At 69.5% G+C, this 55,227-nt stretch carries 50 protein-coding genes, 1 pseudogene and 1 riboswitch (1 of these 52 cut by a window edge); of the genes and pseudogenes, 18 read left to right on the forward strand and 33 right to left on the reverse strand.

The genetic code is table 11. From position 1 onward, the window contains the following. Positions 1-636: 636 nt before the first annotated feature. From cysQ to ACI7BZ_RS12390, 8 genes and pseudogenes are all read right to left on the reverse strand, one after another. Positions 637-1,488 (reverse strand): 3'(2'),5'-bisphosphate nucleotidase CysQ, encoded by an 852-nt coding sequence (cysQ, locus tag ACI7BZ_RS12355; protein ID WP_414117447.1) that lies wholly within the window; start codon positions 1,486-1,488, stop codon positions 637-639. A 260-nt stretch (positions 1,489-1,748) separates the two neighbouring features. Further along, positions 1,749-2,138 (reverse strand): annotated as a pseudogene (locus ACI7BZ_RS12360) (allophanate hydrolase-related protein); the annotation flags it as partial. A gap of 70 nt (positions 2,139-2,208) precedes the next feature. Next, on the reverse strand, positions 2,209-5,862 hold the full coding sequence (gene uca, locus ACI7BZ_RS12365; protein ID WP_414117448.1) for an urea carboxylase: 3,654 nt from the start codon (positions 5,860-5,862) through the stop codon (positions 2,209-2,211). A gap of 3 nt (positions 5,863-5,865) precedes the next feature. Then, positions 5,866-6,516 (reverse strand): urea amidolyase associated protein UAAP2, encoded by a 651-nt coding sequence (locus tag ACI7BZ_RS12370; RefSeq protein ID WP_414117449.1) that lies wholly within the window; start codon positions 6,514-6,516, stop codon positions 5,866-5,868. 12 nt (positions 6,517-6,528) lie between these two features. Continuing rightward, complete coding sequence (locus ACI7BZ_RS12375; protein WP_414117450.1) at positions 6,529-7,338, reverse strand: urea amidolyase associated protein UAAP1; 810 nt, start codon at positions 7,336-7,338, stop codon at positions 6,529-6,531. 11 nt (positions 7,339-7,349) lie between these two features. After that, positions 7,350-8,189, reverse strand: a complete 840-nt coding sequence (locus tag ACI7BZ_RS12380) for an ABC transporter ATP-binding protein (protein WP_414117451.1) — start codon at positions 8,187-8,189, stop codon at positions 7,350-7,352. Further along, the gene (locus ACI7BZ_RS12385; RefSeq protein WP_414117452.1) at positions 8,186-8,998 is read right to left on the reverse strand and encodes an ABC transporter permease; all 813 of its coding nucleotides are present in this window, start codon (positions 8,996-8,998) and stop codon (positions 8,186-8,188) included. Before ACI7BZ_RS12385 ends, ACI7BZ_RS12380 begins: the two co-directional genes overlap by 4 nt. Before the next feature lie 276 nt (positions 8,999-9,274). Then, positions 9,275-10,378, reverse strand: a complete 1,104-nt coding sequence (locus ACI7BZ_RS12390) for a putative urea ABC transporter substrate-binding protein (protein WP_414117453.1) — start codon at positions 10,376-10,378, stop codon at positions 9,275-9,277. A gap of 94 nt (positions 10,379-10,472) precedes the next feature. Further along, positions 10,473-10,583, reverse strand: a riboswitch (guanidine-I (ykkC/yxkD leader). A gap of 251 nt (positions 10,584-10,834) precedes the next feature. On the opposite strand from ACI7BZ_RS12390, the gene ACI7BZ_RS12395 reads away from it, so the two are divergent. Further along, positions 10,835-11,851 (forward strand): AI-2E family transporter, encoded by a 1,017-nt coding sequence (locus ACI7BZ_RS12395; protein WP_414117454.1) that lies wholly within the window; start codon positions 10,835-10,837, stop codon positions 11,849-11,851. Between the two features lie 9 nt (positions 11,852-11,860). Here the strand turns inward: ACI7BZ_RS12395 and ACI7BZ_RS12400 are convergent, their stop codons facing one another. Continuing rightward, complete coding sequence (locus ACI7BZ_RS12400) at positions 11,861-13,336, reverse strand: alpha/beta hydrolase (RefSeq protein ID WP_414117455.1); 1,476 nt, start codon at positions 13,334-13,336, stop codon at positions 11,861-11,863. A gap of 172 nt (positions 13,337-13,508) precedes the next feature. On the opposite strand from ACI7BZ_RS12400, the gene ACI7BZ_RS12405 reads away from it, so the two are divergent. From ACI7BZ_RS12405 to ACI7BZ_RS12450, 10 genes are all read left to right on the forward strand, one after another. Further along, on the forward strand, positions 13,509-14,009 hold the full coding sequence (locus ACI7BZ_RS12405; protein WP_414117456.1) for a DUF2948 family protein: 501 nt from the start codon (positions 13,509-13,511) through the stop codon (positions 14,007-14,009). A gap of 84 nt (positions 14,010-14,093) precedes the next feature. After that, a complete protein-coding gene (gene hisD / locus ACI7BZ_RS12410) occupies positions 14,094-15,398 on the forward strand; it encodes a histidinol dehydrogenase (protein WP_414117457.1) in 1,305 nt (434 codons plus the stop codon). A gap of 5 nt (positions 15,399-15,403) precedes the next feature. Then, positions 15,404-15,898 carry a UPF0262 family protein gene (locus ACI7BZ_RS12415; RefSeq protein WP_414117458.1) on the forward strand — a complete coding sequence of 165 codons (495 nt, stop codon included), beginning with the start codon at positions 15,404-15,406 and terminating at the stop codon, positions 15,896-15,898. 6 nt (positions 15,899-15,904) lie between these two features. Then, entirely contained in the window at positions 15,905-16,366 is a 462-nt protein-coding gene (locus tag ACI7BZ_RS12420) for an arsenate-mycothiol transferase ArsC (RefSeq protein WP_414117459.1), read from the forward strand. Between the two features lie 82 nt (positions 16,367-16,448). Next, complete coding sequence (locus tag ACI7BZ_RS12425) at positions 16,449-17,621, forward strand: ABC transporter substrate-binding protein (protein WP_414119157.1); 1,173 nt, start codon at positions 16,449-16,451, stop codon at positions 17,619-17,621. Positions 17,622-17,854: 233 nt separating this feature from the next. Further along, a complete protein-coding gene (locus ACI7BZ_RS12430) occupies positions 17,855-18,775 on the forward strand; it encodes a branched-chain amino acid ABC transporter permease (RefSeq protein ID WP_414117460.1) in 921 nt (306 codons plus the stop codon). After that, positions 18,772-19,782, forward strand: coding sequence for a branched-chain amino acid ABC transporter permease (locus ACI7BZ_RS12435; protein ID WP_414117461.1), 1,011 nt, complete (start codon positions 18,772-18,774; stop codon positions 19,780-19,782). Before ACI7BZ_RS12430 ends, ACI7BZ_RS12435 begins: the two co-directional genes overlap by 4 nt. Next, the gene (locus ACI7BZ_RS12440; RefSeq protein WP_414117462.1) at positions 19,775-20,524 is read left to right on the forward strand and encodes an ABC transporter ATP-binding protein; all 750 of its coding nucleotides are present in this window, start codon (positions 19,775-19,777) and stop codon (positions 20,522-20,524) included. The genes ACI7BZ_RS12435 and ACI7BZ_RS12440 overlap by 8 nt, the downstream gene beginning before the upstream one ends. Beyond that, entirely contained in the window at positions 20,521-21,243 is a 723-nt protein-coding gene (locus tag ACI7BZ_RS12445; protein ID WP_414117463.1) for an ABC transporter ATP-binding protein, read from the forward strand. Before ACI7BZ_RS12440 ends, ACI7BZ_RS12445 begins: the two co-directional genes overlap by 4 nt. Positions 21,244-21,574: 331 nt before the next feature. Further along, the gene (locus tag ACI7BZ_RS12450) at positions 21,575-21,832 is read left to right on the forward strand and encodes a DUF2798 domain-containing protein (RefSeq protein WP_414117464.1); all 258 of its coding nucleotides are present in this window, start codon (positions 21,575-21,577) and stop codon (positions 21,830-21,832) included. A 55-nt stretch (positions 21,833-21,887) separates the two neighbouring features. Here ACI7BZ_RS12450 and rpoD read toward each other — a convergent pair whose 3' ends face one another. Further along, a complete protein-coding gene (gene rpoD, locus ACI7BZ_RS12455) occupies positions 21,888-23,888 on the reverse strand; it encodes an RNA polymerase sigma factor RpoD (RefSeq protein WP_414117465.1) in 2,001 nt (666 codons plus the stop codon). 251 nt (positions 23,889-24,139) lie between these two features. Further along, positions 24,140-26,071, reverse strand: a complete 1,932-nt coding sequence (dnaG, locus tag ACI7BZ_RS12460; RefSeq protein ID WP_414117466.1) for a DNA primase — start codon at positions 26,069-26,071, stop codon at positions 24,140-24,142. A gap of 219 nt (positions 26,072-26,290) precedes the next feature. Here dnaG and ACI7BZ_RS12465 point away from each other — a divergent pair, with 219 nt between their 5' ends. Next, positions 26,291-27,706 carry an alanine/glycine:cation symporter family protein gene (locus tag ACI7BZ_RS12465; protein WP_414117467.1) on the forward strand — a complete coding sequence of 472 codons (1,416 nt, stop codon included), beginning with the start codon at positions 26,291-26,293 and terminating at the stop codon, positions 27,704-27,706. Positions 27,707-27,763: 57 nt separating this feature from the next. On the opposite strand, the gene ACI7BZ_RS12470 is transcribed toward ACI7BZ_RS12465, so the two are convergent. Then, positions 27,764-28,222, reverse strand: a complete 459-nt coding sequence (locus ACI7BZ_RS12470; protein WP_414117468.1) for a GatB/YqeY domain-containing protein — start codon at positions 28,220-28,222, stop codon at positions 27,764-27,766. Positions 28,223-28,478: 256 nt separating this feature from the next. Here ACI7BZ_RS12470 and carA point away from each other — a divergent pair, with 256 nt between their 5' ends. Beyond that, positions 28,479-29,660: a glutamine-hydrolyzing carbamoyl-phosphate synthase small subunit gene (gene carA / locus ACI7BZ_RS12475; RefSeq protein ID WP_414117469.1), complete on the forward strand. Its 1,182-nt coding sequence runs from the start codon at positions 28,479-28,481 to the stop codon at positions 29,658-29,660. Between the two features lie 84 nt (positions 29,661-29,744). Here the strand turns inward: carA and ACI7BZ_RS12480 are convergent, their stop codons facing one another. Together ACI7BZ_RS12480 and ACI7BZ_RS12485 are read right to left on the reverse strand one after the other, a co-directional pair. Beyond that, positions 29,745-30,530: an FkbM family methyltransferase gene (locus tag ACI7BZ_RS12480; RefSeq protein ID WP_414117470.1), complete on the reverse strand. Its 786-nt coding sequence runs from the start codon at positions 30,528-30,530 to the stop codon at positions 29,745-29,747. A 115-nt stretch (positions 30,531-30,645) separates the two neighbouring features. Then, a complete protein-coding gene (locus ACI7BZ_RS12485) occupies positions 30,646-31,335 on the reverse strand; it encodes a GntR family transcriptional regulator (protein ID WP_414117471.1) in 690 nt (229 codons plus the stop codon). A gap of 275 nt (positions 31,336-31,610) precedes the next feature. Here ACI7BZ_RS12485 and ACI7BZ_RS12490 point away from each other — a divergent pair, with 275 nt between their 5' ends. The 4 genes from ACI7BZ_RS12490 (at position 31,611) to ACI7BZ_RS12505 (ending at position 35,421) form a co-directional block, all read left to right on the forward strand. Then, positions 31,611-32,081: a CBS domain-containing protein gene (locus ACI7BZ_RS12490; protein WP_414117472.1), complete on the forward strand. Its 471-nt coding sequence runs from the start codon at positions 31,611-31,613 to the stop codon at positions 32,079-32,081. Positions 32,082-32,272: 191 nt separating this feature from the next. Beyond that, on the forward strand, positions 32,273-33,502 hold the full coding sequence (gene frc / locus ACI7BZ_RS12495) for a formyl-CoA transferase (protein WP_414117473.1): 1,230 nt from the start codon (positions 32,273-32,275) through the stop codon (positions 33,500-33,502). A 110-nt stretch (positions 33,503-33,612) separates the two neighbouring features. Then, complete coding sequence (oxlT, locus tag ACI7BZ_RS12500; protein WP_510803423.1) at positions 33,613-34,908, forward strand: oxalate/formate MFS antiporter; 1,296 nt, start codon at positions 33,613-33,615, stop codon at positions 34,906-34,908. A 294-nt stretch (positions 34,909-35,202) separates the two neighbouring features. After that, a complete protein-coding gene (locus ACI7BZ_RS12505) occupies positions 35,203-35,421 on the forward strand; it encodes a hypothetical protein (protein WP_414117474.1) in 219 nt (72 codons plus the stop codon). An 80-nt stretch (positions 35,422-35,501) separates the two neighbouring features. Here ACI7BZ_RS12505 and ACI7BZ_RS12510 read toward each other — a convergent pair whose 3' ends face one another. From ACI7BZ_RS12510 to ypfJ, 17 genes are all read right to left on the reverse strand, one after another. Next, on the reverse strand, positions 35,502-35,723 hold the full coding sequence (locus ACI7BZ_RS12510; RefSeq protein WP_414117475.1) for a hypothetical protein: 222 nt from the start codon (positions 35,721-35,723) through the stop codon (positions 35,502-35,504). 249 nt (positions 35,724-35,972) lie between these two features. Next, positions 35,973-37,616 (reverse strand): glucose-6-phosphate isomerase, encoded by a 1,644-nt coding sequence (pgi, locus tag ACI7BZ_RS12515; protein WP_414117476.1) that lies wholly within the window; start codon positions 37,614-37,616, stop codon positions 35,973-35,975. A gap of 16 nt (positions 37,617-37,632) precedes the next feature. Continuing rightward, positions 37,633-38,343 (reverse strand): 6-phosphogluconolactonase, encoded by a 711-nt coding sequence (gene pgl / locus ACI7BZ_RS12520; protein WP_414117477.1) that lies wholly within the window; start codon positions 38,341-38,343, stop codon positions 37,633-37,635. 9 nt (positions 38,344-38,352) lie between these two features. Beyond that, complete coding sequence (gene zwf / locus ACI7BZ_RS12525) at positions 38,353-39,828, reverse strand: glucose-6-phosphate dehydrogenase (RefSeq protein WP_414117478.1); 1,476 nt, start codon at positions 39,826-39,828, stop codon at positions 38,353-38,355. A gap of 674 nt (positions 39,829-40,502) precedes the next feature. Continuing rightward, on the reverse strand, positions 40,503-40,733 hold the full coding sequence (rpsU, locus tag ACI7BZ_RS12530) for a 30S ribosomal protein S21 (RefSeq protein ID WP_012113273.1): 231 nt from the start codon (positions 40,731-40,733) through the stop codon (positions 40,503-40,505). 186 nt (positions 40,734-40,919) lie between these two features. Then, a complete protein-coding gene (locus tag ACI7BZ_RS12535; protein WP_414117479.1) occupies positions 40,920-41,216 on the reverse strand; it encodes a hypothetical protein in 297 nt (98 codons plus the stop codon). 175 nt (positions 41,217-41,391) lie between these two features. Further along, positions 41,392-42,501: a 5-(carboxyamino)imidazole ribonucleotide synthase gene (locus ACI7BZ_RS12540; RefSeq protein ID WP_414117480.1), complete on the reverse strand. Its 1,110-nt coding sequence runs from the start codon at positions 42,499-42,501 to the stop codon at positions 41,392-41,394. Positions 42,502-42,504: 3 nt separating this feature from the next. Further along, the gene (purE, locus tag ACI7BZ_RS12545; protein WP_414117481.1) at positions 42,505-42,987 is read right to left on the reverse strand and encodes a 5-(carboxyamino)imidazole ribonucleotide mutase; all 483 of its coding nucleotides are present in this window, start codon (positions 42,985-42,987) and stop codon (positions 42,505-42,507) included. Positions 42,988-43,069: 82 nt separating this feature from the next. Then, complete coding sequence (locus ACI7BZ_RS12550; protein WP_414117482.1) at positions 43,070-44,005, reverse strand: lipid A biosynthesis lauroyl acyltransferase; 936 nt, start codon at positions 44,003-44,005, stop codon at positions 43,070-43,072. Positions 44,006-44,027: 22 nt separating this feature from the next. Beyond that, complete coding sequence (locus ACI7BZ_RS12555) at positions 44,028-45,050, reverse strand: zinc-binding dehydrogenase (protein WP_414117483.1); 1,023 nt, start codon at positions 45,048-45,050, stop codon at positions 44,028-44,030. Between the two features lie 23 nt (positions 45,051-45,073). Then, on the reverse strand, positions 45,074-45,826 hold the full coding sequence (locus ACI7BZ_RS12560) for an SDR family NAD(P)-dependent oxidoreductase (RefSeq protein WP_414119159.1): 753 nt from the start codon (positions 45,824-45,826) through the stop codon (positions 45,074-45,076). A gap of 193 nt (positions 45,827-46,019) precedes the next feature. Beyond that, positions 46,020-47,303 carry a beta-ketoacyl-ACP synthase gene (locus ACI7BZ_RS12565; protein ID WP_414117484.1) on the reverse strand — a complete coding sequence of 428 codons (1,284 nt, stop codon included), beginning with the start codon at positions 47,301-47,303 and terminating at the stop codon, positions 46,020-46,022. Between the two features lie 184 nt (positions 47,304-47,487). After that, complete coding sequence (locus ACI7BZ_RS12570; protein WP_414117485.1) at positions 47,488-48,675, reverse strand: beta-ketoacyl-ACP synthase; 1,188 nt, start codon at positions 48,673-48,675, stop codon at positions 47,488-47,490. Then, positions 48,668-49,141 carry a 3-hydroxyacyl-ACP dehydratase FabZ family protein gene (locus tag ACI7BZ_RS12575; protein WP_414117486.1) on the reverse strand — a complete coding sequence of 158 codons (474 nt, stop codon included), beginning with the start codon at positions 49,139-49,141 and terminating at the stop codon, positions 48,668-48,670. The genes ACI7BZ_RS12570 and ACI7BZ_RS12575 overlap by 8 nt, the downstream gene beginning before the upstream one ends. A 15-nt stretch (positions 49,142-49,156) precedes the next feature. Further along, positions 49,157-49,438, reverse strand: coding sequence for an acyl carrier protein (locus ACI7BZ_RS12580; protein ID WP_012113283.1), 282 nt, complete (start codon positions 49,436-49,438; stop codon positions 49,157-49,159). Between the two features lie 346 nt (positions 49,439-49,784). After that, positions 49,785-51,479, reverse strand: a complete 1,695-nt coding sequence (locus ACI7BZ_RS12585; RefSeq protein ID WP_414117487.1) for an acyl-CoA dehydrogenase family protein — start codon at positions 51,477-51,479, stop codon at positions 49,785-49,787. A gap of 163 nt (positions 51,480-51,642) precedes the next feature. Then, entirely contained in the window at positions 51,643-52,536 is an 894-nt protein-coding gene (gene ypfJ / locus ACI7BZ_RS12590; RefSeq protein ID WP_414117488.1) for a KPN_02809 family neutral zinc metallopeptidase, read from the reverse strand. A gap of 264 nt (positions 52,537-52,800) precedes the next feature. On the opposite strand from ypfJ, the gene rnhB reads away from it, so the two are divergent. Further along, entirely contained in the window at positions 52,801-53,532 is a 732-nt protein-coding gene (gene rnhB, locus ACI7BZ_RS12595; protein ID WP_414117489.1) for a ribonuclease HII, read from the forward strand. Positions 53,533-53,543: 11 nt separating this feature from the next. Here the strand turns inward: rnhB and ACI7BZ_RS12600 are convergent, their stop codons facing one another. Continuing rightward, positions 53,544-54,521 carry a TrmB family transcriptional regulator gene (locus ACI7BZ_RS12600; RefSeq protein ID WP_414117490.1) on the reverse strand — a complete coding sequence of 326 codons (978 nt, stop codon included), beginning with the start codon at positions 54,519-54,521 and terminating at the stop codon, positions 53,544-53,546. Positions 54,522-54,606: 85 nt separating this feature from the next. Next, positions 54,607-55,227, reverse strand: partial view of a carbon-nitrogen hydrolase family protein gene (locus ACI7BZ_RS12605; protein WP_414117491.1) — the 3' portion only. It continues 306 nt past the right edge of the window; only the last 621 of its 927 coding nucleotides appear in the window; its start codon lies off the right edge, out of view; the stop codon is at positions 54,607-54,609.

The raw sequence follows: 55,227 nt of genomic DNA on the forward strand, positions 1-55,227 counted from the left end.
GGCCGGTGGCTTGCGCGTCGGGCCTTGCGGCGGGCGGGTGCCGCGGGTTCAGGGCTGGCGGACGTGGCGTTTCCCCCTTCCACCGGTTCAGGGCGACGCGGGCCGGCCGCCGCTCCGGCCTTCCCCCCGCAGGCGGGAGGGGGGCTTCGGCGCGACCCTGTTTTCAACCGGACCCACGGCTCCGTCGCCCTCCGGCTTGACCGGAGGGTCCATGCCGCCGCCCCGCGCCGGACCCGGACGCGCGACAGGCCCTCCGGTCAAGCCGGAGGGCGACGGCGGGCGCAAGGTCGCGCTGTGGCGCGGGGTCCAGGCCGGCGGGCGACGGAGGGCGCACGTCCACCGGTTCAGGGCGGCGCGGGCCGGCCGCCGCTTCGGCCTTCCCCCCGCAGGCGGGAGAGGGGGCTTCGGCGCGACCCTGTTTTCAACCGGACCCACGGCTCCGTCGCCCTCCGGCTTGACCGGAGGGTCCATGCCGCCGCCCCGCGCCGGACCCGGACGTGCGACAGGCCCTCCGGTCAAGCCGGAGGGCGACGGCGGGAGCAAGGTCGCGCTGTGGTGCGGGTCCAGGCCGGCGGGGCCGGTTCTGCCGGGAATGGCGCGCCAGGCGCGGGCGGGAGGCGCCGCGTTGCGCTGCAGCTATTGAATGGAGCCGGCTGCGGGCGTGGGCGGCGGCCCGCCGGCGCCCCAGGCGATGAAGCCGTGCACCTTGTAGCCGGATTCCGCATGCCCATAGGTCAGGGGGCTGCCGTCGGGACGGGTGACGCTGCCGCCGGCCGCCGCCACCAAGGCGTGGCCGGCGGCGCTGTCCCATTCCATCACGGTGCCGAGGCGGGGGTAGAGATCCACCTTGCCTTCGGCGAGCAGCCCGAATTTCAGGGCCGAGCCCGCCGGGATGCGCTCGGCCACCGCATGGCGGGCGATCAGCGCGTCGGTGGCGGCATCGCCATGGGAGCGGCTGGCGGCCACCACCAGGGGGCCGCGGGGCACCGGGCGGCAGGCGATGGGGGTCCAGTCCTGCGCATCGGCGCGGGCGCCGGGGGCGCGGATGGCGCGGAAGGCGGCGCCGGGCCGGCCGGCGAACAGGAGGGCGCGGGCCGGGGCATAGACGATGCCGAGCACCGGCGCGCCGTCCTCCACCAAAGCGATGTTCACCGTGTATTCGCCATTGCCGGAAATGAACTCCCGCGTACCGTCCAGCGGGTCCACCAGCAGGAAGCGGCTGCCGCAGGTCACCTGCGCGCCGCCGGCCATGGCCTCTTCCGCCACCACCGGCACGCCCGGCAGAAGCCGGGCGAGGGCATCGCAGATGACGGCTTCGGCGGCGTGGTCCGCCTCGGTCACCGGGCTGGCGTCGGCCTTGTGGCTGTGGCTGATGCCCTGCGCCTCGATGCGGCGGATGGCGACGCCGGCCGCCAGCGCGGCATCGGCCAGCCCGGCGAGCAAGGCGGCATCGGTGGGCGCAGGCCCGCGGGGGGAGGTGGGATGCATGGCCGCTGTCGCAAGGTTAGGGGTCCCCGTCTGTAGAGCAGGTGGCGGCCGGAAAGCAATGCGGCCGCGCCGCAGGGCGGGGGAGCCTGAAGATCCGCCGCGCCGGCGGGCGCCCTGTGCCTTCCGCAGGCGGCCCCGGCCGGGAGCCTTCCGGGCAATGCCGCCGGGCAGCTCCGCCGGGCACAGGGCGCCGGGCAATGCGGCGAGGGGGCGTGCGGCGGGGGGCGTGCGGCGGGGGGCGTGCGCCCCGGCGCGGCGCTTCAGGCCGGCCGGGCGGCCAGGAAGGCCCGCCAGCCGCCCAGCGCCGTGATCTCCTGCGCCCGCGCCACCGCATGGGCCTCGCACAGGAAGCCGGGCACCTGGGAGCCGTCGTCCAGGGTCAGCTTGCCGATGCCCAGCGGTGCCGGGATGCGGGCGACGAAGCGGCCGAAGGCGGCCGGCTCCAGCGCCCACACCTCCACCTCCAGCCCCGGCCCGGCAAAGCCCGGCTCGCGCACCACGCCCGGCTTCTGGGGCGTGGTGTCCGGCAGCACGAACAGCCGGTAGTCGGGGGCGGTGCGGCAGCGCTTCACCAGCACGCCGCCGGCCTCGGTGAGCTCCGGGTTCAGCGGCATGCCGGACAGGTGCGCCCCCACCACGGCGATGGGCACGGCTTCCGCCGAGGGATCAGGCGACGGGCGACCACCGCTGAGCGATGCATCGGTCATCATGGGCGGCTCCTCACAGGGCTTCGAGCACGGCGACCACATCGCCGCTTCGCACGACGCGGCCGGGCGCGGCGCGCACTTCCCGCACCCGTCCGGCAGCATGGGCGGTGATGGAGATTTCCATCTTCATGGATTCGATGATGGCGATGGTGTCGCCGGCGGCGACCACCGCCTGTTCCGCCACCAGCACCTTCCACACATTGCCGGGAACGCTGGCGGCGACGCCGAAGCAGCCTTCGGGCATCTCGCCGTCGCTGAGAGGGGCGGCAGCGTCGTCGGCCACGAAGCTGTCCAGCCCCTGCGCCTTCCAGCGCGCGCGCTCGGCCTCGAAGGCGGCCTGCTGGCGCGCCTTGCCGGCGGCGATGGCCCCGGCATTGGCGGCGAGGCTTGCCGCATAGTCCGCATAGGAGAAGCGGCTCGCCTCGATGCGCACGGGATAGGCCCCGTGGGGGAAGGCGGCGCGCGCCTCCATCAGTTCCTGGTGGGAGACGGGGAAGAAGCGGATCTCGTCGAAGAAGCGCAGCAGCCAGGGCGTGTCGCGGAAGGCCGGTGTGCGGTGCCAGGTGTTCCACATCTGGATGGTGCGGCCGAACAATTGGTAGCCGCCCGGCCCCTCCATGCCGTAGATGCACATATAGGCGCCGCCGATCCCCACCGCATTTTCCGGCGTCCAGGTGCGGGCCGGGTTGTATTTGGTGGTGACGAGGCGGTGGCGCGGATCAAGGGGGGTGGCCACCGGCGCGCCGAGATAGACATCGCCCAGCCCCAGCACCTGGTAGCTGGCGCCGAAGATGATGTCTTTGACCGCCTGCTCGTCTTCCAGCCCGTTGATGCGGCGGATGAACTCGATGTTGGAGGGGCACCACGGCGCGTTGGGGCGCACCAGCTCCTGGTACTTGCGCATGGCCAGTTCCGCCTGCGGGTCGTTCCAGGAGAGGGGCAGGTGGACGATGCGGCTTGGCACCACCACATCCTGCGCCCGGGGCAGGCCCTTTTCGATTTCCGCCAGGGCGTCCAGGAGCTTGCGGCGCGCCAGCGTCGTCCCGTCATAATGGATCTGCAGCGAGCGGATGCCGGGGGTGAGGTCGATGATGCCCGGCAGCCGCGCGTCGCCCACCGCCTGCGCCATCAGGTGCGCGCGCAGGCGCAGGGCGATGTCGAGGTGCATGTCGCCGAACTCGACGAGGAGATTGTCGTCCCCCTGCCGGCGGTAGACCACGCGCACCGGCCCGTCGTCATGGATGGCGAGGATGGGGGAGCCGTGGTTCCCTCCAGAGCGGGAGGCTCCCTCTCCCGCGTGCGGGGGAGGGCTGGGGAGGGGGCTCGCCTCCGCTCTCCTGACATTGGCGCGAGCGGCCCCGCCTTCCCCCTCCCAACCCTCCCCCGCACGCGGGAGAGGGCTAGAGGGTGCGGGGTCTTCCGCCCGCGCCAGCGGCACGAAGCGCACGCGGTCGCCGGGCTTCAGCTGGCCCATCTTCCATTGCTCGTCCCGCGCGATCACCGCCGGGCAGACGAAGCCGCCCAGCGAGGGGCCGTCCGGGCCGAGGATGATGGGCATGTCGCCGGTGAAGTCGATGGCGCCGATGGCATAGGCATTGTCGTGCAAATTGGAGGGGTGGAGCCCCGCCTCCCCGCCGTCGGTGCGGGCCCAGCGCGGCGTCGGCCCCATGAGGCGCACGCCGGTGCGGGCGCTGTTGAAATGCACCTCGTAGGTGGCCGAGAACAGGTCCGCGATGTCTTCCTGCTGGAAGAAGTCCGGTGCGCCGTGGGGGCCGTAGACGACGCCGATCTGCCAGTCGCGGGTGAGCGGGGCAGGCGCGGGCACCACGGGTGCCGGCGCGGTCGGGCGTTCGGCTGCAGGCGCGAGGTGCAGCGTATCGCCCGCCTTCAGCGTGCCGGTGGCATGGCCGCCGAACTGGCCCAAAGCGAAGGTCGCCCGCGAGCCCAGCACCTCCGGCGCCTGGAAGGCCCCGGCCACCGCCAGATAGGCCCGCTGCCCCGGCCCCGAAATGGTGCCGATGGCGAGCATCTGCCCCGCCTGCACGGGGAAGGCAGCATCGTGCGGCACAGGCGCGCCGTCGAGCTTCGCCGGCATGTGGGCACCTGAGATGGCCACCATTGCATCATCATGGAAGCGCAGGGTGGGGCCGTTGACGGTCATCTCCAGCGCGCAGGCGGTTTGCGCATTGCCCACCAGCGCGTTGGCGCGGCGGAAGGAATGCGCGTCCATGGGGCCGGACGGCGGCACGCCCACATGCCACAGCTTGAGGCGCCCCGGCAGCTCCTGCAGGCTCGACTGGGCGCCTGCGGCGATCACCTCCACGCTCGCGGGGCGGAAGGCGAAGTCCTTCAGCGCCGTGGTCGCCACCTTGCCGGAGAGGAGCAGCTCCGACGCCGCGATGGCGCGCAGATAGGCAAGGTTGGTCTCGATGCCGCAGATGGAGGTTCCGTCCAGCGCCTTCTGCAACGCCGCGATGGCGCTGGGGCGGTCGTCCGCGGTCACGATCACCTTGGCGAGCATGGGATCGTAAAACGGCGTCACCTCCGTGCCGGTCTCGATCCAGCCGTCGATGCGGGCGCCCGCGGGGAATTTCACTTCCGTGAGCAGGCCGGCGGAGGGCTGGAAATTGGTGTGGGGAATTTCCGCATAGACGCGCACCTCCATGGCCGCGCCCTTCGGGGCGAGCGGGCCGGCGGAAGCGATGGGGTCCTCCCCCGCGGCCTGGCGGATCATCCATTCCACCAGGTCGATGCCGAACACCGCCTCGGTGACCGGGTGCTCCACCTGCAGGCGGGTGTTCACCTCCAGGAAGTAGAATTCCTCCCGCGCCGGGTCGTAGATGAATTCCACCGTGCCGGCGCTCTCGTATTTCACGCTCTCGCCGAGCTTAACGGCGGCGGCGTGGAGGCGGGCGTGCACATTGTCGGACAGGAGCGGGGCGGGGGTCTCCTCCACCACCTTCTGGTTCCGGCGCTGGAGCGAGCAGTCGCGCTCGCCGAGCGCCACCACGCGGCCCTTGCCGTCGCCGAAGATCTGCACCTCCACATGCCGCGCCTGCGAGACAAAGCGCTCCAGATAGACGCGCGCATCGCCGAAGGAGGCGCTGGCCGTGCGCTGGACGCGGGCGAACACCTGCGCCAGCTCCTGCGGCGTATGGCACAGCTGCATGCCGATGCCGCCGCCCCCGGCGGTGGACTTCAGCATCACCGGATAGGTGATGGCCTGCGCCGCCGCGAGCGCGGCCTCGGCGCTGTCGATGAGGTCGGTGCCCGGCAGCAGCGGCACGCCGGAGGCCTTGGCCAATTCGCGCGCCGTGTGCTTGAGGCCGAAGGCTTCCAGATGCTCGGGCTTCGGGCCGATGAAGGCGATGCCTTCTTCCGCCAGCCGCTTGGCGAAGCGCACGTTCTCCGACAGAAAGCCGTAGCCGGGATGCACGGCCTCAGCCCCCGTCGCCTTGCAGGCGGCGATGACGGCCTCGACGTTCAGGTAGCTCTCGGCGGCCGGGGCCGGGCCGAGGCGCACGGCCTCGTCGGCTTCCAGCACGCCGCGGGTGAAGCGGTCGGCGTCCGAATGGACGGCCACCGAGGCGATGTTCATGGCGCGCAGCGTGCGGATGACGCGCCGCGCGATCTCGCCGCGATTGGCGATGAGGACTTTCGTGAACACCGCTCAGTCCTCCGCGCCGGCGAAGACGAGGACCTGGATCGGCGTCGGGTTGAAGCCGTTGCAGGGATTGTTGATCTGCGGGCAGTTGGAGATGACGAGGAGAACATCCATCTCCGCGCGCATCTCCACATAGTCGCCGGGGCCGGAGATGCCGTCCACGATGGCCAGTTCGCCCGAGGGCTCCACCGGCACGTTCATGAAGAAGTTGATGTTGGGCACGATGTCCCGCTTGGACATGCCGTGCTTGGCCACCTCGATGACGAAATTCTCGCGGCAGGCGTGCAGATACTTCACCTGATGGCCGAAGCGCACCGTATTGGCCTCGCAGGAACAGGCCCCGGCCGAAGTGTCGTGCCGCCCGCAGGTGTCGGCGGTGACGGTGAGCATCACATTGCCTTCGCACGAGATCAGCTTCGTGCCGGTGGTCACATAGGCCGAGCCCTGCACCCGCAGCGTATCCTGGGAAGAATAGCGCTCGGAAAAATCATCGGCCTTGTAGAACAGCGTATCCACCGCCTGCTGGCCTTCCAGATCGACGATGCGCACGCTCTCGCCCTTCTTCACCAGGCAGGAGAAGGGCGCGTTGGCGGGCACGAAGTAATCGTGCAGCGCCGAAGCAGCATCGCGCACGGGGGTTGCAAAGAATTGGGTCATGAAAGCCTCCCCTCAGCGCGCGGTGTTCTGGAAGCCGCGGACGGCCTCGATGGTGGCGGTGCGGCACAGGTCGTCCGCGGCGGGGGCGGGCGCGCGGAACCGGATCGCCTCCACGGCGGGCGGCGCATAGGCGGGCGCCGGGTCCATGGGGTGGGGGCAGTTGGAGAGGGTGACGATGAGGTCCATCTCGGCGCGCAGATCCACGAAATCGCCGGTCTGGCGCTTGCCCTCCAGCCAGCGGAAAACGCCGTCCGCATCGGTGCGCACGGGGGCGAAGAAGGTGATGGCGGGGGGAATGTCGCGCTTGTCGTAGCCGAGCTTGCCGGCGGCGAGAATGAAGTTGTCGCGGGTGTTGCGCAGCACCTTGTCGCCATAGCGGGCGCGGTTGGAGGCGCTCGTGGAGCCGCCCACCAGCGCATCATGCATGCCGCTCGTGTCCTCCATGAGCGAGAACATCACCCGGCCCATGTCGGAGAACAGCACGCGGCCCTTGCCCAGCGCCGCGGTCCACTGCACCTTCACCGTGTCGGCATAGTTCAGCCGCTCGGATTTGTCCGCCGCCGCCCAGGCGATCATGGACACTGCGGCAGGCCCCTGCGCCAGAAGGATGCGCAGGGCCTCGCCGGCCTTCAGCGGCGTGGACCAGTACCAGCCGCCGGGGATGGTTTCGGCATGGATCACGGCGCCCTGCGGCAGCGGCGTGCCGCGCGGCGTCGGGCCGGGCAGGGCCTTGGGGGCATGCTTCTGGCCGGCGGCCTTCAGGTCCTCGTACCGGCGCTTGTTCTCTTCGATGAACAGGCGGGTTTCTTCGCTGACGGTCATGTGCTGTCTCCTCAAGCCGTCTGAAGCGCCGGGTCGTCCCGGCCGGGTCCCGAGGGATTGGCCGGGTCGTCCCGGCCGGGGTTCACGGATTTCGTCTCGGGCTGGCCGGCGATGCGCGATCCTGCGATTCTCTTGGGCCAGACCTCGATGTCCTTGGCGATGGTGGCGCCGTAGCGGGCCTTCTCCTCCGGCCGGTTGCGCCGGCGCTCGAAGGCGATGATGCGGGTGGCCAGGGTGAAGGCTTCCTTCAGGTCGTGGGTCACCATCACCACGGTCATCTCGCACTCGTTCCACAGCTTCAGCATCAATTGGTGGATGTCGGCGCGGATGCCGGGGTCGAGCGCGCCGAAGGGCTCGTCCAGAAGCAGGATCTTGGGCTTGCGCATGATGGCCTGCGCCAGAGCGAGGCGCTGCTGCATGCCGCCGGAGAGGGCGGCGGGATATTTGTCCTCCGCCCCCTTCAGGCCCACTTCCGCGATGAGGGCGCGGGCCTCCTCTTGCGCCGCCCGGCGGCGGGCGCCGAACAGCCGGCCGGTGAGGGGGGCTTCCGCCATCTCGGCGGCGAGCACCACATTGCCCAGCACGGTCAAGTGCGGGAACACGGAATAGCGCTGGAACACCACGCCCCGGTCGGCGCCCGGCTCGCGGGCGATGGGCTGGCCGCCCACCAGCACCTCGCCGCGGGTCACCGTCTCTTCCGAGAGCAGGATGCGCAGGAAGGTGGTCTTGCCGCAGCCCGAGGGGCCGACCAGGGCGATGAAGGCGCGCGACGCGAAATCGAGGCAGATGTCCTCCAGGACGATCTGCTCGCCATATTCCTTCCACAGGTGGCGCACGCTGATGGCGGTCATTTCGCGGCTCCGAACCAGGGGAAGAAGAAGCGGCGGGCGCGCACCAGCGCGAAGTCCATGGCCACGGCCAGAAGGGTGATCCAGGCCACGTAGGGCAGGATCACATCCATGGCGAGATAGCGCCGCACCAGGAAGATGCGGTAGCCGAGCCCGCTGTCCGAGGCGATGGCCTCCGCCGCGATGAGGAACAGGAAGGCCGGGCCCAGCGAGAGCCTGAGCCCGTCCATGAGGCGGGGCAATATCTGCGGCAGCACCACGCGCAGCCCCATCTGCCAGGTGGAGGCGCCCAGCGTCTGCGCCTTGATCATCTGCTCGCGCGGCAGTTCCTCCACCCGCATGGCAAGGTCGCGGACGAGGTAGGGCGTGACGCCGATGGCGATGAGGGCGATCTTGGATTCCTCCCCCAGCCCCATGACGATGAACAAGATGGGCAGAAGCGCCAGCGGCGGCACCATGGAGACCATGGCCACGAACGGCGCCAGCAGCGCGCGCATGACGGGCAGCATGCCGATGAGCACGCCCACCAGCACGGCGATGGCGGTGGAGATGGCCAGCGCCGCGAGCAGCCGGCCCAGGCTGGCCAGCGTATCGGACCACAGGAGGTAGTTGCCGGTGCGCGCATCCGCCGTGAAGGCCACCTTCACGATGGCGTCGCCCAGGGTGGAAAGGCTCGGCAGCAGCTTGTCGTCCGGGTTCACGGCGAGGCGCTCGGCGGAGCCCAGAAGATAGGCGAGGATGACGAGGGCGAACGGCAGGATGGTGAGGAACAGCGCCGTTCCCCGATCCGGCCTGATATTGACGAGGCGCATCAGCGCTGCTCCTGAAGGGTGGATGAAGGCGGGGCATGCCCGGTTCGGCCGCCCGGCCCTGGAATGGGCCCTCCGGTCAAGCCGGAGGGCGACGGTCCGCGGCTTTCGCCGTCATGCTCCGGCTCGACCGGAGCATCCACTTTCGCCGCCGTCACCACCGTGCCCGGCCCTGGAATGGGCCCTCCGGTCAAGCCGGAGGGCGGCAGGGGTCAGGGGAGGTCGCGTCGCCCCGGTCTGCGGCACCCGCTTCCACGCGGGGAGGGGGAAGCCGCCGCCTCACAGCTTCCCGTCGGCGGCGGCGCCCATATAGGTGTCGGTGAAGCGGAACTTCACGTTCCTGGCGTCGCCCAGCACCTTGCCGCCCACCAATTCGATGCCCACCGCATCGGCGGACTTGGCGCCGGAGCCGAGAAGCTCCTTCTCGAACAGGAACTTGCGCACCCGGTCCATGGTCGTGCCGACATCCGGCGAGCGCACGAAGGCGACCGCGTCGGGCGCCTTGGCAAACAGCTTGGTGGCGGCCAGCTGGGCGTCGAAGCCGGCAAGGTCGGTGCCGGAAGCCTTGCCCATGGCGGCGCGGGCGGCCTTGCCTTCCGGCGTGTCGGCGGTGAACAGGGCCGTGGTTTCATACCAGATGCCGGCCAGCGCCTTGCCGAAATCTGGATTGTCCTTCAGCACGGCAGTATTGGCCACCATGAGGTCCATGATCTCGCCGGGGATCTTGGAGGAATCGAAGACATTGTGGGCGTTCTTGTCGGCGAGGATCTCGGAGACCAGCGGGTTCCAGGTGACCACCGCGGTCACGTCCCGGGTCTTGAAGGCGGCCACCATGTCCGCGTCGGAGGTGTTCACCACCTTCACGTCGCGCTCCCTGAGCCTGATGCTCTCAAGGCCGCGGGCCAGCAGATAATGGGAGACGGAGAACTCCACCAGGTTCACCTTCTGGCCCTTGATGGCCGACAGCTCCTTCTTGCCCTTCAGGATCACCGCGTCATTGCCGTTGGAGAAGTCGCCGACGATGACGGCGGTGGTGTCCACGCCGCCCGCGGCGGGCACGGAGAGGGCGTCCATGTTGGTGACGGTGAGGGCGTCGAAGGCGCCGGCCGTGTACTGGTTGATGCTTTCCACGTAATCGTTGAACTGCACCACGTCGATCTTGATGCCGTATTTGTCGGCCCACTTCTTCACGATGCCGGCGTCATTGGCATAGCCCCACGGCATCCAGCCCACATAGATGGACCAGGCGACCTTGAATTCCTTCTTGGGCGCGGCCATCGCCGGCTGGGCGCCGAGCGCGAGGCCGGCCACGGCGGCCATGCCGAGAGCGCCGGCGGCGAGCGATTTCAGGCGGTGGGCGGAAAATGAGAAGAGAGCGCGCATATAAATTCCCCTTCGCTGCTTGGGAGGCGGATTCACCTCCTGACGATTGGGAACTGGCGGAAACCCGAGTGCCGCCAATTCCTTGGCCACTGAGGTCTCCCGGGCTTTTATCCCGCCGTGCACCCGCTGCGGATGTCTCCCGCAGCGGTGGCAGCTCTCGGACCAGCGCACCCCGCAGGATGCCGGAACCCTAGCCACCAAACTCGCCACAGGAGAAGCAACCGGTGTGCCAGTTCACAGGTTATGCAATATCAAAGGCTTGGCGAGAATGGCGGGCCGGCGCCTGCGTCTGGCTTGGGCATTGTGAGATTAAATAATGAGCACAATGGCCGCAATTTCTGCGCATTGCATACATTGGTGCCGGCGCTCGCCTGCCCCCGGCGCCGCGGCCTCTCGCCATCGGCCGCACGCTGCGTTAAGCGGCGCAGGCGGCACCGCCGCCGGGGAGGGGACGACATGAGGGTTCTTCTGGGTCTGGTGGCGGCCGTGGTGGTGTGCGTCGCGCTGCATCTGGCGCGCACGCTTCTGGCCCCGGTGGTCTTCGCCTTGTTCGTGATCGCGGTGGTCTATCCGCTCCAGGGCGCCCTGGAGCGGCGGATGCCGAAGCTGGTCGCCGTGCTGGCCACCCTGGTGGTGACCCTGCTGGTGGTGGGCGGGGTGTCCTCGGTGGTGGTGTGGGGCTTCAGCCATGTGGGCGCCTGGGTGTTCCAGAATGCGGCGCGGTTCCAGGCGCTCTATGCCCAGGCCGGCATCTGGCTGGAAGGCCACGGCTTCGTGCTGGCGGGCCTCGTCACCGAGCATTTCGACGTGCGCTGGCTGCTGCGCCTGTTCCAGGACCTGTCCGGCCGGCTGCAGGGGCTGGCGAGCTTCCTCGTCTTCACCCTCGTCTATGTGCTGCTGGGGCTTCTGGAGGTGGATGCCATGCGCAGCCAGCTGGCGCGCCTTGCACGGACGGGGCGGGTGGCCTTCCTCGGCCCGGCCCTGGCCGACATGGCGGTGAAGCTGCAGAAATATATGATGGTGCGCACGCTCATGAGCATCGCCACCGGCCTGGTGGTATGGCTGTTCACCCTCACCGCCGGGCTGGAGCTGGCGCTGGCCTGGGGCGCCATCGCCTTCGCGCTGAACTATGTGCCCTTCATCGGCCCGTTCACCGCCACCCTTTTGCCCACCCTGTTCGCGCTGGTGCAGTTCGAATCGTGGGAGATGGCGCTGTTCGTGTTCGTCTGCCTCAATATCATCCAGTTCCTCTCCGGCAGCTATATCGAGCCGCGCCTGGCCGGCAAGGCGCTGGCGGTGTCGCCTTTCCTGGTGCTGTTCTCGGTGTTTGCCTTCGCCTTCCTGTGGGGCATTGCCGGCGCCTTCATCGGCGTGCCCATCCTCATCGCCGGGCTCACCTTGTGCGCCCACCACCCCAGCGCCCGCGTGGTGGCGGACCTGTTCTGCGGCCAACCGGCGCCGGAGGAGGCGTGAGGTGAGCTCTCAGGGGCGCGGCGGCAGGCCCGCCTCCACCCGCTCCAGCACATAAGGGAAGAAGGGGTTGGAGGACATGCGCACCAGCATGTCCACGCCCACCACCAGCGCCCCATATTCCCCCCGCGCGGCGATGTTGCCGAGGCGGATGCCGAAGGCGTCCGCGGGGTCGGGCTTTAGGCCGTAGAGCCCGTCCTCCAGCGGGAAGGGCAGGGCCACGTGGGACAGGGAATAGACATCGTGCGGATAGGCGAGGCCCAGCTCCTCCACCGCCTCCTGCGTGCTGCCCGCGGGCGTCACCCGCAGCACCATGGCTTCGGTGCCGGGCGCCGCATTGGTGATGAGGGCGGTGCGGAAGCGCCGCGGTGCCGGCGGCAGCAGGCGGGCCAGAGCGGTGTCGGCGCGCGCCGTCAGAAGGTCCTCGAAGCTGGTGTTGCGGTTGATGTCGAACAGCACCAGCTCGCTGCCGTTGTCGTCCAGCCGGGCGTGGAGCTCATCGATCACCGCCCGGGTGCTCACCGTGTGGTCGAGCACCGACTGGAAGGTGAGCACCGGAGCCAGCCCCGTGAGGCGCCCGGCGCGCATGTGCCGGTCCAGGCTGGACTGCAGCGCCCGCGTCAGCAGGAAGGACTGGCGCGCCGCCTTCACTGGAAAGGAATTGTATTTGAACGGGTTGAACTCGGGAATGAGATTCAGCCACGCGGCCTTGGCGAAGGCGGGGAAGAGCGAGGGCAAAGCGGCGAGGCCGGAGAAGCGCGCGAATGCCGTCACCCCCACCATGGGCGAGAACAGCACGATGCGCGCCGGGGCGACGAGGGCGGGGTCTTCCAGCGCATCGAGCGCATGCAGGAGGGCGAGCGCACCGCCATTGGAATAGCCCACCAGATGCACCGGCTTGTCCGGCCCCACCCGGCGGCGGGCCTCGCGCATGGCCAGGCGCGTGGCGGCGGTCCAGTCCTCATGGTTGGTCCGGGTCAGCGCCCCGGGCACGGTGCCGTGACCCGGCAGGCGCAGCACGATGGCGAGGAAGCCGCGCGCCGCATAGCGCCGGGCCACATGCCGCAGGCTGTAGGGCGAATCGGTGAGCCCGTGCAGGAACACCGCCGCCCCCACCGGCGGGCCTTCCGGCTCCAGCACATAGGTGCGGTTGAAATCCTGGGCGAAGCGGCCGGGGTAGATGGGGCTTCCGGCGAAATAGCGGTTGAAGCGCACCCGCTCGGGCGGGGTCAGATCGTCCGTCACATGGGTGCGCACGGCCGCGAAGGCCTTGTCCTCCGCCGCGAGGTAGGCGGCAAGGTCGGCCCGGTCCAGCTCGGCGCGGCTCAGCTCCGGCGGCACGAAGGTGTGCCAGGGGTCCAGCGGCGGGCCGCGCTGGGAATCCACCGCCCGCACCACGAAGATGGTGGCGACGATGGCGAGCACCAGCAGCCCCGCGAGCTTCACCATGCGCCCTGCGCCCCGCCAGAGCCCGCCGAACAATCCCATGTCGCTTCCGCCCCCCGTTGCGCGCGAGCCTATACGGCTGCGCGGGCCGGGCAAGGTGGCGGCTGCGCAAGCGGGCGCTTGAGCCTTTTCGACGCCCGGGGCAAGCGCCCCCCTTGCAGCGGGGGCCTTGCGTCGCTATCTGCCAACCATGCCCCGGAGAGGCAGCAAGCCCATGGAAAACCTGAAGCTCATCGCCCTCGACGAGGAAGACCTCGCCATCGTTTCCGCCCATCTGCAGGATGCGGTGGTGAAGATGGTGGACATGGGCTTCCTGCCCCGGTCGCAGCGCTTTGCCATGCTGCTCAACCGCTTCGACTGGGACCAGAAGGTGCTGGCCAACGAAACCGTGCGCCGGCGCACCGGCCTGCATTTCGAGCGGGTGCGGGACGTGAAGTGCCGCGGCATGGCCGAGGCCCAGCGCACCGGCGTGCTGAACCTTCTGGCCGTCACCTTCATTCCGGCCGATGCACCGTCCGGCTACGTGCTGCTGACCTTTTCCGGCGGTGCCGAGGTGCGGCTGGAGGTGGAATGCATCGAGGCGGGCCTGCGCGATCTCGGCCCGGCCTGGGGCTGCGCCCATACGCCCAAGCATGTGGCGCCTGATCCTCTGGGCGCCCCGGCCGCCGATGGCGCCCAGAAGAGCCCCCGCGCGGGGACCGACGACGCGGCCTGAGGGTCCCGATCTCCGGCACGGCTGCGCGCAAGGTCGCGGACGGCGGGGCTTCCCTCGCGCGCGAACCTGATCTAGCAAGGCGACATGCCGATCCGTCTTTCTGCCGAACAGCCCGATTTTCCTGAACGCTTCACCGCCTTCCTCGGCTCCAAGCGCGAGGCGTCGGTGGACGTGCAGGAGCAGGTGGCCGCCATCATCGCCGACGTGCGCGCGCGCGGCGATGCCGCCCTCGTGGATTTCTCCCGCACCTTCGACCGGGTGGACCTTGAGGCGCTGGGCCTGCGCGTGAGCGATGCCGAGCTGGACGCCGCCCTCGCCTCCATTCCCGAGGAGACCCGCGCGGCCCTCGCCTTCGCCAAGGCCCGCATCGAAAGCCACCATGCCCGCCAGAAACCGGCGGACGAGACCTATACGGACGCCACCGGCGTGGTACTGGGGCACCGCTGGACCAGCGTGGACGCGGTGGGGCTCTATGTGCCCGGCGGCACCGCGGCCTATCCCTCCTCGGTGCTGATGAATGCGGTGCCGGCCCAGGTGGCGGGCGTGCCGCGCATCGTCATGGTGGTGCCGGCGCCGGACGGGCAGATCGCGCCCCTGGTGCTGGCCGCCGCGCGCCTTGCCGGGGTGCATGAGGTGTATCGCGTGGGCGGCGCCCAGGCGGTGGCGGCCCTGGCCTACGGCACCGCCACCATCGCCCCGGTGGACAAGATCGTCGGCCCCGGCAACGCTTATGTGGCGGCGGCCAAGCGGCAGGTGTTCGGCAAGGTGGGCATCGACATGGTGGCCGGCCCCTCCGAGGTGCTGATCCTCGCCGATGCTGACGCCAGCGCCGATTTCATCGCCGCCGACCTCCTCGCCCAGGCCGAGCACGACACCGCGGCCCAGTCCATCCTCGTCACCTCCTCGCCGGAGCTGGCGCAGCAGGTGGAGAAGGCGGTGGAGGGCATGCTCGCGACCCTGCCGCGGGTCGCCATCGCCTCCGCCTCCTGGCGCGACCACGGCGCCATCATCCTGGTGCCGGACCTTTCCGCCGCCATTCCCCTGGTGGACCGGATCGCCCCCGAGCACCTGGAGATCCATGCGGCGGATGCGGACGCCCTGGCCGCCCGGGTGCGGCATGCCGGCGCCATCTTCATCGGCGCCTGGACCCCGGAGGCCATCGGCGACTATGTGGGCGGCACCAACCACGTGCTCCCCACCGCCCGTTCGGCGCGCTTCTCCTCGGGCCTCTGCGTGCTCGACTTCATGAAGCGCACCTCCATCCTGAAGCTCGATGCGGACGCGCTCGGGGTGCTGGGGCCGGCGGCCGTGCGCCTCGCGGCGGTGGAGCGGCTCGATGCCCACGGCCGTTCCGTGCTCATCCGCACCAATTCCCGGCCGGGAGCCTGACGGGCATGACCGAGACAGCCAACGCGCGTTCGCCCACCCGCCTCAGCGCGGTGACCCTCGACGAGGGGTCCATCGGCCATGCCAGCCCGGACATCGAGCACGAGCGCGCCACCGCCATCTGGGATCTGGTGGCCGACAACAGCTTCCAGCCCGTCGGCGACCCCGGAACGGGGCCCTATGCGCTGCACATCTCGCTGATGGAAAGCCGGCTGGTGCTGGACATCAAGCGCGAGAGCGGCGACCAGGTGGTGCAGCATCACCTGTCCCTCACCCCCTTCCGCAAGGTGGTGAAGGACTATTTTCTGGTCTGCGAAAGCTATTACAACGCCATCCGCAGCGCCTCCCCCAGCCAGATCGAAGCCATCGACATGGGCCGGCGCGGCTTGCACAACGAGGGTTCGACGCTGTTGCAGGAGCGCCTCGAAGGCAAGGTGGAGCTGGATTTCGACACCGCCCGGCGTCTGTTCACGCTGATCTGCGCCCTGCACTGGAAAGGCTGAGCGGCCATGGAGCCCCCTGCGGCGTCGAAGCGCTCAGCGCGGCCGCAATCGGTTCTCTTCATCTGCGGGCAGAATGTGGTGCGCTCGGTGATGGCCGCGGCCCTCACCCGGCACCTGTTCGGCAAGTCGATCTACGTGGGCTCGGCCGGCGTCATCGCCGGGGAGGCCGACCCCTTCGTCACGGCGGTGATGGAGGAGATCGGCCTCGACGTGAAGAAACACCGGCCGCAGAGCGTGGAGGAACTGGAGGAATACGAGGGCCTCGGCTTCGACCTCGCCATCTCCCTGTCGCCGGATGCGCACCACCGGGCGCTGGAGATCACCCGCACCAACGCGCTGGATGTGGAATACTGGCCCACCTCCGACCCCTCCCGCGAAGCCGGCAACCGCGCCCAGCGGCTCGACGCCTACCGCGCCGTGCGGGACGAGCTGGAGCAGCGCATCCGTGCGCGCTTCCGCCAGCCATGACCGGCGTCTTCCACCTTGTGCCCGGCCCGGGCCTCTGCAAGGGTGCCGGCACGTCGTGACCATTTGTGGGGACCTTTCCGCCATGCAGCTCAAGGGACTTCTCGCCTCCACCGTCCTTGCCGGGGCGCTCGCCTGCGCCGGCGCGGCCGCCGCGGACCCGGTGAAGGTGGGCCTCGTTTCCACCCTCTCCGGCCCCTCCGCCGTGCTCGGCCAGCACATGCGCGACGGCTTCCTGCTGGCGGTGAAGGAGATGGGCGGCAAGCTCGGCGGGCAGGAGACGCAGGTGATCGTCGTGGACGACGAACTGAAGCCCGACATCGCCGTACAGAAGGTGAAGGGCCTTCTGGAGCGCGACAAGGTGGATTTCGTGGCCGGCGTGGTCTTCTCCAACGTGATGGGCGCGGTGGCCAAGCCGGTGACGGCCAGCGAGACCTTCCTCATCTCCGGCAATGCCGGCCCCTCCACCATCGCCGGTGCCGGGTGCAGCCCGTTCTTCTTCTCCGCCTCCTACCAGAACGATCAGAACCACGAAGTGTTGGGCCAGTATGCCCAGCAGAAGGGGTTCAGGAAGGTTGTTCTGATGGCCCCCAACTATCAGGCGGGCAAGGATTCGCTGGCAGGCTTCAAGCGCTATTTCAAGGGCGAGGTGGCGGACGAGATCTATACCCAGCTCGGCCAGCTGGATTTCTCCGCCGAGCTGGCCAAGATCGCCGCGCTGAAGCCCGATGCGGTCTTCACCTTCATGCCCGGCGGCATGGGCGTGAATCTCGTGAAGCAATACCGGCAGGCCGGCCTTGCCGGCTCGACGCCCTTCCTCTCCGCCTTCACGGTGGACGAGACGACCCTGCCCGCCACCGGCGAGGCGGCGCTGGGCTTCTTCTCCGGCGCCGCCTGGGCGCCGGATCTCGACGTGCCGGCCAACACGGCGTTCGTGGCGGCGTTCGAGAAGGAATATGGCTACATCCCCGCCCTCTATGCGGCGCAGGGCTATGATGCGGCCAAGCTCATCGACAGCGCGCTGAAGGCCACCGGCGGCAAGACCGCCGACAAGGCGGCGGTGCGCGCGGCGCTGAAGAAAGCGGACTTCGCCAGCGTGCGCGGCGACTTCAAGTTCAACACCAACCAGTTCCCCATCCAGAATTTCTACCTGGTGAAGGTGGGCAAGCGCGCCGACGGCAAGGTGGAAACCATGGTGGCGGAGAAGGTGTTCTCCAATTATGGCGACGCCTATGCGGACAAGTGCGACATGAAGTGAGAGAGGGCATCTCTTCTCCCTCCTGCCTGAGGGAGACAGTGCCGGTGCCGATATTTCCCGCCGTCATGCCCCGGCTTGTCCGGGGCATCCACCCCGTCGTTGTTCCGCGGCCAGCCACCTGGTCACGTGTCCCGCCGCACCATGGATCCCCCGGACAAGCCGGGGGATGACGGCAGTGAGGTGGCGGCACCATTCACTCGGCCCTCAATCCAGCCCTCGTCTCCGCCCTCCCCATGAGCCTCACCCTCCTCCTCGTCCAGATCCTCAACGGGCTGCAGCTCGGCATCCTCCTGTTCCTGGTGGCGGCGGGGCTGACGCTGGTGTTCGGGGTGATGGACGTGATCAACCTCGCCCATGGCGTGCAATACATGCTGGGCGCCTATCTCATGGTCACCGCCACGGCGCTCACCGGCAGCTTCTGGCTGGGCCTGCCGCTGGCGCTTGCCGCCGCTTTGGCGCTGGGGCTGGTGCTGGAGCGCCTCGTCATCCGGCCGCTCTATGGCCGCGACCATCTGGAGCAGGTGCTGGCCACCTTCGGCGTCATCCTGTTCGTGAGCGAGGCGGTGAAGATGGCGTGGGGCTCGGCGCCCCTCGCCATTCCCATGCCGCAGGCGCTCTCCGGCTCGGTCCGGCTCATGGAGGGCATCACTTATCCGGTCTACCGGCTGGTGCTCATCGGCGCCGGGCTCGGCGTGGCGGGGCTGCTCTATGTGCTGGTGACGCGCACCCGTACCGGCATGCTGCTGCGGGCGGGGGCCACCAACGCGCCCATGGTTTCGGCCCTGGGGGTGGACATCGCCGGCCTGTTCGCCCGCATCTTCGCCTTCGGCGCCATGCTGGCGGCCTTCGCCGGGGCCATGGCGGGGCCGATCCTTTCGGTGGAGCCGGGCATGGGGGAGGGGCTGCTCATCCTCGCCTTCGTGGTCATCGTCATCGGCGGCATCGGCTCCATCCGCGGGGCGTTCGTGGCGGCGCTGCTGGTGGGGCTGATCGACACGCTGGGCCGCTCCTTCCTCACCGACATCCTCAAGCTGGTGATGTCGGCCCCGGCGGCCAGCGCGGCGGGGCCGGCGCTCGCCTCCATGAGCGTCTACCTTTTGATGGCGCTGGTGCTGTTCTTCCGCCCGCGCGGCCTGTTTCCGGCGCCGGCATGACGCGGCTGGCGCCCCTTCTCCTGTTCGGCGGCCTTGCCCTGGTGCCGGCCTTCGGCGACGCGCCCACCCTGACGCTGGTGGCGCGGGGCATGATCTATGCCCTGGCGGCCACGAGCCTCGGCTTCATCCTGGGGCCGGGCGGGCTTGTCTCCTTCGGCCATGCGGCGGCCATGGGCATCGGCGCCTATGCGGTGGGCATCGCCATGGAGGAGGGCACGCGCGACGCTCTTCTCGCCTTCCCCCTGGCCATGGCGGCGGCGGGCGTGTTCGCGCTGGTCACCGGCGCGGTCTCGCTGAAGACGCGGGGCGTCTATTTCATCATGATCACTCTGGCCTTCGGCCAGATGGCCTTCTTCGTGGCGCAGAGCCTTTCGGCCTATGGCGGCGACGACGGGCTGTCGCTGGCGGCGCGCTCCACCGTGGCCGGCCGGCGCTGGCTGAAGGACCCGGCCACCTTCCATTTTGTGGTGCTGGGCCTTCTGGCCGCCACGGTGCTGGCCTGCCGCATGCTGGCGCGCTCGCCCTTCGGGCGGGTGCTGTCGGCAGGCAAGCAGAACGAGCGGCGGCTGCGGGCGCTGGGGGTGGACCCCTATCCCTACCGCCTGGTCGCCTTCGCCATCGCCGGGGCGCTGGCGGGGCTTTCCGGCGCGCTCTATGCCAATCTGACGGAATTTGTCAGCCCGGCCTATCTCTCCTGGCACCGCTCCGCCGAGCTGATCGTGATGGTGGTCGCGGGCGGCGCGGGCACGGTGCTGGGCCCGGTGGCGGGGGCGCTGGGGGTGGTGCTGGTGGAGGAGGGGCTGTCCCGTCTCACCGAGCACTGGCGCATCCTGTTCGGCCCGCTGCTGGTGCTTTTGGTGCTGGGGCGCGGCGGCCTCGCCTCGCCCATGAAGAGTCTGCGCGGCGGCCTCGCCTCGCCCACGAAGGGTCTGCGCGGCGGCCTCGCCGCGGTTGCGGGGAAGGTGCGCGGCCTCGCCGCCCTGATGGGGGGCCGGCGCGATGGCTGAGGCGCTTCTGCAGATTTCCGGCCTCGCCAAGTCCTTCGGCGCGCTGGCGGTGACGGCCGGGGTGGATCTTGAGGTGCGCACGGGGGAGATCCACGCCCTCATCGGCCCCAACGGCGCCGGCAAGTCCACGCTGGTGGGCGAGATTGCCGGCGAGGTCATGCCCGATGCCGGCACCATCCGCTTCGCCGGCGCCGACATCACCCGCCTGCCGGTGCACCGGCGGGCGCGGCTGGGCCTGTCGCGCGCCTTCCAGATCACCTCCATCTTTCCCGGCTTCACCGCGGCGGAGAATGTGGCGCTGGCGGTGATGGCGGCCCGGCGCCGCACCTTCCGCCTGGTGCGGCCCGCCAGTGCCGATGGCGAGGCGCAGGCGCAGGCGGGGCGCCTGTTGGCCGAGGTGGGCCTGGCCGCCCGCGCCGCCGCGCCCGCCGGCGGCCTCAGCCACGGGGAGAAGCGGGCGCTGGAGCTGGCCATGGCGCTCGCCGGCCGCCCGCGCCTGCTGCTGCTGGACGAGCCCATGGCCGGCACCGGCCCGGCGGAATCCGCCGCCATGGTGGGCCTGCTGGAGCGGCTGGGACGCAGCCATGCCATTCTGCTGGTGGAGCACGACATGGATGCGGTGTTCCGCCTGGCCCACCGCATCAGCGTGCTGGTGGCCGGCCGCATCATCGCCTGCGGCACGCCGGACCAGGTGCGCGCCGATGCGGCGGTGAAGGCGGCCTATCTGGGGGACGGGGCATGAGCGATCCGCGCCCCGGCGATCTGCTTTGCGTCCGCGCCCTCACTGCCGGCTATGGTGCAAGCCCGGTGCTGTTCGGCGTGGATCTCGCCGTGCCCGCCGGCGGCGCGCTGGCACTGATGGGGCGCAACGGCATGGGCAAGACCACCACGGTGCGGGCCGTCATGGGCCTTTTGCCGGCCGGCGGCGGCATCGTCTTCGACGGGATGGAGGTGCGCGGGCTGAAGCCCCACCGCATGGCCCGGCTCGGCATCGGGCTGGTGCCGGAGGGGCGGCAGATCTTCCCCACCCTGACGGTGGAGGAGAACCTTGTGGCCACCGCCGCCCCTGCGCGCCCCGGCCTCGCGCCCTGGACGCTGGAGCGGGTCTACGGCCTGTTCCCGCGCCTTGCCGAGCGGCGGCGGCATTATGGCAATGCCATTTCCGGCGGCGAGCAGCAGATGCTGGCCATCGGCCGGGCGCTGATGACGAACCCGCGCCTGCTCATCCTCGACGAGGCGACGGAGGGGCTCGCCCCGCTGATCCGCGCGGAAATCTGGGCCGTGCTCGCGGTGCTGAAGGGGGAGGGGCTGTCGCTGCTGGTCATCGACAAGCACGTTTCCGCGCTGGCGCAGCTGTGCGACGGCGTGGCGGTGATGGAGAAGGGCCGCGTGGTGCATGCCGGCCCGGCCGCGGCTTTCGCGGCGGATGCAGCTCTGGCGGCGCGGCTGCTGGGGGTGTGAGCAGGCGGGCGCCATGCGCCCAGGGGCGCGGCATTGCGCTGGAGCACGCGCCGTTCGGCTCGCATCGCAAGCTGATCGGCCAACGCGTTCTCTTTTCTGAGTTTAAAGGGCGATTCACCGCCCCTATGGAGTCGCGGCGCGGCTCCATAGGGGCGGGTCGCGCTCCAGGGGCTTGACGGCGCGCGGTGATCGGTGGTCTTTGGGGCTGCGCCCGCCTCTGGCGGCGCCGTAAGCGTCCGACGTCAGGCAACGCATCCAACCCGGTCCCAGGCCGGCCGGATGCGCATCGCAAGCCGGACCTGCCGGGACCGTCCGAAGAAGGATGGCCCAGATGGCCTCTTCCACCCCCTCCCGCAAGCTGCCGGCGCGCTATGCCGGCATCGTCATGCCGCTCGTGCTGTCGGTGCTGATGACCTTTGTGGTCTCCGCCATCGCCACCGCAAAGAGCCTGGGCTTCGGCCCGGACTTCCTCGCCACCTGGCCGACGGCCTGGGGCTTGTCCTGGCTCGTGGCGTTCCCGACGCTGCTGCTGGTCCTGCCCGTGGTCCGCCGCATCGTCGCCTTCGTGGTGGAGGCGCCGGCGCGGTAGCACCAAAAAGAAAGGCGGCCCGGGGGCCGCCTTTTCGTCTGGTCGCGTCGTGCGCTCAATTGTCCAGGAACGACCTGAGCTTGCGCGAGCGGCTCGGATGCTTGAGCTTGCGCAGGGCCTTGGCCTCGATCTGGCGGATGCGCTCGCGGGTCACCGAGAATTGCTGGCCCACTTCTTCCAGCGTGTGGTCGGTGTTCATGCCGATGCCGAAGCGCATGCGCAGAACCCGTTCCTCGCGCGGGGTCAACGACGCGAGAACGCGCGTCGTCGTTTCACGAAGATTGCTCTGGATCGCCGCGTCGATGGGCAGGATGGCGTTCTTGTCCTCGATGAAGTCGCCGAGGTGGCTGTCCTCCTCGTCGCCGATGGGCGTTTCGAGGGAGATGGGCTCCTTGGCGATCTTCAGCACCTTGCGCACCTTCTCCAGCGGCATGCCGAGCTTCTCGGCCAGCTCCTCCGGGGTGGGCTCGCGGCCGATCTCGTGCAGCATCTGCCGGCTCGTGCGCACGATCTTGTTGATCGTCTCGATCATGTGCACGGGAATGCGGATGGTGCGCGCCTGGTCGGCGATGGACCTCGTGATGGCCTGGCGAATCCACCAGGTGGCATAGGTGGAGAATTTGTAGCCGCGGCGGTACTCGAACTTGTCCACCGCCTTCATGAGGCCGATGTTGCCTTCCTGGATCAGGTCCAGGAACTGCAGGCCGCGGTTCGTGTACTTCTTGGCGATGGAGATGACGAGGCGCAAATTGGCCTCCACCATTTCCTTCTTCGCCTGGCGGGCTTCCTTCTCGCCCTTCTGCACCATCTGCACGATCTTGCGGAACTCGGAGATTTCCAGGCCCGTCTCGGTGGCGAGGCCGTGGATGTCGCCGCGCAGGTCGCGGATGGTGTCCTTCTCGTGGGCGACGAAGCCCTTCCAGCCGCGCGAGCCGAGCTTGGAGACGCGCAGCACCCACTTGGGGTCCAGCTCCGAGCCGATATAATTCTTCAGGAAGTCGTCGCGGGTCACGCCATAGCTGTCGGAGAGGCGCAGCAGGCGACCCTCCAGGCCCACGAGGCGCTTGTTGATCTCGTAGAGCTGCTCCACCAGGGCGTCGATGCGGGCCTGGTTGAGGGACAGGCTCTTCACGTCGCCGACGAGGTCTTCCTTCAGCTTCTTCGCCTTGCGCTCCTGCGCCGGCGAGAGGGTCTCGTTCTTCAGCTTGGATTCGACGTTCTGGTCCTGCAGGCGCCGCAGCTTGGTGTAGCTGGAAGCGATGCGGTCGAAGGTTTCCAGCACCTTCGGCTTGATCTCGGCCTCCATGGCGGCGAGCGACATGGAATTCTCCATGTCGTCCTCCTCGCCCTCCGGCCCGGCGCCGTCGCCCAGCAGGCCGTCTTCGCCGGCGTCGGGGGCGAGGGCCGCCTCGTCGCCCAGGGCGGCCGGCGGGTTCTTGCCCTCGGGGCCGGCGTAGGTGGCCTCAAGGTCGATGATGTCGCGCAAGAGCACGCGGCCTTCGGTCAGCTCGTCGCGCCAGATGATGATGGCCTGGAAGGTGAGGGGGCTCTCGCACAGGCCGGCGATCATGGCTTCGCGGCCGGCCTCGATGCGCTTGGCGATGGCGATTTCGCCCTCGCGGGAGAGCAGCTCCACCGAGCCCATCTCGCGCAGGTACATGCGCACCGGATCGTCGGTGCGCTCGGCCGGCTCGGACTTGGTTTCGGAACGGGCGACCGCGCGCGGGGCGGGCTCGGCGAGCTCGCCGCCCTCCGCCTCCTCGGGCTCCTCGACCGTCTCGGCCTCCTCGGTGCCCTCCTCGGCCTCGGCCTCCTCGGCCTCGATGACATTGATGCCCATATCGTTGAGCATCGCCAGGGTGTCCTCGATCTGCTCGGACGTGACCTCCTCGGAAGGCATCACCTCGTTGAGCTGCTCGTAGGTCACATAGCCACGGCGCTTGGCATTCTTGATCATCTTCCGGACAGCAGCGTCCGAGAGGTCGAGCAACGGCCCGTCGGGCGCGTCAGTCTCCTTCTCGGGAGCCTCGGTCGTCTCGGAAGATTGCTTCGCCATGGACTTCTCCTGCTGATCCCGCCGACTGCCAACAGCAGAACGGCGGCGCGGCCCCTCGGCCTCGCCACCTTTTGCCCTTGCGCTCGGGAGCGGCTTCTTTGACGCCATCCCGTTAAACCAGCCTGAACGCGCTTCCAACCCCTATGGTCGATGCGGCAGGCTGCCTTCCATCAGTATGCCAGCGCGGATGCCATCCGGTTCTGGCCAAATTAAGCCCATGCGCCCACGTGCCGCCATAAGCGGCCCATATTCTAGACAGACCGTGCCGACGCCCGGCCGGAGGAGGCACCGAACCCTTCCACCAGGGCCTCGGTTCCCTCTATGGCCGAAAGTCGCTCGCGCACGTCCCTGAGCCAGGCGAAATTGGCCTCGCTCGGGTCCTCCCCCAGGCTGCGCTCGGCTTCCTTGAGCTCCTTAGATAGCGCGTGGGCCTTGTGATGCAAGGCCGTGCGCTGGTGCCACCAGAGCCGCACATCATTCGGTGCGGTATCGGGATAGGCTGGCCAGTCGTGGCGGGGGTTGGCGAGGGCGCGTACCCGCCGCGTCAGCGCTTCCAGGTCCGCCCGTCCCAGCCGTTCCGCCACCGCCTCGGCGTCGAGGCCTTCCAGGTGGGCGGCGATCAGCACCTGCCGCAGGCGGTCGCCCTCCGGGTTGGCGAAGGGCAGGGCCGAGGCCTCCTCGCCCAGCTCGTCCAGCAGGAAGGGGTGGTTGATGAGGCAGAACAGCAGCAAGGCCTCGTTGCGCGGCAGGGCGGCCATGGGCCCGCGCACCAGCGCGCTGCGGGCGATCTCGCCGCTGCGGGGAACCAGCGGCGGGGCGGAGGGGGCGCCGCGCCCGCCCCGGCCGCTGCGCAGGCCCGGCTGCCAGCCTTCCCGTGCGCCGTCCCTCCGGTCCCGCCGCTGGCCCGTGCCCTGCGGGTTCACCAAAGCGGAAAAGCGTCCCATCAGCTCCTGCCGGTAGTGCTTGCGCACCGTCTCGTCGGCGATCACCCCCACCAGGTCCTGCAGGCGCGCCTCCAGCGCCGCCCGGCGCTCGGGGGTGTCGAGGGCGGCGGCCTCGCGCTCGCGCAGCCACAATTCGTCGGCCAGGGGGCGGGCCTGCGCCAGCACCTGCTCCATGGCCTCGCGGCCGGAGCGGCGGATCAGGTCGTCGGGGTCCTGCCCCTCGGGCAAAGCGGCGAAGGCGAGGCTGCGCCCGGCCTTCAGATGGGGCAGGGCGAGGTCCATGGCGCGATGGGCGGCGCGCCGGCCGGCCTTGTCGCCGTCGAACAGCAGCAGCGGTTCCTCGGACATGCGCCAGAGCAGCTGCAGCTGCTCCTCGGTCAGGGCCGTGCCGAGGGGGGCGACGGTGGCGGCAAAGCCGGCCTCCACCATGGCGATCACGTCCACGTAGCCTTCCACGGCAATGACGCGGCCACCGGCCTGCGCCGCGCCCCGCGCGGCAAATCCGTTGTAGAGCAGCGATCCCTTGTGGAAGAGCGGCGTTTCCGGGGAATTGAGGTATTTGGCCGGAACATCCTTCTCCAGCGCCCGGCCGCCGAAGGCCACCACGCGGCCGCGCAGGTCGGTGATGGGGAACATCACCCTGTCGCGGAAGCGGTCGTAGGGCACGGGAATGTCGTCGCCGGCGATGAGCAGGCCCGCCTCCACCATGGCCTCCACCGGCACGCCCTGCTTGCCCAGCGCCTCCTTCAGGTGGAAGCGCTCGGCGGCGGCATAGCCGAGGCCGAACCGCTTCTGCGCCGCCGGGCCGAGCTCGCGATCGGCGAGGTAGCCGCGCGCCCGCGCCCCCAGCCGCGACTGGAGGGTGTCCTCGTAATGCTGCGCGGCAAGGGCCATCACCTCCACCAGGGTGCGCCGGCGCTGCTCCTTGGCCGCGGCCTCCGGCGTTGCCTGGGGCACCGCCAGTCCGGCCATGGCGGCGAGCCGCTCCACCGCCTCGGCGAACGGCAGGCCCTCCGTCTCCATCAGGAAGTCGAACACGTCGCCGTGCTTGCCGGAGGAAAAGCAGTGGTAGAAGCCCTTCTGGTCGTTGACGAAGAAGGAGGGCGTCTTCTCCGCATTGAAGGGGGAGAGGCCGGCGAACTCGCGCCCCTGCTTCTTCAGCTTGACGCGCCGGCCCACCACTTCCGACACCGGCAGGCGGGCGCGGATCTCGTCGAGGAAGGCGGGCGGAAAGCGCATGGGAATCATCAGCTCGGGGCGACGGTTTCGGCGCCGGCCGGCCAGTCTAGCCGGTTCCGGCGGCGCAAGCCAAAATCGATTGCCGGCCCCGCCGCCGTGCCTGCTTTCCTCGTTATCCACAATCGGAATTTCCCGCCGGCCCGGCCCGTGGCCCGTCGCGGGACGATGGACCATGCGGCAACCACTGGTTAGCCTGACCCTGGAATCGGGGGCTGGGCCATGGATGGGATCATTGATTTCCTGAATACCGTGTTCTGGGGCTATGTCCTCATCTACGGCCTGCTGGCGGTGGGAGTGTATTTCACCCTGCGGCTGCGCTTCATCCAGATCGTGCATTTTCCCGAGATGCTGCGTTCGGTGCTGCGGTCGAACGAGACCGACAAGTCCGGCATCACCCCGTTCCAGGCCCTGTGCACCTCGCTGGCCTCGCGGGTGGGCACCGGCAACATCGCCGGCGTCGCCGTGGCCATCACCCTCGGCGGGCCGGGCGCCATCTTCTGGATGTGGATCGTGGCGGCGCTGGGCATGGCCACCGCCTTCGCCGAGAGCACGCTGGCCCAGCTCTACAAGGTGAAGGACGACGAGGGGCGCTATCGCGGCGGCCCCGCCTTCTATATCGCCGCCGGCCTCAAGGCGCCGTGGGCGGGCACCATCTTTGCGGTCTGCCTCATCCTGTCCTTCGGGCTGGTGTTCAATGCGGTGCAGGCCAATTCCATCGCCGAGGCGATGGAGGGCGCGTTCGGCGTGCCCAAGCTGGGCACCGGCCTGGTCATCGCCGCGCTTTCGGGAATCATCATCTTCGGCGGCATCTCCGCCATCGCCCGCACCGCGGAAGTGGTGGTGCCGTTCATGGCGCTGGCCTATGTGGGCCTCGCCCTGTTCGCGCTGGTGACCCACATCTCTGTCGTGCCCGCCATGCTGGGGCACATCGTCGGCAGCGCCTTCGGGCTGGAGCCGGCGGCGGGCGGCATCATGGGCTCGGTGGCGGCGGCCATGCTCAACGGGGTGAAGCGCGGCCTGTTCTCCAACGAGGCGGGCATGGGCAGCGCCCCCAACATCGCCGCGGTGGCGACGCCGGACCCGCACCATCCGGTCAGCCAGGGCTTTGTGCAGTCGCTGGGGGTGTTCATCGACACCATCGTCATCTGCACCGCCACCGCCTTGCTGATCCTCCTGTCCGGCGTGGAGCCGGGGCCGAACCTCACCGGCACCCAGCTCACCCAGGCGGCGCTGGAGGTGCATGTGGGCGGGCTGGGGCGCTATTTCGTGGCCGTCGCCATCTTCTTCTTCGCCTTCACCTCCATCATCGGCAATTATTCCTATGCGGAAAATGCGCTGGTCTTCCTCGGGCACGGCCATGTGTCGGGGGTGATCATCCTGCGCTGCGGGCTGCTGGCCATGGTGGTGTGGGGCTCGCTGCAGAGCGTGGCGACGGTGTTCAACACCGCCGATGCCTCCATGGGGCTCATGGCGTCCATCAACCTGGTGGCCATCGTGCTGCTGTCGGGCATCGTGGCGCGGCTGGCGAAGGATTATCTGGCCAAGCGCAAGGCGGGGCTGGAGCCGGTGTTCGTGGCGCAGGACATGCCCGACCTGCCGCCGGGGGTGGATGCCCAGATCTGGAGCCGCAAATAGGGATGCGGCAGGCCCGCAAGCGGCGGCCGCGCCCGGGGGACGCGGCCGGACGGGGGGTCAGGCGGCGGTGAGCGCTTCCTTCACCCAGCCGGAGGCCTTGCCGAAGTCGATGGCGCCGGCGTGGCGCTCCTTCAGCACCGCCATGGTGCGGCCCATGTCCTTGATGCCCTTGGCCTCGATCTCGGCGATCACCGCGGCGATGGCGGCGCGGGTGTCCGCCTCGGAGAGCTGCTGCGGCAGGAAGGCCTGGATGTAGACGATTTCCTCGCGCTCCTGCTCGGCCAACTCGGGGCGGCCGGCCTCGTCGTAGATCTTCGCGCTTTCCTCGCGCTGCTTCACCATCTTGGCGAGCAGGGCGCGCAGCTCGTCGTCGCTCAGCGGGTCCTTGCCGTGGCCGCGCTGCTCGATGTCGCGGTCCTTCAACGCCGCGTTGATGAGGCGCAGCGTGCCGGTGCGCCGCTTGTCCTGGGCTTTCAGCGACTCTTTCAGAGCCGCATTGATGTCGTCACGAAGCACGGAACGTGTGTCCTTGTCTGAAACCTGTCCGGGAAGGGCGCGCGGGTCGGCGGGAACGGGCAGATGGCGATGCGGCCCCTTCCGCGATGCTGCCACACACAGGGTCTACCTGTGTGGGCGCGCGGCCGACGGGCACCGCGACGCACAAATTCGCGCGCATGACGCTGGAAACGCGGCGCGCGAGCCTCTATCTAGGCGATCCATGACGAACGAACAAGATCACGCTCCGACCGCACCGGCCGAAGGCCGCGCTGCGATGACCTCCGCCGAAGGCTGGAGCGAGCCGCGGCCCACCGCCGTGCTGGTGCTCGCCGACGGCACGGTGCTCGAAGGATTCGGCATCGGCGCCGAAGGCAGCCTTGCCGGGGAAGTGTGCTTCAACACCGCCATCACCGGCTATGAGGAGATCCTCACCGATCCCTCCTATGCCGGGCAGATCATCACCTTCACCTTCCCGCACATCGGCAATGTGGGCACCAATGAAGAGGACATCGAAACGGTGTCCCTGGCCCAGGCCTCCGGCGTGCGCGGGGTGGTGCTGCGCACGGCGGTGACCGACCCCTCCAGCTACCGCGCCACCCGCCACCTCGGCGACTGGCTGAAGGCCCGCGGCATTCCCGGCATCACCGGCATCGACACCCGCGCCCTCACCGCCTTGATCCGCGAGGCGGGAATGCCCAACGCGGTCATCGCTCACGCCGCCGACGGCGTGTTCGACCTGGAGGCGCTGAAGGCGCAGGCCCGCGCCTGGCCGGGGCTGGTGGGCATGGACCTCGTGCCCGGCGTCACCTCGGCCCAGCGATTCGGCTGGGACGAAACCACCTGGGAGTGGGACAAGGGCTATGGCCGGCAGGAGGCGCCGCGCCACCATGTGGTGGCGGTGGACTATGGCGTGAAGCGCAACATCCTGCGCCTGCTCGCCCGCGCCGGCTGCAAGGTCACCGTGGTGCCGGCCACCGCCTCGGCGCAGGACATCCTTGAATTGGCGCCCGACGGCGTGTTCCTCTCCAACGGCCCCGGCGACCCGGCGGCGACCGGGGAATATGCGGTGCCGGTGATCCGCGAGATCATCGCCACCGGCATTCCCACCTTCGGCATCTGCCTGGGCCACCAGATGATCGGCCTTGCGGTGGGCGGGCGCACCGTGAAGATGCACCAGGGCCACCACGGGGCGAACCACCCGGTGAAGGACCTGACCACCGGCAAGGTGGAGATCACCTCCATGAACCACGGCTTCGCCGTGGACCGGGACAGCCTGCCGGCCAATGCGGTGGAGACCCATGTCTCCCTGTTCGACGGCTCCAACGCCGGCATCGCCTTGGCCGACCGCCCGGTGTTCTCGGTGCAATACCATCCCGAGGCGAGCCCCGGCCCGCAGGACAGCCACTATCTGTTCGACCGGTTCGTGGCGCTGATCGAGAAGAACAAGGCGGCCTGAGCGGCGCCCGCGATGCAGGCAAGGAAAGGGGCCGGCATGGCGCGATGCCGGCCCCTTTCGCATTCCGGCGCGGCGGGCGGGGCTTCAGCCCTCCCGCCAGGCCCACAGCAGGTCGTGCATGCCGTCCTTCACGCTAAAGCCCTGGGCCACCAGATGGGCCTTCAGGTCGGAGCGGGTGCGCGGCGGCTGGCGCTGGTCGTGCACCTCGATCACCATCTGGCGGATGCGGGCGAGGGTGGCGGCGGGGGTGCCGTAGAGGATGGCGTATTCCGCCCCCTCGCAGTCCATCTTGAGGAAATCGCAGGTGTCCATGCCGTGGCGGGCGAACACGTCGTCGAGGGTGGTGGTGGCCACCGTCACCTTCTCGCCCTTGGTGCTGAGCAGGGAGCCGGAGGTGGAGACGCCGCCGGTGTTGCCGCGGTGGAAGGTCATTTCCCCCGCCTGGTCGGCCACCGCCTGCTGCATGGCCACGAGACGCCCGGCCGGGGCGAGGGCGGCATTGGCGGAAAGGTGGGCGAAGTTCACCGGGTCGGGCTCGAAGGCGATCACCCGGCCGGCGTCGAGGCGGTGCAGGGCGAACATGCTGAAGGCGCCGATGTTGGCGCCGATATCCACCACCATGCCGCCGGCCGGCACCGGCAGCGGCATTCCGGCGAGATAGGCCTCGTCGAAGAACACCTCCTTGAACTCGTGCAGCACCTCGCGCGGGACCTTCACGTCGAAGCCGGAGCGCAGGCGGAAGCGGGCGAGGGGGGCTTTGGTGAGGCCGTATTTGAACGCGAAATAGGTGGGCCAGTTGGAAATGTTCTTCACGAGATTGGCGTAGCGCATGGCGTGACGGGGCTGCCCTTCTGCGGACCCACGTGGCATGGGTCCTCCCGCCCCCGGCCGGGGGAGAAGCCACTCTTAGAGCGCGATCCGGGCAAATTGAATCAATTTGCTCGGTGAATCGCCCTCCAAACTCAAAAAAGAGAATGCCAATAGGTCAGTCGAGGAAGTGGCCGTGCTCGGCCACATGGCGGGCGAGGCCCAGCGTGTGCTCGCGCACCAGCCGTTCGGCAAGGTCGGCATCGCGCTTCTCGATGGCGGCGACGATGCGGTTGTGGTCCACGATGGAATGCTGGGCCCGGTGATCCTGGCCGATGGTGACCTTGCGCACCCCGCGCATATGGGGGAACAGGCTTTCCGTGGTCTCGGCGATGAGCCGGCAGCCCGACATGCGGATGATGAGCTTGTGGAAGGCGAGGTTGGCCTCGGAATATTCCGAGACATATTCCTCCGGGTCGCGGTCGGCGAAGGCGCGCACATTCTCGCGCAGCTGGCGGATTTCCGCGTCGGTGGCGCGCTCGCAGGCGAGGCGGGCGGCCATGCTCTCCAGCGCCGCCCACACGGTGATCATCTCGATGATCTCGCGCTTGGACTTGCGCACCACGAAGATGCCGCGCCGCGGAACCGAGCGCACGAAGCCTTCCTGCTCCAGGAGCGTCATGGCTTCCCGGATGGGGGTGCGCGACACGCCGAGCTTTTCGGAGAGCTGGCGCTCCTCCAGGCGTATTTCCTCGGCGTGGCTATAGATGTCCATTTCCATGATGGCGGCCTTGAGGGCCTTGTATGCCTTCATCCGGAAGCTCGATTCGGTCTCGATCGGCTTCACGTTGATATCCTGGTACGTCATCCGCACCCCTTCGCCTTAGGCTTTCCCGACGCGGCGCCCGCTGAGTCTCTACGCTGCGCACCAAATACATCATATCAGATGGCAGGCCGCGCGCGTCAGGGCAAGTAATGCCGCATCCACGGACGGATTTGTCGCAATGCAGCATATAATCCTTCCAGATGGCGCCGCGTTGTGCGTTGACAGATTGTATTCTGAATACCAGCATCATCCCCGTGACGGGACGGCGATGGACCGGCCCCGCGCTCCGGCGAACCCGACGCCGAGGGAGGACGCCAATGATTAGCGTGGACGATATCCTGCGCGAGAAGCGCGATACCCGCATCATCACCATGCGCATGCACGAAACCGTGGCCGATGCGGTGCTGGTGATGAAGCGCGAGAACATCTCTTCCGTGGTGGTGAAGGATGTGTGCCGCACGGAAGGCAACACCGTTGTCGGCGTCTTCTCCGAGCGTGACGTGACGCGCGCGGTGCTGGCGCACGGGCCCAACACGCCGAAGGTGGTGCTGGCCAGCCTCCTGAAGCGGGAGGTGATCGCCTGCCGCCTTGCCGACAGCATCCACACCGTGCTGCGGCTGATGGACGAACACCAGGTGCGCCATCTGCCGGTGATCGAGGACTACAACCTCGTGGGCGTCATCAGCGCCACCGATCTCATGCGCCACTACCTGCGGGAATCCGAGGTGAGCGTGTTGGCCGAGCCGGCCAAGGGCGCGCTTTCGCCGGGCCTCAGCGCCCTGCGCTGACGGCGCGCAGACACCACCCCGCCGGCGGTCGATCAAAAGGATTGCGGGCGGCGGGGAGCGGTGTTAGTCTTTTGTATCTGGCATACGTAATTTCGTACACCGATATGCCACGGACGATACCCTAAGGGCCAGTCCAAGCCGGCACAGACCGGCGCTCTACCAGACCAGGGCAGGAAATCCGGGAGTGGTGCATGGGCAAGGCGCTCGACGGCGTGCGCGTCCTGGACATGACGCACGTGCAGTCCGGCCCGTCGGCGACGCAATTGCTCGCCTGGCTCGGGGCCGATGTTGTCAAGGTCGAGATGCCGCGGCGCGGGGATATCACCCGCACGCAGCTTCGGGACAAGTCCAACGTGGACAGTCTGTATTTCACCATGCTGAACGCCAACAAGCGCAGCGTGACGCTGAACATCAAGACGCAGCAGGGCCAGGACGCGCTGTTCCGCCTCATCGAGGCGAGCGACGTGCTGGTGGAGAATTTCGGCCCCGGCGTGCTCGATCGCCAGGGCTTCGGCTATGAGGCGGTGCGCGCCCGCAATCCGCGGCTCGTCTATGCCTCCATCCGCGGCTTCGCGGAGGGCTCCGGGGTCGAGGCGAAGGCCTACGAAACCATCGCCCAGGCCATGGGCGGCGCCATGAGCACCACCGGCTGGCGCTCGGGGCCGCCCACCGCCTCCAGCGCCCAGATCGGCGATACGGGTACCGGCATCCATTGCGTGGCCGGCATCCTCGCCGCCTTGTTCCAGCGCACCGTCACCGGCGAGGGGCAGAAGGTGGACGTGGCCATGCAGGACTGCGTCATGAACCTGCTGCGGGTGAAGCTGCGCGATCAGCAGCGCCTCGGCGCCGGGCCGCTGCCGGAATATCCCGGCGCGCCCGAGGGCGGAAGCGTGCCGCGGGCCGGCAATTGCTCCGGCGGCGGCCAGCCGGGGGCGGCCCTGCGCTGCGCGCCGGGGGGCGAGAACGATTATTGCTACGTCATCATCCAGCCCCAGGGCTGGGCGCCTTTGATGCGCCTGGTGGGCCGCAAGGACCTCATCGACGATCCCAAGTTCGCCGCCCACGAGGCCCGCGCCCAGCGGCTGGAGCAGTGCTTCGAGGTGATCGAGCGCTGGACCGTCAAGCGCACCAAATTCGAGGTGATGGCGGCGCTCAACGCCATCGACGTTCCGTGCGGGCCGGTGCTCTCCACCCAGGACATCCTGGACGACCGCGCCCTCTACGAGCGCGGCTTCCTGGTGGAGGTGCCGCACCCGGAACGGGGCACCTATGTGACCGTCGGCTCCCCCATTCGCATGTCGGCGAGTGAGGTGCCGGTGGACCGCGCGCCGCTGCTGGGCGAGCACACCGACGAGGTGCTCGCCAGCCTCGGCTTCAGCCAGGACGAGATCGCCGGCATGCGTGCCGCCGGTGCCGTGTGACGGAGGGGCAAACCTCCGATCAGAAATCCGCCGCTCCATGAGGGATAACAAGAGGGTGGGGCGGTTAAACAGACAAATCAGATAAAAATGGTCCGTAAGGGGTAGGAAAAATGGTCGAGTCCGCTGTAAAGGCGCCAGCAACAAACCGCTGGATGCAATTGATTGCCGGCGTGGTCTGCATGGTTGCAGCCGCGAACATCCAGTATTCCTGGACGCTTTTCGTCCCGGAAATCGTGACCACGCATGGCTGGTCGCGCGCGTCCGTGCAGGTGGCCTTCACCGTCTTCGTGGTGGTGCAGACCTGGCTGACCCCGATCGAGGGCTATTTCATCGACAAATACGGCCCGCGCACCATGGTGCTGGTGGGTGGCCTCTTTACCGGCCTCAGCTGGGTGCTGAACTCCTATGCCACCTCCCTCACCGCCCTTTACGTGGCGGCGGCCGTGGGCGGCATCGGCGTCGGCTGCGTCTATGCCACCTGCATCAACGCGGCGCTGAAGTGGTTCCCCGATCGCCGCGGCCTCGCGGTGGGCCTCACCGCCGCCGGCTATGGCTCGGGCACGGTGCTGACCATCCTGCCCATCGCCGCCATGATCAAGTCCAGCGGCTACCAGGAGACCTTCTTCACCTTCGGCCTGGTGCAGGGCGCGGTGATCATGCTTGCCGCCGGCTTCCTGCGGGCGCCGTCCAAGGATGATGTCACCTACTCGTCCACCGTGGCGCAGAGCCGCCGCGACTATACCCTGGGCGAGGCGCTGCAGACCCCGGTGTTCTGGACCATGCTGGTGATGTTCATCCTCACCGTGTCCGGCGGCCTGATGGCCGTGGCGCAGCTGGGCGTGATCGCCGAGGACCTGGGCGTCAAGCACATCGACGTCAACCTCTACTTCTTCGCGATGGCGGCCCTGCCGTTCGCGCTGATGCTGGACCGCATCCTCAACGGCTTCTCGCGGCCCTTCTTCGGCTGGGTTTCCGACCATATCGGCCGTGAGAAGACCATGTTCTTCGCCTTCGCGCTGGAAGGCATCGGCATTGTCGCCCTGGGCACGTTCGGTACCAATCCCTGGGCGTTCATCTTCCTGTCGGGCGTGGTCTTCCTTGCCTGGGGCGAAGTCTACTCCCTGTTCTCGGCCACCGCCGCGGACACCTTCGGCTCCAAGCACATCGGCAAGATCTACGGCATGCTCTACACCGCCAAAGGCTTCGCCGCCCTGCTGGTGCCCATGGCCAACATCCTGATGGAGGCGACGGGCACCTGGACCACCGTGCTCTACACGGTGGCGGCCATGGACCTGACGGCCGCCTTCGCCGCCCTGTTCGTGCTGCGTCCCCTGCTCGCCCGCCATCACCGGATGAACCAGGAAGCTGCCGCGGCGGCCGCCGCCACCCGCGAGGCGACGGCCTGATCGAACCACGGCGCTGCGGGCGGCCGCCACCGCATTGCCCGCAGCAGCCCCGGACTTCGCCGCCACCCTCCGGCCATGGCCCGGGCCGCGGCAGAACAGGTCCCTCCGCCGCTCACCCGAGCGGCTCCTCATGCCCCGGCTTCGGCCGGGGTTTTTTTGTGCTCGGCGATTTTGTCCGGCGCCCGGCTCCGCGGCGCTCGCGACGGCCTGCGCCGGTGTGAGGCAGCGCGCGCCTGGGCTGGGCAGCCCATCGGCCTGTCCCCGCAGGCTGTTTGCCTCATCGGGCCGACTGACATGTTCGCCTCGGATTGGTTCGTGGACACGTTCTGTCCGCGCATCGTCGTCTTCATCGGCGCCATTTTGTGCAGCCTGTCCTGGGTGCTGAACTCCATGGCCGACAGCCTCGCCGCGCTCATGGCCCTGCTCGTGCTGAAGCCGCTGCGCGCCCGCTTCGTCAGCCAGGCCACCGCCAGCCAGGCGGTGGAGGCGGCGAGCCCCCGGGTTGCCGGATAGGCCAGGTCCATCCCATCGGCCCACCTACCCCGGGCCCGACTGGAGGGGGCGGCTTGCCGCACCCTCCTTTTTCGATTCGCTCAGAAGCCGGTGCGCCCCGCCTGCATCCGCGAATCGGCGGAAACCGCCGCGTGGCGATACTGCGCCCAGCGCGGTTCCGGGTTGGACAGCAGCACGTCTTCCAGCGGGATGCCGCCGGCGCCGGCTACCGTCATATAGGGCGTCTGCGCGGAAAGGCCCGTGGCGGCGAGCGAGAGCACAATGCCGAAAAGTCCGTAGGCCGTCAGTTCAAGCGCGTTCATGGTCAAGTCCCCCGGCACCTCAAGTGCCGAAAACCCGGGCGACGACGCGCCCGTTCCCCGTCTTCTTAGGCCAGCCTACGGCTTCTGTGGTATACATAATACGCAGAGGCGACCCGCAATGCTGCATGGCAGCGCGCACAGCAGTGCCATGCAGCATCGCCGCCGGGAAGGCGGCGCGCGGTCGCGTCCCCCGCCCGGCGGGGAGGCTGCGCTCCCTGGCGGGGTCTTGCTCTCCGCGGGGCCCTGCGCTCAGGTCTTGGTGATGGCGTCCAGATGGCCCAAAAGGCCGGCCGTGGAGGGGGAGGCGCCCGGGGGAAGCACCCCCTCGGTCACCGCAGGGAGGAACTGGGTCGCCAGCTCCTTGCCCAGCTCCACGCCCCACTGGTCGAAGGCATTGATGCCCCACACCGCCGCCTCGACGAACACCCGGTGCTCGTAGAGGGCGATCAGCCGGCCCAGGGTAAAGGGGTCGAGCTGGGCATAAGCGATGGTCACGGACGGCCGGTCGCCGGGGAATACGCGGTGCGGGGCAAGCTGCGCGATATCGGCTTCCGAAAGCCCGCGGGCGCGCAATTGCTCCGCCGCCGCCTCCAGGCTGCGCCCGCGCATCAGCGCCTCGGACTGGGCGAGGCAATTGGCCACCAGCAGGTCCTGGTGCGCCTTGAGGCCGGGCTCGTGCCCTTCCGCCGCCACCAGGAATTCCACCGGCACAATGTCCGTGCCCTGGTGCAGCAGCTGGAAGAAGGCATGCTGCGCATTGGTGCCCGGCTCGCCCCACACGATGGGGCCGGTGGCGCGGGCCACCGGGCTGCCGTCGCGGCGCACGCTCTTGCCGTTGCTCTCCATGTCCAGCTGCTGGAGATAGGCGGGCAGGCGCGCCAGCCGCTGGTCGTAGGGAATGACGGCCCGGCTGGGAAAGCCGCAGGCATTGCGGTGCCACAGGCCGACCAGGGCCAGCAGCACCGGCAGGTTCTGCGCCAGCGGCGCCGAGCGGAAATGCGCGTCCATGGCCGCGGCGCCGGTGAGGAACTCGCCGAACCGCGACGGGCCGATGGCGATCATCACCGGCAGGCCCACCGCCGACCACACGGAATAGCGCCCGCCCACCCAATCCCAGAAGCCGAAGGCGCGCTCGGGGGAGATGCCGAACGCCTTCACCCGCTCAAGCGCGGTGGAGACGGCTGCGAAATGCGCGCCCACCGCGTCCTCGCCCAGGGCATCGGCGATGAAGGCGCGCGCCGTGGCGGCGTTGCGCATGGTTTCCACCGTGGTGAAGGTCTTCGAGGCCACGATGAAAAGGGTGGTGGCCGGGTTCAGCCCCTTCAGCACATCGGCGATGTGGGCGCCGTCCACGTTGGAGACGAAATGGCAGCGCGGCCCGTCGTGATAGGGCGCCAGCGCACCGGTCACCATGGCCGGGCCGAGGTCCGAGCCGCCGATGCCGATGTTCACCACATCCGTGAAGACGTGCCCGCGGGCGCCGGCGATCCGCCCCTCCCGCACCGCGGTGGAGAAATCGGCGAGGCGCCGCAGGGTCTCCTCGACCCCCGGCATCACGTCGATGCCGTCCACCGGCAGCGCGGCGCCGGCGCCCGCGCGCAGGGCGCTGTGCAGCACGGCCCGGTCTTCGGTCAGGTTGATGTGGTCGCCCGCGAACATGGCGTCGCGCCATTGCTCCACCTGGCCGGCGGCCGCCAGATCCAGCAGCAGCGCCAGCACCTCGTCGGTGATGGCGGTCTTGGAGAAGTCGAGCAGCAGGTCGCCATAGGCGCAGGAGAAGCGCTCGAACCGGTCCGGTGCCGCGAACAGATCGAGGATGCGGGTCCTGCGGCCGGCCCAGGCGGCGGAGAGAGCCTCGAAGGCGGCGTCGGTGGCGGGGCCGGGAAGCGTCATGGGCGTGAAATCTCCGTCAGGGGCACCACAGCACATCGAGCGGCGCAGGGGCATTGCGCAGCACGGCGCGGATCGGCAGCTCCGCCGTCGCACCGTCCGTGCAGGCACGCTCCAGCACCGTCCGCTTGGTCATGCCTTCGATATGTAGCAGCACCGTGTCGGCCGCCAGGAGGGGCGGCAGGGCGAAGGTGATTCGCGGTTCTCCCGCCGCCGGCGCCCGCACCGCCACCAGCGGCGCCGGGCCGGCGGGGTCGATGGCGGCGGCAAGGGTGGGGGCGCCGGGAAAGAAGGAGGCGGTGTGCCCATCGTCGCCCATGCCCAGCACCACGGCGGCGAAGGGGGCGGGCAGGGCCGCCACCGCGGCCGTGGCGGCGGCGAGGCCCTCCTCCGGCGTGGCGTCGCCGGTATAGAGCGGCACGAAGCGCGCGGCGGCGGCCGGTCCCTGCAAGAGGTGGCGGCGCACCAAAGCGGCGTTGGAGCGATCCGACGTCTCCGGCACCCAGCGTTCGTCCACCAGGGTGACGGCGATGCGGCGCCAGTCCAGCGGCGCGCCGCCGAGGGCTTCCAGGAAGTGCACCGGCGTGCGCCCACCCGAGACGGCAAGGCTTGCCGCGTCATCGCGGGCGAGGCGCGCGCGCAGCGCTTCCGCCACATGGGCCGCCAGAGCGCGCGCCAGGGCCGCGGCGTCCGCATAGGGGACAAGGGCGATGGGGGATGCGCCGCTCATGGCCGGGCCTCAGGCGTCGTCGGTCCAGGTGCGCCCGTCGCGCTCGATGAGGGCGATGGCGGCGGACGGGCCCCAGGTGCCGGCGGTGTAGGGCCGGGGCGCCTCATGGGTGGTGCGCCAGGCATCCAAGATGGGCCCCACCCATTGCCAGGCGGCCTCCACCTCGTCGCGGCGCATGAACAGGGTCTGGTTGCCGCGGATCACGTCCATGATCAGGCGCTCGTAGGCGTCCGGGTTGCGCACCCCGAACACGCTGGCGAAGCTCATGTCGAGGGGCACATGCTGCAGCCGCATGCCGCCCGGGCCGGGGTCCTTGATCATGAGCCAGAGCTTCACCCCCTCGTCCGGCTGCAGGCGGATGACGAGACGGTTGGCCATGATGGGGCCGGCGTGGCTGTCGAACACCGAATGGGGGATGGGGCGGAAGGCCACCACGATCTCGGACACGCGGGAGGCAAGGCGCTTGCCGGTGCGCAGATAGAAGGGAACGCCGGCCCAGCGCCAGTTGCTGATCTCCGCCTTCAGGGCGACGAAGGTCTCGGTTTCCGAGGCGCCGGAGCCCAGTTCCTCCAGATAGCCGGGAACCGCGCCGCCGGCGGAGGCCCCGGCGCGATACTGGCCGCGCACGGTGAGCTGGGCGGCGTTGGCCTCGTTGATGGGCTCCAGCGCCTTCAGCACCTTGAGCTTCTCGTCGCGCACCGCATCGGCGTCGAGGGTGACGGGCGGCTCCATGGCGACGAGGCAGAGCAACTGGAGAATGTGGTTCTGCACCATGTCCCGGAGGGCACCGGCGGTGTCGTAATAGCCCGCGCGCCCCGCGGTGCCGATGCTCTCGGCCACGGTGATCTGCACATGGTCGATGTGGGCGTTGTTCCACACCGGCTCGAACAGAGCATTGGCGAAGCGCAGCGCCATCAGGTTCTGCACCGTCTCCTTACCGAGATAGTGGTCGATGCGGAACACCGCTTCCTCACGGAACACCTTGCCCACCGCCGCATTGACCTCCCGCGCCGAGGCGAGGTCCTTGCCCACGGGCTTTTCCACCACCACCCGGGTCTTCTCGGTGACGAGCTGGTGGGCGCCGATGCGCGAGCAGATGGGGTCGAACAGGTCCGGCCCCACCGCGAGGTAGAAGACCCGGACCCGGTGCGCGCCGGTGGCCAGGAGGGCGGCGAGCTCGGCCCATCCGTCGTCGGAGACCGCATCCACCGCCACATAATCCAGCCGATCGAGGAAGGCGGCGACGCGCGCCGGCTCCACATCCTCGATGCCGTCGGAGGCGTCCACCGCATCCCCGGCGAAGCGGCGGAAGTCGGCGGCGGGCATGGGGCGGCGGGACACGCCGATGATGCGGGCCTCCGCCGGGATCTGGCCGGCGAGATCGCGCTCGAACAAGGCGGGCAGCAGCTTGCGCCGGGCCAGATCGCCGGTGGCGCCGAAAACAACGATGTCGAAGGGATCGACCGTGACGACACGCGCGACCATGGGCCTCTCCGATGAGGGGGCGCCGCCCCCGCCTGCGCCGCGGTGCCGGATGCGCCGCAGCATCCCGACCTCGCGGGCGCACTCTAGAGCGCGATCCGATCGAATTGAATCAATTTGATCGGTGAATCGCCCTCTCACGCAGGAAACGGATACGCGCGATCCGATCGAATTGAATCAATTTGATCGGTGAATCGCCCTCTCACGCAGGAAACGGATACGCGCGATCCGATCAGACCGATCGCTGAGTCGCCGTCTCACCCGGGAAACCAGCGTGAACCGCCCCGAGGGCGATGGAAGCGGCCTCGGGAATTTAGCTAACATATTGAACGAGGCCGGGTTTGCCGTCTCTTGCCCACCCGGCATCACACCTGTGCCATTGGGCAGGGAGGCATTGTAAGCGATGGACCATGAAACGCTGCCGACAGGCCGAAAAATGGCGGCACCGACACGCGGCCGGGGGGATTGCGATGTCCAGGCGGGGCGCAGCTGTGGAAGGGGTGCCGGGACGCTCACGCCAAAAATCCGCGCGGAACCGGCCGCGCGGATGACAACAGCTCGATACTCAAGGAGGCTTCGCCCGCGGAACCCTTCGCCGCAGAGCCCGCGTCTTCGGAAGATGCCTTCCTCAGACCCTTGGGCTCAATAGGCGCAGGCCGTCCGCGGCGAACCGCTGATCAGCGGGTGGGGCGCGGCTTGGACGGGATGAGGCCTTCACGCTGGGCGCGCTTGCGGGCCAGCTTGCGGGCGCGGCGGATGGCCTCGGCCTCCTCGCGGGCGCGCTTCTCGGACGGCTTCTCGTAGTGACCACGCAGCTTCATCTCGCGGAAGATCCCCTCGCGCTGCATCTTCTTCTTGAGCGCCTTGAGGGCCTGATCAACATTGTTGTCGCGGACGAGAACTTGCACGTGTTTACCTCTTCGAGCTGTTGCGCCGAGCCGGTGCCTGACCTGATCTGAAACTGCGGACCGGGGAAGATGGGGCGTCAGCCCTCTCTTCGGCATGTCCGAGAGAAGCGCTCTCTTATCAGAGGCGCGGTGGCTTGTCCAGACACCGCGGCCCGCGGGAGGCAGGGTGCGAGGCCTTGCGCCGGCTCAGTTCGCGGTGCGCAGGCGCAGGTGCGCGGCGGCCGGCCGCCGGTAAGCGAACGCCGCTGCGGCCTGCTGGGTCTGGGTGCGGGCCGGCGCGGCTGCCGGGCGCCGCTGGGCCTGGCGGCACAGGTCGTCCAGCTCGAAGCGGATGGCGGTGTCGCCGAAGCAGGATTCCGCTTCCCGGATGCCCTGCATGAAGCGCAGCTCGATCTGGATGAGGCGCCAGCTGCAGAACTTGCCGGATTGCGCCATGCGCCGCGCCAGCTGGCGCAGCGTTTCCGCGGAAACGTCCCAACCCATCGGCATCCCCCGAGGCCGTATGGAAGATCGCCGGCGCCCACGCGACGGCAGATGAGCCGCCCCCCCTGCGCAGCGGCAGGCCGGCGCAGGCGAGGCGGTCAACATAGGTATCATAGACACGTCACATGACGGTTTGGCAACAAGGCGATTCGCAAATTGCCTTTCCGCGCAATTTTCAGCAGCCGTCCTCGGGAATGTTGGCGCAGGCCTGCGGGTCGCGCCGCACCCGCACCACATGGCCCATCTTGCGGCCGGCCCGCGCCTCTTCCTTGCCGTAGAGGTGCAGGTGGGCGCCCGGCTCGGCCAGCAGCGCCTGCCAGTCGTGGACATCGGCGCCGATGAGGTTGGTCATCTGCGCCCGTCCCAGGCGGGCCACCTCGCCCAGCGGCCAGCCGGCGATGGCGCGCACATGCTGTTCGAACTGGGAGGTCACCGCCCCGTTCTGGGTCCAGTGGCCGCTGTTGTGCACCCGCGGGGCAATCTCGTTCACGATCACCCGCTCGGCGGCGCCGCGCCCCACCACGAACAATTCCACCGCGAACACGCCCTCATAGTCCAGCGCATCGGCGATGCCGAGGGCCATGGCCCGCGCCTGCCGTGCCGCCGCGGGGGTGATCTCGGCCGGCACGGTGGAGGTGTGCAGAATGTGCTCGCGGTGCACGTTCTGCGTCACCTCGAAGGCCGAGAACGCCCCGTCGCCGCGCCGCGCGGCCACCACGGACACCTCCCGCTCGAACGCCACGAACCCTTCCAGGATGGCGCTCTGCCGGCCCAGCGCGTGCCAGGCGGCGGTGAGGTCGTCGCCGGGGCGGATCATCACCTGCCCCTTGCCGTCATAGCCGAAGCGGCGGGTCTTCAGCACTGCCGGCAGGCCGAGGGCGGCCACCGCCGCTTCCAGTCCCGCGAGGTCGTCCACCGGCGCGAACGGGGCGGTCTCGATGCCGAGGTCGCGCACGAAGCTCTTCTCGGCCAGCCGGTCCTGGGTGATGGCGAGGGCCTTGGCGCCCGGTCGCAGGGGCTTGCGGGCGGCGAGGAATTCGGCGGTGGCCAGCGGCACGTTCTCGAATTCGTAGGTCACCACGTCCACGCCGGCGGCAAACCGCTCCAGCGCGTCGAAATCGTCATAGGCGGCGCAGATGTGGTGCGCGCTCACATGGAAGGCGGGGCTGTCCTTGTCGGGGCAGAGAATGTGGGTCTTCAGCCCCAGCTCGGCGGCCGCAAGGGCGATCATGCGGCCGAGCTGGCCGCCGCCGAGGATGCCGATGACGCAGCCGGGCGTGAGCATGGGTCAGGCCGGCCGCTCGGCCACGGCCTGCGTGCGCGCGGCGCGCCAGGCATCGAGGCGCTCGGCCAGGGCCGGATCGGCGAGGGCGAGCACGGCGGCGGCGAGCAAGGCGGCATTGGTGGCCCCCGCCGCGCCGATGGCCAGCGTTCCCACCGGCACGCCCGCCGGCATCTGCACGATGGAATAGAGGCTGTCGAGGCCGGACAGGGCCTTGGACTGCACCGGCACGCCGAACACCGGCAAGGGCGTCAGCGCGGCCACCATGCCCGGCAGGTGCGCCGCGCCGCCGGCGCCGGCGATGATGACCTTGAAGCCCTCCGCCTTCGCCCCCCTGGCAAACGCATACATGCGCTCCGGGGTGCGGTGGGCGGAGACGATGCGCGTCTCGTGCGGCACCATCAGCGCATCCAGCGTCTCGGACGCGTGGCGCATGGTGTCCCAATCGGACTGGCTGCCCATGATGACGGCCACCTCAGGCACGCTCATCCCTCAAGACCCCGCAAAAAGGAAAGCGCGGCTTTATAGGATCGCAGGCGTGCGGGCAAGGGCGAAGCGCGCGCCGCCCCCCTCATCGCCATCGCCGGTGCAGCCACAGCCACTGGTCGGGATATTCGCGCACCCAGCCTTCGATCACGGAAGTGACCGCCTGCATGGCGCCCACCACCTCGATCTTGCCTTCGCTGTCGCGGGGCAGGGCCACCTCCTCGGTGATCTCCACCCGGAAGCGCGCGCCGGGCAGGCGGATGACGCGCATGCCGTGCACCGGGCAATCGAACTGGCGGGCGAGGCGGGCGAGGGTGGGATTGGTGGCGCAGGGCCGGCCGAAGAACATCACCTGCGGCCCGCCGGTCCAGTATTGGTCCACCAGCATGCCCAGGTGCTGGCCGTCCGCCAGCATCCGCGCCATCACCCGCCCGGCATCGCGGCCGGCGCGGATGAGGCCGGGCATGGTGCCGGAGCGCATGTCCTCGATCATGGCGGCGGCGCGCTTGTTGTTGGGGGCGCGGTAGAGCACGCCGCCGGGCACCTCCAGCTTGGCGCCGGCGATGGCGCACAGCTCCCAATTGCCGGTATGGGCGGTGAAGAACAGGGCCGGGCGCCCGTCGTCCTTCAGCCGCGCCATGATCTCGGCGCCCTTCACCTCGATGCGGCCGGCATCTGGCCTTGCGGGGTCATAGTCCCACAGGCGGTCCTGCTGGGCGAACTCGGCGGACAGGCGGCCCATGTTGGCCCACACGCCGCGCACCAGCGCGTTGATCTCCCCCTTGCTCTTCTCAGGGAAGGCGGCGGCAAGGTTGCGCCGCGCCACCTTGCTCACCGCGAAGAACGGGCCGAGCGTGCGCGCCCAGAACGCCATGCCGCCGGCCGAGAGCCACAGCGGCCACAGCCTGAGCCACCAGATGGAGCCGCGCACATAGCCCGCCACCAGCACTTCGACGGCCGGCGCCAGCGCCAGCTTCAGGCGGTGGATGATCTTGCGGACGGGGAGGGGGAGCCGGGCCACGGTCGTGCGCGCCGCCCCGGCTCTAGAATTTCACCACGATCTTGCCGAACACCTTGCGGCTTTCCAGCCGCTCCAGCCCCTCGTTGAAATTCTCCAGCGGCACCACCGTGTCGATCACCGGGAGGATGCCGCGGCCCATCTTCTGCAATCCTTCGGAGACATTGCGGATGGTGGCGCCGAACGAGCCGAAGATCTTGTACTGGCGCTGGAACAGCTGCATCAAATTCATCTGCACGCTCACACCCGAGGTGGAGCCGCAGGTGACGAGCCGCGCGCCGGGCTTCATGGAGAGCAGCGAGGCGTTCCAGGTGTCCGCGCCCACATGCTCGAACACCACGTCCACGCCCACCTTCCTGGTGATCTTGCGGACCTCGTGCTCGAACCGGTCCTTGCGGTAGTTGATCACATGGTCGGCGCCCAGCGCCTTCGCCTTTTCCAGCTTTTCGTCGTCGCCCACGGTGGTGATGACCGTGGCGCCCACATCCTTCGCCAGGCGGATGGCGGCCGAGCCGATGCCAGAGCCGCCGGCATGCACCAGCACGGTCTCGCCCTTTTCCAGCTTTGCATTGTCGAACAGCATGTGCTCGACCGTGGAGAAGGTGATGCCGGCGCAGGCCGCATCCTCGAACGACACGCCCTCGGGCGCGGGGATGACCAGGCGCTCGGGCATGTTGATGACGTCGCGGGCGAAGCCGTCGATATGGAAGCCGAGCACGCCGCCCACGTTCTCGCAAAGGTTGTCGCGCCCCGCCAGGCAGTTCTTGCAATGGCCGCAGGTCATGGCGCCGTACATGGCCACTGTCTGCCCCACCTTGAGGCCGCGCACGTCGGCGCCCAGCGCCACGATCTCGCCCGCCGCCTCGGCGCCCACCACGAGGGGCATCTTGCGCTTGGCAAAGGCCATGCCGCGCCAGCCCCACACGTCGATATGGTTCAGCGCCAGCGCCTTCACCCTGATCTGCACCTCGCCGGCGCCGGGGGCATCGGGCGCGGGCAGATCGACGAGCTGGAGGTTGCGGTCGGAGACGAGCTGGAGCGCGCGCATTGTTGTTCTCGTGAAATCGGGTGTCAGCGGTGGGCGGCGAGCGAGGCGGAAAGCCCGCCATCCACCGGCAGGATGGCGCCGGTCATATAGCCCGCGCCGGGGGAGAAGAGAAAGGCCACCACCTGGGCCACGTCGTCGGGGGTGGCGAAGCGGCCGGCGGGGATCTGCGCCTCCATCTTCGCCCGGTAGTCGGCGAACTTCTCCAGCATGGCGGTGTCGATGAAGCCGGGGGCCACATAATTCACCGTCACGCCGCGCCGGGCGGTCTCGATGGCGAGGCCGCGCACATGGGCGAGAAGGGCCGCCTTCGAGGCCGCATAGGCGGCATTGCCCTGGTTGGCCTGCAGCGCCGCCACCGAGCCGATGGCGACGATGCGCCCGGCGCGCGCCCGCGTCATGGGCCGCACCAGGGCGCGGGTGAGGCGCACGAAGGCGAAGTGGTTGACCTGCATCACCGCTTCCGCCTTGTCCTGGTCGATCATGGCGGCGAGCGTGTCGTAGGAGGCGCCGGCATTGTGGCAGAAGCCGAAATAGGTGTCCCCCGCCTCCAGCTCCTGGGCGAAGGCCTCCACCGCGGCGCGGTCGGCAAGGTCGAGGGGCCGGACGTTCAGGGTGCAGCCGGGGTGGGCGGCGCGAAGCTCGGCCACCAGCGCCTGCGCCTCGCCGACCGCCGAGCGGTAGGTGAAGGTGACGGGATATCCGGCCGCCACGAGGGCGCGCACGATGGCCGCCCCGAGCCCGCGCCCGCCGCCGGTGACGAGGATGGGCTTGGCCATACTCACCGGCCCGTCCCCTCTCCCGCTTGCGGGGGAAGGCTAGCGAGGGGGGGAGGGCTGCGGAGGGGGCAGGATCGCTTGGGGTGTGCGTGACGTTCGAGCGTGGCACCAACGGAGGGGTTCGCCCCCACCCCGGCCCTTCCCCGCAGGTGGGAGAGGGGACGCGGCGCACATGCGTCGACGGACAGCACCCTCACGCCGGCTCCCCCGCCAGCACCAGGCACACATTCTGCCCGCCGAAGCCGAACGAATTGGAGATCACCCGCTTCACCTGCGCATCGCGGGCCACGTTGGGCACCACGTCCAGCGGAATGGCCGGGTCGGGGATGTGGTAATTGATGGTGGGCGGGATGCGGCCGTTGGCGATGGTGAGCAGCGACACCGCCGCCTCGATGGCGCCGGCCGCCGTCAGCGTATGGCCGATCATGGACTTGTTGGACGAAATGGGGGTGCGCGCCAGCTTCTCCTCGCCGAACACCGCCTTCATGCCCACATATTCCATGCGGTCGTTCTCGGGCGTCGAAGTGCCGTGGGCGTTGATGTAGTCCACATCGTCGGGGGTCACGCCCGCATCGGCGAAGGCATTGGTCATGCAGCCGATGATGGGGCGGCCGTCGGGGCTGGAGCGGGTACGGTGGAAATTGTCGGCCATCTCGCCGCAGCCTTCCAGCACGCCGAGAATCTTCGCCCCGCGCGCCACCGCATGCGCATAGCTCTCCAGCACCAAAGCCGCGGCGCCCTCGGCCATCACAAAGCCGTCGCGGTTCTTGGCGAAGGGACGGGCGGCCTCCTCCGGCTTGTCGTTGGCGGTGGTGAGGGCCGAGAGCAGCGAGAAGCGGATGAGGGCTTCGGGGTGCACTGAACCGTCGGTGCCGAGGGCGAGGGCCACGTCGGTCTCGCCGCGGCGGATGGCTTCCACGCCCAGCTGGATGGCGGTGGCCCCCGAGGCGCAGGCGGTGGAGAGCGAAATGGGCTGGCCGCGGGTGCCGAAACGGTCGGCCAGGCGGTCCGCCACCGAGCCGAACAGGAAGCGCTCGTGCCAGGGGCGGAACTTGCCCGAGGCGGCGGCGCCCAAGAGGTCGTGATAGACGATGGGGTAATGGCCCACCGCATCGGCGATCTGCCGGCGCTCCGGCCATTCCAGTTCCACCGGCGGCACCGCGGCGAACAGCGGGCCGGGGAAATCACCCGATGTGCCGATCGCGGCTTCGCCAATGGCTTCCTCGGCGGCGAGGGTGGCGAGCTTCTCGGACAGGTTGGGGGCCGCCACGCGGCCCTCGAACAGGAAGTCCACCGTGCCGGCGATGGTGGTGCGCATGCCCTCGATGGGAAAGCGGGTGATGGTGTGGATGCCCGATTCGCCCGCGGTGAGGCGCCGCCAATTGTCGTCCTTGCCCTGCCCCAGGGAGGTGACGAGGCCGATGCCGGTGACCACCACGATGGGGCGGCCGAACTTGTCCAAATGCGCCTGCGTCATGTTCGCGGCTCCCTCTTGTGAAGCGCGCCCGCCCCAGGCGCCTGTCCATCCCGGTCCTGTCGTCGCCGCGCCGATGCCGCGCGGGCGGTGCTGCCGACGGGCCGGAAAATAAGCCGAAGCGGGCGCCGAGGACAATGCGCCGGCGCATCATGCCTGCCGTGCCCCGCGGGGCGCCGGGCCGGCGTCAGGCCTTCTCGACGAGGCCGGCGCCTTCGCCGCGCCAGTGGCCCACCTGCGTCACCACGATGCGCGCCACCCCGTCGCCCGGCTGCTCCAGCGGATCACCGGCGGCGGGCGGGAACAGCGTGCCATGGGACACCGCCAGCGCCGCCAGCGCCAGGCCGGCGATGAACTGGGCCTCGAAGCCGTGGCCCAGGCGGTTGGCCACCGCGCGCACCGGCAGGCCGCAGGCCTTCAGCGCCTCGGCCTCCGCGGCGGTGGCCTCCTGCGCGCCGGTGGCGCCGGAGATGATTGCGGTTCCGGCGCCTGCGCCGGCGGCGGAAAGCAGCGCCGCCACCTGCGCGGCGATGGCGCCGGCCACCGCGCGCTTCGCCCGCTCCGACCACACGCCGGAGAGCCTGGCGATGGGCGTGGCGCCGCGCGCCTGCGCATGTTCGGGCGATTCCAGCACCAGGAAGGCGCCCATGGAGCCGGAGGCGATGCCGGGCGCCTCGAACACCGGACGGTAGTCGCCCTTCAGGCAGAAGCCGTCCAAATCGTTGAGGAGCAGCGTGTCCTCGCGCTCGGCATTGTAGGCGCCGCCCACGAGGGCGATCTCGCTCTGTCCGGCGGCGATGCGCGAAAAGGCCACCCGGGTGGCGTCCACGCCCGCGCTCTCCTCGCCCATGAAGGTGCGCGAGGAGCCGGTGACGCCGTGCACGATGGAGATGTTGCCGGCCAGCAGGTTGGAGAGCTGGGCCAGCGACAAGGTGGGCCGCAGGTCCGACAGAAGCCGCTCGTTGAGCAGCCGGCCGGCATCGTTGGAGGTGGCCAGATCATTGAGGATGGCGGCGTCCACGGCGAAGTCGCGCTCGCCGCCACCCGCCGCCACGATCATGTCGGTCTTGGACAGGATTTCGGTATTCTTCGCAATCCCGGCCGACTCGAGGGCAAGGCCGGCCGCATAGGTGCCGATGCGCTGCCAGGGCTCCATCTGCCGCTGGTCGCCCTTCTTGGGAATCTGGCTGTCGAAGTTCACCTTCACCAGCGGATGCACCACATAAGGCGCAAAGCTGGTGGTGTCGATCACCGGGGCGGCGCCGCTGGCAAGGGCCTGCCAATGGGCGTCGGGTCCTTCCCCGAGGGAGGAAACGAGGCCGATGCCGGTGATCCAGACGTCGCGCCGGCTCCGGTCACCTTTAGTTTCAGGCATCTGCAAAGTCCGCTAGGGGGAAGGAGACGTGCTCGGCCACCTTCTTCACCACGGCCTTCATCTTGCCTTCCGGCCAGGGCAGCACGCGGAAGGTGAGCTCGGCGTTGCAGATGGGCTTGCCCTCCAGGGTGGCGCTGGTCTTGGCCACCACGAAGCCCGAGCCCTCGTGCAGGATCTCCGAGAACAGGTCGAGATTCTGCCCGGGCAGCACGAAGGTGCGCAGCTTTGCTTCCTTCACCGTGGCGAGGAAGGGCATCTTCTCGAAGCGGTTGCGCGCCAGCACCAGCCAGCCGGTGGTCTGGGCCATGGCCTCGATGAGAAGCACGCCGGGCATGATGGGATAGCCGGGGAAATGCCCATCGAAGATGGAGCTTTCTTCCGGGACCATGCCCTGGCAGTGGATCTTCTCGAGCGACGGGTCGATGGTGACGACCCGGTCGATCATCTTGAAGACTTCAGGACGCATCTATTCCGTCCGGCCTCACGCGGCCTTCGCAGCGACCAACTCGTCGATGCGGGCGCACAGGTTCTTGAGCACGAAATATTGCTCGGTGGTGGCCTTGCCGTCGTTCACTTCCTGCGTCCACTGCTCCAGCGGCAGCTTGATGCCGAACGCCTTGTCGATGGCGAAGGCGATGTCGAGGAAGTCGAGGCTGTCGATGCCGAGATCGTCGATGGCGTGGCTGTCCGGCGTGATGGTGTCCCGCGGAATGTCGCAGGTTTCCGCAATGATATTGGCCACCGTGTCGAACGTCGAAGACATGGACTGACGCCTCTCGTGTACTCGGCCGCTCTGCGCGCGGCCCGCGCGCATCATGCGTTCGCGCATCATGCCAGGGTACCGGCCCGGGCCGAGGGTTGGCCGCATGGCCCCTTCGGAATGAGTTGTCGGCCCCTATAGCGAAGGCTGCAAGAGGTTTCAATGGCCGACGCCCGACGGCCCGCGCAGGGCTTTCCCGCGGCGGCTCCGTGCGTGCCCCCGTCCTTCGCATGCCGGCGGCCGCGGGGCAAGGCCGCAGGCCGGCCTTACGCGCCCTCCGCGCCGGGCGAATCCCCGCCCGCGCTGAATTGCCCTGCGGCTTCAGCGCGGTGCGCCGGCCGCCGCAGGGTCAGGCGACGAGGGCGCGGTCCAGCAGCGGGGTCCGCGCCCGCCCCACATCATTGGTGCCGTAGGGGCCGCGCGGGCGGGCGAGGCGGGTAGCGGCGAACGCCTGCGCCACCTCCGCCGGTGCCGATTCGGCCAGGGCCGCCGCGGCGGCGAGGGTGGCGAGGCGGTCGGCGGCAAGGCGCGCCTGCGTCTCCCGGTCCGGCGCCCGCAGGCAGTCGGACACCGTCTGCGCCGCCTCGCGCGCGCCCGGCAGGTCGCCGGCCTCGCGCATCAGCTCGGCGAGGACCGTGGCGATGGCGTCCGGCTCGCGCAGCGCCACCCGCGTCAGGTCCAGGGCCATGACGTTGCCGGAGCCTTCCCAGATGGCGTTCACCGGCGCCTCGCGATACAGGCGCGGCATGGCGCAGTCCTCCACATAGCCATTGCCGCCCAGCACCTCCATGGCCTCGGCGATGAAGCCGGGCGCGGCCTTGCACACGGCGAACTTCACCACCGGGGTCAGCACCCGCGCCCGGGCCGCCTCGTCCGGCCGGCCGCCGCCGCGGGGGCCGGCGCGGTCGAAGCTGCGGGCGAGGCGCAGCACGAGGGCGGTGGACGCCTCCGCATCGAGGGCAAGGTCCGCCAGCACTCCGGTCATGGCCGGCTGGTCCACCAGTTTCTTCTGGAACACGGTGCGGTGACGGGCATGGTGCAGGGCGCGGGAGAGCGCCGCGCGCATCAGCCCGGCGGAGGAGACGGCGCAATCCAGGCGCGTCATCTGCACCATCTCGATGATGGCGGGAATGCCGCGGCCTTCCTCGCCCACCCGCCAGGCGAAGGCGCGCTCGAACTCCACCTCGGACGAGGCGTTGGACCGGTTGCCGAGCTTGCGCTTCAGCCGCACCAGTCGCAGGGCGTTCACCGCGCCGTCGGGCCGAAATCGCGGCATGAGAAAGCAGGTGAGGCCGCCCGGCGCCTGGGCGAGCACCAGGAAGGCGTCGCTCATGGGCGCGGAGAAGAACCATTTGGCGCCGGTAATTTCGTAGTCCTCGCCGCCGATCGGCGTGGCGCGGGTGAGGTTCGTGCGCACGTCGGTGCCGCCCTGCCGCTCGGTCATGCCCATGCCGATGGTGACGCCGGCCTTTTCCCAGAAGGGCAGGAAGCGCCCGTCATAGATGCGCGAGCGGATGCGCGGCAGCCATTCGCGCAGCAGGTGGGGGGCGGCGGCAAGGGCGGCGGGCGCGGCGTGGGTCATGGTGAGGGGGCACACATGGCCGGCCTCCACCTGGCTCACGAGGTAGAGCCGTGCGGCACGCGCCGCCAGAAGGTGCGCTCCCGCCCCGTCCCAGCCCGAGGCGTGCAGGCCCGCCGCCATGCTCTGGGCCATGAGGGCGTGATAGGCGGGGTGGAATTCCACCACGTCGCAGCGCCGGCCCTGGGGGTCGTGGCTGTGCAGCTCCGGCGGGTTCTCGTTGGCGAGGCGGCCGAGGGCGAACTGGTCCGCCCCGCCCCATTGCGCGCCGAAGGCGGCGAGCGTGCCGGCCGTGTCGTCGGGCCCGGCGCACGCCATCAGCGGTGCGTCGAGGGTGGCAAGGTTCACATCGGCGAAGGGCGGGGGCTGGTTGCACCCGTCGTCCGGCCAAGCAGGGGCGGGCCAAGCGGGGGCGGGCAATCCTGTTCCGGGCAAAGCGGCGTCCGGTCTGGCGGTGCGGTCCATGGCGTTTCCCCGCCGGCCTGCCGCCCCTCGTGCGGGAGCGTGCGGCCGGCCTGGCACCGGGCCCGGATGCGTCGCCCGGGCCGCAGGCCTGCGCCAAGTGGTGCGTGCATTCCGCCGCAATTGCAAGGGCGCCCGCCGGCAGCGCGCGGGCGGGCCTGCGGCCTCAGATGGGCCCGGAGAAGGTGTTGCACTGCTGCATGGAGCCGGTCTTCAGGCCGCGGGTGAACCAGTTCACCCGCTGCTGCGACGTGCCGTGGGTGAAGCTGTCCGGCACCGCATAGCCCTGAGACTGCTTCTGCAGCCGGTCGTCGCCGATGGCGCTGGCGGCGTTCAGTGCCTCCTCCACGTCGCCCGGCTCCAGGATGCGGAAGCGGGCGTTGGCGTGGTAGGCCCACACCCCCGCCAGGCAGTCGGCCATCAGCTCCACCCGCACGGACAGGTTGTTGGCCTCGGCCCGGGAGGTAGCACGGGCCTGGGCCTGCTGCACCTTGGGCAGGATGCCGATGAGGTTTTCCACATGGTGGCCCACCTCGTGGGCGATGACATAGGCGGCGGCGAAGTCGCCCCCGGCGCGGAAGCGGTTCTTCATCTCCTGGAAGAAGGAGAGGTCGAGATAGACCTTCTGGTCCAGCGGGCAATAGAACGGCCCCATGGCCGATTGCGCGCCGCCGCAGGCCGAGCGCGTGGCGCCGGAAAACAGCACCAGCTTGGGGTCCTGGTAGGTCTTGCCATCGGCGCGGAACAGCTCGGTCCACACATCCTCGGTCTGGGCGAGGACCGCCGAGGCGAAACGGCCCATCTCATCGGTGGGTGGCCCCTTCTGGGTGGCCTGCGGCGCGGCCTGCTGCTGCTGTGATCCGCCGCTCATGCCGTTGATGGCTTCCAGCCCGCCGATGAGCACCGCCGGGTTGATGCCCAGCGCCCAGCCGATGAGGCCCACGACAATGATGGTGCCGATGCCGAGGCCGCCGCGGCCGCCCGGCATCTGGAACCCGCCGCCGCCACCGCCGCGCCGGTCCTCCACATTGCCGCTGGAGCGAAAGTCTTCCCACCGCATCGCCCGTCTCCCGCACTGGTTCCGGCACGGAAAGCGCACCCGGAAAGGGCGGCGGTCCGGCTCTGGCGTCCCCGGGATGGCCCCGGAGCGTTTCGGCGGCCCGCACCCGGCTTTCCTCACCTGCGCACGGGATTACACCGCAACCTCGACCCTGCCCAGCCCCCGGGGCGGCGCCATGATATCAGGAAGGGCGTTGCGAATCAGGCGGGCCTCCTGCTGCGATGCCGCGGCGCTCCCCGCCCCGCCACCCGCGACGGATCACCCATGAAGACCCCGCGTCCCCGTTCCATCGCACCTGCCACCGCACCTGCCACCGGCCGTCCCCGCAAGGCGGCCGGGCCGTCCCGGCCGGGGCTGGACTTCGCCCGCGAGCGCGCCCTCCTCGCCGGCGGCTTCGCCCCGGTGGCGGGGGCCGACGAGGTGGGGCGCGGCCCCTTGGCCGGGCCGGTGGTGGCGGCAGCGGTGGTGCTCGATCCCGAGCGGGTGCCGCCGGGGCTGGACGATTCCAAGAAGCTGACGGCGGCAAAGCGCGAGGCGCTCTACGCGCAGATCTGCGCCACGGCGGAGGTGGCGGTCTGCCTCGCGCCGCCCGGGCGCATCGACCGCGACAACATCCGGCAGGCCACCTTGTGGGCCATCGCCGGCGCGGTGCGCGGCCTGCCGTGCCACCCCGCCTATCTGCTGGTGGATGGCAACGACCCGCCGCAGGCCGCCTGCACGGTGGAGACGGTGGTGGGCGGCGACGGGCTCATCGCTTCCATCGCCGCGGCCTCCATCGTGGCGAAGGTGGTTCGGGACCGGCTGATGGCCGGCCTCGGCGCGGCCTTTCCCGCCTACGGCTTCCAGCGGCACATGGGCTATGGCACCGCCGAGCACGGGGCGGCGCTGGCGGCCCACGGCCCCTGCCTGCACCACCGGCAGTCGTTCGCCCCGGTGCGGGCGCAGCAGCTTGCCCTGTTCCCGGCGGGACCCGACGCACCGGACGCGCCGGGCTGAGGGGGCGCGGCTCAGCCGGCGCCTGCGCGCCCGCGCCGCCGGCCTGTCCCCCCATTGCCGCCAGCGGGGGTGTCGGCACCGGGGCCGTTCGCCGCCGCGTTGCTGTCCCTGGCCTTGCTCCCCTTGCTCTTGCCGCCGGTCTTCGCGCCAGCGCCCGCAGCCGTCGGGGCCGGGCTTTCGCCGGGGTCGCGCGGGGATCGCACGCGTGGCTTTCGCCCATGGGGGTCCGCCGCAGGGGCATCCGGGGCAGTGGCGCCCGGGGTGCTGAGGGACCAGAGGGTGTCGAACATCGCCAGCTGCAGGCGCGCGAAATCCTCGCTCTCGATGACGAGCGCGTAGTTCTCCCGCTTGGACGAGATGATGGCCACCTTGTCGTCATACACATATTGGGTGACGCCCAGGGTGATGCCTTCCGGGGCGTAGCGCAGGTCGCGCAGCTGCGCGGGGCCGGTGGGCCAGATCTGCTCCACGTCCTTGTCGCGCGAGCGCAGCACCTTCAGCGTGATGCCCCGGCGCACCCGCTCGTCGATATAGACGTCCATCTCCTTCAGGCCGGGCGTCTCGATGAGCTCGCCCATGCACAGGATGCCGCACAGGGTCTTGCTCTGGCAGGTCAGCGTGTCCCACAGGACCGTCTGGATGCCGTCCTCGCCTTCATAGAAGCGGATCTGCGGCTTGCCCTTGGAGCGGTTGTAGAGGGAGCGGATCTGCGGCATCAGATCGCCGATCACCTGCTTCTTCAGCTCCAGGCGCTGGAGCATGCCCACCGGGTCCTCCGCCACCACATAGCGCCGGCCCGCGCGCGCCTCGATGCGGATCAGCTCCTCCTGCTCCAGCCGCTCCAGCACGTCATAGGCGGTGGTGCGGGCGAGGCCGGCGCGCGCCGCCACCTCCTGGACCGGGGCCTCCCCCAGTTCCACGGCGGCGAGGTAGAGCTTGAAGAGCTTGCCGCTGATGCCGATCTTGGCGAGTTTTTCTTCCATGTCCATGAAGCGCGTCTCTCGCGGGCGGCGCCCATGCGCCGCGCCGTGAGGATGGAGGATATCGCGGGACTTTGCATGCCCCGCGCGGGCATCACGCCTTCAGGTTCACCGCCTGCTGCGGCGCCTCGTTCACCGTGAGGGTGAAGACGTCCGGCCTGGCATAATTGCCGGCCACGTCGAAGTCGAACTTGGCGCGGGCGAGGTCGTCCAGGTCCAGTTCGGCGGTGAGCAGCGTTTCCTCGTCGAACACCGGGCCCGCCAGCACCTGGCCGAGGGGGCCGATGATCGCCGCCCCGCCACGCATGAGGAGCGCTTGCGGATCATCAGTGATGGAGCAGCGGTAGTCCTCGGGAAAGTCGCCCCGCTTCACCACCTGGCAGCTGGAGAGTACGAAGCAGCGGCCTTCCAGCGCAATGTGCCGCATGGTGGGCAGCCACGTCTCCCGGTCGTCCGCGGTGGGGGCACAATAGAGCGAGACGCCCTTGGCATACATGGCCATGCGCAGCATGGGCATGTAGTTCTCCCAGCAGATCACCGCGCCGATCTTGCCGATGGGCGTGTCGAACACCGGCAAGGTAGAGCCGTCGCCGAAGCCCCAGGCGAGGCGCTCGCCGGCAGTGGGCATCAGCTTGCGATGCTTGCCCAGAAGGGCGCCGTCCGGGCCGAAATAGAGCACGGTGCAATATTGGGTGCCGAGCTCGCGCTCCATCAC

The sequence above is a fragment of the Xanthobacter sp. AM11 genome (assembly GCF_047444035.1).
Lineage (GTDB): Bacteria > Pseudomonadota > Alphaproteobacteria > Rhizobiales > Xanthobacteraceae > Xanthobacter.

Coding starts and splice junctions, on each gene's coding strand:
- cysQ (WP_414117447.1), bottom strand. CDS start 1,488: ATGCATCCCACCTCCCCCCGCGGGCCTGCGCCCACCGATGCCGCCTTG.
- ACI7BZ_RS12370 (WP_414117449.1), bottom strand. CDS start 6,516: ATGACCCAATTCTTTGCAACCCCCGTGCGCGATGCTGCTTCGGCGCTG.
- ACI7BZ_RS12375 (WP_414117450.1), bottom strand. CDS start 7,338: ATGACCGTCAGCGAAGAAACCCGCCTGTTCATCGAAGAGAACAAGCGC.
- ACI7BZ_RS12380 (WP_414117451.1), bottom strand. CDS start 8,189: ATGACCGCCATCAGCGTGCGCCACCTGTGGAAGGAATATGGCGAGCAG.
- ACI7BZ_RS12385 (WP_414117452.1), bottom strand. CDS start 8,998: ATGCGCCTCGTCAATATCAGGCCGGATCGGGGAACGGCGCTGTTCCTC.
- ACI7BZ_RS12390 (WP_414117453.1), bottom strand. CDS start 10,378: ATGCGCGCTCTCTTCTCATTTTCCGCCCACCGCCTGAAATCGCTCGCC.
- ACI7BZ_RS12395 (WP_414117454.1), top strand. CDS start 10,835: ATGAGGGTTCTTCTGGGTCTGGTGGCGGCCGTGGTGGTGTGCGTCGCG.
- ACI7BZ_RS12400 (WP_414117455.1), bottom strand. CDS start 13,336: ATGGGATTGTTCGGCGGGCTCTGGCGGGGCGCAGGGCGCATGGTGAAG.
- ACI7BZ_RS12405 (WP_414117456.1), top strand. CDS start 13,509: ATGGAAAACCTGAAGCTCATCGCCCTCGACGAGGAAGACCTCGCCATC.
- hisD (WP_414117457.1), top strand. CDS start 14,094: ATGCCGATCCGTCTTTCTGCCGAACAGCCCGATTTTCCTGAACGCTTC.
- ACI7BZ_RS12415 (WP_414117458.1), top strand. CDS start 15,404: ATGACCGAGACAGCCAACGCGCGTTCGCCCACCCGCCTCAGCGCGGTG.
- ACI7BZ_RS12420 (WP_414117459.1), top strand. CDS start 15,905: ATGGAGCCCCCTGCGGCGTCGAAGCGCTCAGCGCGGCCGCAATCGGTT.
- ACI7BZ_RS12425 (WP_414119157.1), top strand. CDS start 16,449: ATGCAGCTCAAGGGACTTCTCGCCTCCACCGTCCTTGCCGGGGCGCTC.
- ACI7BZ_RS12430 (WP_414117460.1), top strand. CDS start 17,855: ATGAGCCTCACCCTCCTCCTCGTCCAGATCCTCAACGGGCTGCAGCTC.
- ACI7BZ_RS12435 (WP_414117461.1), top strand. CDS start 18,772: ATGACGCGGCTGGCGCCCCTTCTCCTGTTCGGCGGCCTTGCCCTGGTG.
- ACI7BZ_RS12440 (WP_414117462.1), top strand. CDS start 19,775: ATGGCTGAGGCGCTTCTGCAGATTTCCGGCCTCGCCAAGTCCTTCGGC.
- ACI7BZ_RS12445 (WP_414117463.1), top strand. CDS start 20,521: ATGAGCGATCCGCGCCCCGGCGATCTGCTTTGCGTCCGCGCCCTCACT.
- ACI7BZ_RS12450 (WP_414117464.1), top strand. CDS start 21,575: ATGGCCTCTTCCACCCCCTCCCGCAAGCTGCCGGCGCGCTATGCCGGC.
- rpoD (WP_414117465.1), bottom strand. CDS start 23,888: ATGGCGAAGCAATCTTCCGAGACGACCGAGGCTCCCGAGAAGGAGACT.
- dnaG (WP_414117466.1), bottom strand. CDS start 26,071: ATGCGCTTTCCGCCCGCCTTCCTCGACGAGATCCGCGCCCGCCTGCCG.
- ACI7BZ_RS12465 (WP_414117467.1), top strand. CDS start 26,291: ATGGATGGGATCATTGATTTCCTGAATACCGTGTTCTGGGGCTATGTC.
- carA (WP_414117469.1), top strand. CDS start 28,479: ATGACCTCCGCCGAAGGCTGGAGCGAGCCGCGGCCCACCGCCGTGCTG.
- ACI7BZ_RS12480 (WP_414117470.1), bottom strand. CDS start 30,530: ATGCCACGTGGGTCCGCAGAAGGGCAGCCCCGTCACGCCATGCGCTAC.
- ACI7BZ_RS12485 (WP_414117471.1), bottom strand. CDS start 31,335: ATGACGTACCAGGATATCAACGTGAAGCCGATCGAGACCGAATCGAGC.
- ACI7BZ_RS12490 (WP_414117472.1), top strand. CDS start 31,611: ATGATTAGCGTGGACGATATCCTGCGCGAGAAGCGCGATACCCGCATC.
- frc (WP_414117473.1), top strand. CDS start 32,273: ATGGGCAAGGCGCTCGACGGCGTGCGCGTCCTGGACATGACGCACGTG.
- oxlT (WP_510803423.1), top strand. CDS start 33,613: ATGGTCGAGTCCGCTGTAAAGGCGCCAGCAACAAACCGCTGGATGCAA.
- ACI7BZ_RS12505 (WP_414117474.1), top strand. CDS start 35,203: ATGTTCGCCTCGGATTGGTTCGTGGACACGTTCTGTCCGCGCATCGTC.
- ACI7BZ_RS12510 (WP_414117475.1), bottom strand. CDS start 35,723: ATGAACGCGCTTGAACTGACGGCCTACGGACTTTTCGGCATTGTGCTC.
- pgi (WP_414117476.1), bottom strand. CDS start 37,616: ATGACGCTTCCCGGCCCCGCCACCGACGCCGCCTTCGAGGCTCTCTCC.
- pgl (WP_414117477.1), bottom strand. CDS start 38,343: ATGAGCGGCGCATCCCCCATCGCCCTTGTCCCCTATGCGGACGCCGCG.
- zwf (WP_414117478.1), bottom strand. CDS start 39,828: ATGGTCGCGCGTGTCGTCACGGTCGATCCCTTCGACATCGTTGTTTTC.
- ACI7BZ_RS12535 (WP_414117479.1), bottom strand. CDS start 41,216: ATGGGTTGGGACGTTTCCGCGGAAACGCTGCGCCAGCTGGCGCGGCGC.
- ACI7BZ_RS12540 (WP_414117480.1), bottom strand. CDS start 42,501: ATGCTCACGCCCGGCTGCGTCATCGGCATCCTCGGCGGCGGCCAGCTC.
- purE (WP_414117481.1), bottom strand. CDS start 42,987: ATGAGCGTGCCTGAGGTGGCCGTCATCATGGGCAGCCAGTCCGATTGG.
- ACI7BZ_RS12555 (WP_414117483.1), bottom strand. CDS start 45,050: ATGCGCGCGCTCCAGCTCGTCTCCGACCGCAACCTCCAGCTCGTCGAT.
- ACI7BZ_RS12560 (WP_414119159.1), bottom strand. CDS start 45,826: ATGGCCAAGCCCATCCTCGTCACCGGCGGCGGGCGCGGGCTCGGGGCG.
- ACI7BZ_RS12565 (WP_414117484.1), bottom strand. CDS start 47,303: ATGACGCAGGCGCATTTGGACAAGTTCGGCCGCCCCATCGTGGTGGTC.
- ACI7BZ_RS12570 (WP_414117485.1), bottom strand. CDS start 48,675: ATGCCTGAAACTAAAGGTGACCGGAGCCGGCGCGACGTCTGGATCACC.
- ACI7BZ_RS12575 (WP_414117486.1), bottom strand. CDS start 49,141: ATGCGTCCTGAAGTCTTCAAGATGATCGACCGGGTCGTCACCATCGAC.
- ACI7BZ_RS12580 (WP_012113283.1), bottom strand. CDS start 49,438: ATGTCTTCGACGTTCGACACGGTGGCCAATATCATTGCGGAAACCTGC.
- ACI7BZ_RS12585 (WP_414117487.1), bottom strand. CDS start 51,479: ATGGACCGCACCGCCAGACCGGACGCCGCTTTGCCCGGAACAGGATTG.
- ypfJ (WP_414117488.1), bottom strand. CDS start 52,536: ATGCGGTGGGAAGACTTTCGCTCCAGCGGCAATGTGGAGGACCGGCGC.
- rnhB (WP_414117489.1), top strand. CDS start 52,801: ATGAAGACCCCGCGTCCCCGTTCCATCGCACCTGCCACCGCACCTGCC.
- ACI7BZ_RS12600 (WP_414117490.1), bottom strand. CDS start 54,521: ATGGACATGGAAGAAAAACTCGCCAAGATCGGCATCAGCGGCAAGCTC.